Genomic DNA, 56,441 nt, shown 5'->3' on the forward strand with positions numbered 1-56,441 from the left:
CGCGCCGCGCTCGAGGGGGAGTATCGCCGCGTGATGTGGTTCGTGACGCAGCATCCCGACCTCGTCGAGGGCATCCGCGCGCAGCTCGTCGACAAGGATCGGAACCCGAAGTGGGATCCGCCGACACTCGCCGACCTCGCGTCGGACGCGGGCGCGGCGGCGCGCGGCTTCGTGCCGCCGCATCCGCTCTTCTGAGGAGGCCTGACGCGTCAGGTCCTCTCGGTCTCGGACGACCCGCTCGACGACCGGGCGACGAGGCGCAGGACGTCGATCACGTCGTCGATCGCGCTGCCGGAGCTCTCGGCGGCGGTCACGAGCTCCCTGATCTGACGGATGACGGCGTGCGGCACGACGCCCGCCGACTCGGAGACTCGTGTTCCCGCCGCCGTGCGGGTCACGACCAGACCGTCGCGCTCCAGCAGCCGATACGCGCGGGCGGCCGTGCCGGCGGCGACGCCGAGGTCCGACGCGGTCTGCCGCACAGTCGGAAGCCGTTCGCCCGCCCCGAGCTGACCGGACATGATGAGCCCACGGAACTGCCGGTAGATCTCGATCGCCGGACTCGACTCCTCGGCGGGGTTCTGTGCGGCGTCCGGCAGTGAGATCCGACCGGAGGATGCGGTCATCGTCCGCTCTCCACAAGCGTCAGGATCGCGTCGCCGGCATCCGGCCGGTCAGACGGAGCGGGGCGCCGGAGCGGTCGCCGGATGCCGGTCGCGAAGAAAGCAGAAGGAAGGCGCAGACCTCGATCACGGGGGCGGTCCAGCCGGCGGCCGTGGCGAACTCGGCGTATCACCACGCGACCTCGTAGGTGCCGCCTCCCTCGATGGTCAGCCCGGTCGTCGTGCCCGACTCGGCGATGAAGCGCCACGCGGCGGCGAGCGACAGCAACGTCGCCCCCGTCGCGATGCGCAGGATGCCGGACGCCACCGTCGACCGGAGAGTCCGCTCGATCCGAAGGGTCTCGGGGGCGATGAACGGGCGCGCGGCATTGCCGTGCATCGTCGTGACACTCACGGCGATCAGGGCGGCGAGGCTGAGCAGGACGGGCACCCCGTAGGCCCAGCCGAAGAACCAGGGGCGCAGGGGATCGACGGATGCGTTCTGGATGGGCACCTCGAGCCAGACGTAGCGGCCCTTCGGGTCGGGCGAGGAGGCGAGTCCGGCCGCGATGGTCGTCAGCGTGAGTGCGAGCGCGGCGAGCCCTGCGCCGGAGAGGTCCGCCCTGGCACCGAAGGTCGCCCACGTGCGCCGGCCGGCCAGGGGTACCGGTCGCCGTGGCGTGGACGAACCCCGCAGTGCGATCAGCGCCGGGAGCGCGAGAAGCGCGACCGCACCCGTGAGGATCGGTGTGGCGTACCGCCACCACGAGACCGTGTCGCCGTCGGGCGGCATCAGAGTGGCCGTGAGATTCTCCACGACGAGGCTGACGACGACCGCGATCGCGCCGATGCGCACGGCCACCCGCTCCGGTCGGTAGCGCGCACGCAACGGCTCGTCGAGAGCCGCCGACGCCGAATCGCCGGTGCCGCTGACGCGGTGCCGGGAGAACGTCCGCCAGGCGATCGCGAAGATCGCGGCGATCGCCAGCGAGAACAGCGGCTGCGAGAGCAGCGCCTGAAGGATCTCCGACGGCTCGGCGGTGAGCAACGCGATCAGTCTGTCCATGGTCTTCGTCCCCCGTGTGTGAGTTTGTACCCACTGTCTATCACAAGTTGTACTGTTCCGGTGATACAAAGAGTGGACATCCACCTCGACCCGCGCCTCGACCGGATCGGAAAAACCCGATCACGCCGCGTAATGATCCGCTGTGAGCGAAGCTCCCCCCAGAGGGGGATCCGAAAGTCGGTGGTTCGTGGCACTCTTGCTTGTGCGCGAACATCGGCCCGCCGCGCGCCGGCCGAGCGATCCGCCATTCCAACCTTCCTAGAAAGTGCGCCTGTGCTGGGAAAAATTCTCGTCCGCTATCTGTCCCGCTATAAGTGGCTGCTGCTGATCGTGCTGATCTTCCAGTTCGCCAGCGCTCTCGCGACCCTGTATCTGCCCCGCCTGAATGAAGACATCATCAACAAGGGCGTCGCGATGTCCGACACCGGGTACATCTGGCGTACCGGTCTCTTCATGCTCGCCGTGTCGCTCGGTCAGATCATCGCCTCGATCATCGCCACCTATTTCGCGGCCCGTGCCGCGATGGGGGCGGGGCGCGACATCCGCTCCGACGTCTTCGGCAAGGTGAGCGGATTCTCCGAGCGAGAGGTGTCGCAGTTCGGCGCCGGATCGCTCATCACCCGCAACACGAACGACGTGCAGCAGGTGCAGATGCTGGCGATGATGGGCGCGACCATGCTCGTGACCGCCCCGCTGCTCGCGATCGGCGGCATCATCTTCGCCATCCAGACGAACGTGGGCCTCAGCTGGCTCATCGCGGCGTCCGTGCCGCTGCTGCTCATCGTGGCCGGTCTCGTGGTGAGCCGCATGGTTCCGCTGTTCCGCAGCTACCAGGGCAAGCTCGACGCCGTGAACCGCGTCATGCGCGAGCAGCTCACGGGTGTGCGCGTCGTGCGTGCGTTCGTGCGCGAACGCGTCGAAGAAGAGAGGTTCCGCGAGGCGAACACCGACATCATGGACGTCGGTCGCAAGGTCGGCTCGCTCTTCGTGCTGCTCTTCCCGCTGTTCATGCTCATCCTGAACGTCACCGTGGTCGCCGTCATCTGGTTCGGCGGTATCGAGGTGAACGCGGGGACAGCGCAGGTGGGCACGATCTTCGCCTTCATGCAGTACATCGGCCAGATCATGGGCGGCGTCATCATGGCGAGCTTCATGGCCATCATGATCCCCCGCGCCGCCGTCTCGGCCGAGCGCATCGGCGAGGTGCTCGACACGCAGTCGAGCATGACCCGGCCCGACCACGGTGTGACCGAGTTCACAGCACCGGGAGCCGTGGCGTTCGACGACGTCGAGTTCACCTATCCGGGGGCGGACTCTCCGGTGCTCTCGGGCATCAGCTTCGGCGCTCAGCCGGGTGAGACCGTAGCCATCGTGGGATCGACCGGTGCGGGCAAGACGACCCTCGTCTCGCTCATCCCTCGACTCTTCGACGTGTCGGGCGGCGCCGTCTTCGTGGGCGGCACCGACGTGCGCGAGGCGGACGTCGAGTCCCTCTGGGCGTCGATCGGCCTTGTCCCGCAGCGTCCGTTCCTCTTCACCGGCACGGTCGCCTCGAACCTCCGATACGGGCGAGAGGATGCGACCGACGACGAGCTCTGGCACGCGCTCGAGATCGCCCAGGGGCGCGATTTCGTCGAGGAGATGCCCGACGGGCTCGAGTCGCGCATCGCGCAGGGCGGCACGAACGTCTCGGGTGGTCAGCGTCAGCGCCTCGCGATCGCGCGAGCGATCGTGCGCCAGCCGCAGATCCTCGTCTTCGACGACTCGTTCTCAGCGCTCGACCTCACCACGGACGCCCGTCTGCGACAGGCGCTGTGGCGCGAGCTGCCGCACGTCACCAAGATCGTGGTCGCACAGCGCATCTCGACCATCACGGATGCCGATCGCATCGTCGTCCTCGACGGGGGAACCATGGTCGGCGTCGGCACGCACGAAGAACTGCTGACGACGAGCGACACCTATCGAGAGATCGTCGAGTCGCAGCTGGGGGTGGACGCATGAGCGAGCAGAAGGCTCCGAAGAACCGTCGTCACCGGGGCGTCGCGCCCGCGGCGACCGTCGAGACCGAGATGACCGAAGAAGAGAAGTACGAGGCCGAGCTGGCCGAACAGGCGCGTCAGAACGGCGGCGGCTGGGACAGCGTGGCACCGGGCAAGGCCGACAACTTCGGCAAGAGCTTCTCGCGCATGATCGGGCTGCTGAAGCCGTCGGCGGCGTGGTTCATCTTCGTGTCGATCATGGGCGCCATCGGCGTCGTGCTGACCGTCGCGGCGCCGAAGGTGCTGGCTGAGGCCACCAACCTGATCTACACCGGCTTCCTCTCGAACCAGCTGGCGCAGTCGCAGGGCGACTTCCCCGGCTTCCCGGTCGGCACCGATCAGGACACCGTGGTCGAGCAGCTGCGCGCTTCCGGCCAGGACGACTTCGCCAACCAGGTGGCCGCACTGCACGACTTCCAGGTCGGCGCGGGCATCGACTTCGACGCGCTGCGGTGGATCATCGCCGCGGTGCTCGCGATCTACGTGGTCGCGGCGTTCCTCAGCTGGGTGCAGGGGTACGTCATCAACGTCATCATGGTGCGCACCATGTGGCGCCTGCGCGAGCGGGTCGAGGCGAAGATCAACCGCCTGCCTCTGTCGTACTTCGACAAGGTGCAGCGCGGTGACCTGATCTCCCGAGTCACGAACGACATCGACAACATCACCCAGACCATGCAGCAGTCGCTTTCGGGTGCGCTCACGGCGGTGCTGACCGTGGTCGGTGTGCTGGTGCTGATGTTCTCGATCTCGTGGCAGCTCGCACTCGTCGCCCTCGTGGCGCTGCCCCTCATGGCCGTGATCTTCGGCGTGATCGGGCCGCGCTCGCAGAAGGCGTTCGGCATCCAGTGGCGCAAGGTCGGGCGCCTCAACGCCCGCGTGGAGGAGGCTTTCTCGGGCCACGCGCTGGTCAAGGTCTTCGGCCGTGAGAAGGACGCCCTCGACAAGTTCAAGGCCGAGAACGAAGAGCTGTTCCAGGCGAGCTTCAAGGCGCAGTTCCTGTCGGGCATCATCATGCCGGCGATGACCTTCGTCGGCAGCCTCACCTATGTCGGGATCGCCGTGCTCGGTGGGCTCATGGTCGCGAGCGGCCAGCTGCGCATCGGTGATGTGCAGGCCTTCATCCAGTACTCCCAGCAGTTCACGCAGCCGCTGTCGGAGCTCGGCGGAATGGCGGCCGTGGTGCAGTCCGGCACGGCGTCGGCCGAGCGCGTCTTCGAGCTGCTCGACTCCGAGGAGCAGGAGGCCGACGACGCTGAGGCCCCCGAGCTCGTGCAGGGTCGGGGCGTCATCGAGTTCGAGAACGTGAAGTTCTCGTACACGCCCGAGCGTCCCCTCATCACCGACCTGTCGTTCCGGGTGGAGCCGGGGCAGACGGTCGCGATCGTCGGCCCGACGGGTGCGGGAAAGACCACGCTCGTGAACCTCATCATGCGGTTCTACGAACTCAGCGGCGGGCGCATCACGCTCGACGGGCAGGACATCTCGGAGATCACCCGTGATGACCTTCGGTCACGCACCGGCATGGTCCTGCAGGACCCCTGGCTCTTCGCCGGAAGCATCCGCGAGAACATCCGTTACGGTCGCTCCACCGCGACCGACGCCGAGGTGCTCGAGGCCGCCAAGGCGACCTACGTCGACCGATTCGTGCGGTCCTTGCCCGAGGGCTATGACACCGTTCTCGATGAGGACGCGTCGAATGTCTCGGCGGGCGAGCGTCAGCTGATCACGATCGCCCGTGCGTTCGTGGCGCAGCCGTCGATCCTGATCCTCGACGAGGCCACGTCTGCGGTCGACACCCGTACCGAGGTGCTACTGCAGCACGCGATGGCGGCGCTTCGCCAGGGGCGCACGTCGTTCGTGATCGCGCACCGTCTGTCGACCATCCGTGACGCCGACCTGATCCTCGTGATGGAGCACGGCGACATCGTCGAGAAGGGCACGCACGACGAACTGATCGCCGCGCAGGGTGCCTACTGGCGCCTGTACCAGTCGCAGTTCGAGCAGGCGGCGACCGACATCGATGCGGAAGACGCGCTCACCGGCTCGACGCCGGTGATGGTCAGCGGCGACGCGGATGAAGCCGCCACCGCCGCTCAGGTCGGCGCCACGGTCGGCACCTCCGCGCCTGCTGCTGCGGCGGCCGAAGCGCAGGCCGTGGTCGAGCGACCGCAGTCGGACGGATCGCAGGCCTGACCGCCGCCGCTCCGACGACAGAAGTGCACGGACCGACGCCCCTCCCCTCCCGGGACGGGGCGTCGTTCCGTGCGCAGGGTCGCCGCGGGAGGAGTCGCAGCGTTCGGGCTTCGCTCCGTCAGCGACGGGGTGTGTCGGACAGGCCGAAGAGCTCGAGCGGATGAGTCAGGCGCCACCAGGGGCTGGGTCCGTCGACGTCCTCGGCGAGCACCAGAGACGTCGCGCTCGTGTTCAGGGGGCCCACGCTCGTGAGGGTGCCGACCTGATCGCCTGATTCCCGGTCCTCACCGAGATCGAACGACGGGGTGACCTCGGCGGCGACGCCGTTCCAGAGCACGACGTCGGAATCCTCGTCCGCCACGATGTCGACGGTCGTTCCCCAGACGGTCGACACCGTGCCGATGACGGTTCCCTTCGTGAGTACCGGCTGCTGCGCATCGAGGGCGGTCTCGACCTGCGCGAACAGGGCCCGGGTCTCGGCGAGACGCTGCTCGTCGTCGACCTGACCGAGCACGCTCGCGAAGACGTGCACGGTCGTGCCGTCGACCGTGATGTCCTTGGCCGTCAGCAGGTTCCAGCTGTCGCCCAGAGTGCCCGTCTTCACTCCGACGACACCCGCATCCGCCAGCATCCCGTTCGTGTTCACCACGGTGCCGGCCCCGGGTAGATCGACCGACGGGGTCGCGACGATCTCGGCGAAGACCGGGTTCTGCATGGCGATCTCGGCCAGCGCGATGAGCGCCTGCGGCGTCGCGGTGTTCCGCTCATCGAAGCCCGAGGGGGTCGCGATCGTGATGTCGGTGAGCCCGCGATCGCTCAGCCAGGTCGTTGCGGCGTCCGCGAAGGCCGCGTTCGAGCCCCAGATCTCCTGCGCGAGCCGGTCGATGTAGTTGTTCGCCGAGCCGAGCAGCGTTCCCTGCAGCAGCTGATACTCGGTCAGCACGCCGCCCACCGGCACGTCGAGGGCCGACTGATCGAGCCGGCGATACTGCCAGTACTCGAGGTTGTCGGCACGGGTGAAGGAGAACTCCGGGCCCTGCTCGCCCACCGCGAGGGGCATGCGGTCGAGCACCATCAGGCTCGAGACGACCTTCGTGATGCTGGCGATCGCCGCCTGATCGACGGTCGACGATGTGGTGCCGAGCCCGCTGATGCCCACGGCGGCGCTGCCCTGCGCCGGCCACAGCACCTCGGCGGGCGGTGCGGCGGTGGCCGAGATCTCCGCCGCGGCGACCGTCGGCGCGACCTCGTGCAGCGGCCACAGCATCGTCGAGCCCGCGTAGGCGCCGACGAGTCCGACGATGAGCGCCAGGGGGACGAGCACTCCCGGGGTGGCGATGCGGGGCCGCAGGTGCGCATCGCGCAGAAGCGCTCCACCCTCGACGGTGCGCTCGGAGGGCTCGTCGTCGAGATCGGCGGTGGCCGACTGCCGGCCGATCTCGACCGGGTCGATCCAGGTGAGGGCGGTGGCTCCACGGCCCTCCTCCGCCCACTGCGCATCCGGCTCGGCGTCGGCGGGTGAGCCCGGGGCAGCGCCGAAGGTCGCATCGAGCTCGTCATCCTGACGGGCGGCATCGGCGGGCGCGTCGGGAGTGGCCTCGGCGGAGTCTGGAGCGGTCACCTCCTCACGGTACCGAATCAGCGGCGGGATTCCCGGCGCTGCAACAGGTGGGGACGAGAGTGTCGGTACTGGGTAAGATCGGGAGGACAACCACGGGAGTCCGGCGAGCCGGGCTGAGAGGGAGCGAATCGCGCTTCGACCGTCGAACCTGATCTGGGTCATGCCAGCGCAGGGAGGAGCATTCAATGAGCACATCCACGTCCGGATCCACCACCGGATCGGCATCGGCGGCCGCAGCATCCGCCGCTTCCTCACCGAAGGGTCTCGGTCGCCCCGGACTCTGGCGCTGGCGAGTGGTCGACATCGTCGTCGCGAGCGTCATCGCCGTCGCGTGCGCCGTGATCTTCCTGCTCTGGAACGTCGGCTACGAGGTTCCGAGCACCGTCCTCACCCCGCTCCTGCCGGGTGTGCAGGGCCTGTTGGCAGGCCCGTGGCTCATCGCCGGCGTGCTGGGCGGGCTCATCATCCGAAAGCCCGGTGCTGCTCTCTACACCGAGCTCGTCGCCGCGATCATCTCGGCGCTGGTCGGCAACGCCTGGGGCCCGCTGACGATCGTGTCGGGCCTCGTTCAGGGACTCGGCGCCGAGCTGATCTTCCTGATCTTCCTCTACGGCGTCTGGCGTCTGCCGGTCGCGATGCTGGCCGGTGCCGGCGCGGGTCTCGCCTGCGGCATCAACGACCGCATCCTCTGGTACGCGGGCGCCGACACCCTCTTCACCACCGTCTACATCGTCTCGACCACGGTCTCGGGCGCGGTGATCGCCGGCCTCGGCGCCTGGCTGATCGCGCGAGGTCTCGCGGCGACGGGAGCCCTGAGCCGGTTCGCCGCCGGCCGCGAGGTCACCGCACGGGTGTGACCTCGCCCACGACGCCCGCCACCCTCGAAGCTCGCGGCTGGGGGTGGCGGTATGCGACGCGGCTGCGCTGGGCGGTGCGCGAGGTCGACCTGCGCATCGAGCCGGGGGAGCGGGTGCTGCTGCTCGGCGCCTCGGGCTCGGGCAAGTCGACCCTGCTGCAGGGGTTCGGCGGCGTGCTCGGCGGGGCCGACGAGGGCGAGACCCATGGAGCGCTGCTCGTCGACGGGATCGCGCCCACCGATGCGCGGGGCCGGGTCGGCATGGTCCTGCAGGACCCCGACACCCAGACGATCCTCGCGCGCGTCGGCGACGACGTCGCGTTCGGATGCGAGAACCTCGGCGTGTCTCGTGACGAGATCTGGACGCGGGTGCGGCACGCCCTGGACGCGGTCGAGCTCGACGTCGCGCTCGACCGGTCGACCGCGGCGCTGTCGGGCGGCCAGAAGCAGCGCCTCGCGCTCGCCGGTGTGCTCGCGATGCGCCCCGGTGCGATCCTGCTCGACGAGCCCACGGCCAACCTCGATCCGCAGGGCGTGCAGGACGTGCGCGATGCCGTCGCCGCCGCGCTCGATGCGACGGGTGCCACGCTCGTCGTGATCGAGCACCGCATCGACGTCTGGCTGCCGCTCGTCACCCGTGTGATCGTGCTCGGCGCCGAGCCGGAGGGCACGATCGTGCTCGCCGACGGCACTCCCGACGAGGTGCTGGGCGCCCGTGGCGCCGAGCTCGCGGCATCCGGCGTCTGGGTTCCCGGTCACCCGCCGGCGGTGCCGCCTGCGCCCGCGCAGCGTCCGGGAGAGACCCTCATCGAGACCCGGGGGTTGACGGTCGCACGACGCCGCGGGCTGGCCGTCGCCGGCCCGTTCGACCTCGAGCTGCGGGCCGGTGAGGTGGTCGGCGTCACCGGACCCAACGGTGCCGGAAAATCCACCCTCGGGCTGACCCTCGCGGGACTCATCCCCGCCGAGGCGGGGCACGTCGCGGCGCTGCCCGCGCTCGCCGCGGGGGAGAAGAGCGATCCCTTCCGCTGGTCATCGCGCGCTCTGCTCACCCGCATCGCCACGGTGCTGCAGACGCCCGAACATCAGCTCCTCGCGAAGACCGTGCGCGACGAGCTGTCGGTCGGCCCCCGCGCTCTGCGGATGGCCGAGAGCGAGATCGCCGCGCGCGTCGACGAGCTCCTCGCGCGCCTGCGGCTCACGGCACTGGCCGACGCGAATCCCTACACGCTTTCCGGAGGCGAGAAGCGTCGGCTCACGGTCGCCGCTGCGCTCGCCGCCCGGCCGCGGATGCTGGTGCTCGACGAGCCCACGTTCGGGCAGGATGCCTCGACCTGGGCCGAGCTGGTCGGCTTCATCGCACGACTGCGCGACGAGGGAACGGCGATCGTCGCGATCAGCCACGACGAGGCCGTGCTCGACGCACTGCACGCTCGACGTGTCGAGGTGGCCCGATGATCGATCCGCTCACGGCCCGCGTCGATCGTGCAGGACCCATCGCGCCGCGGTCCGCCCTGGCCAAGCTCGCGGCTGCTCTGCTCATCGCCCTGCCTCTCGTTCTCTCGATCGACGTCGTCTCGGCATCCGTCGCACTCCTCCTCGAGATCCCGCTGCTGCTGCTCGCCGGGCTCCGGGCGAAGGAGTTCTGGACGCGCACCGCGGTGCTGTGGATCGCGGCGCCGCTCGGTGCCGTCACGATCGCGCTGTACGGCGCGACGAGCGGGACGATTCACTTCGAGTGGTTGGTCGTCCGCATCAGCGACGGGTCGCTCGCACTCGCTGCGGCGACGGCCGTGCGCGTGCTCGCGATCGGGCTGCCGGCCGTGGTCCTCTTCGTCACCGTGGACCCCACGGATCTCGCCGACGGGCTGGCGCAGCGTGTGAAGCTGCCGGCGCGGTTCGTCGTCGGCGCGCTCGCCGGGATGCGGATGCTGGGGCTGCTCACCGACGACTGGCGGGCGCTGGCACTGGCGCGACGGGCACGCGGGGTCGCCGACCAGGGACGCGTGCGCCGTGCGTTCGGAATGGCGTTCGCGCTGTTCGTGCTGGCGATCAGACGCGGATCGTCGCTCGCGACGGCCATGGAGGCGCGCGGCTTCGGCGGCACCGGACCGCGCTCGTGGGCGCGCGAATCGACCTGGGATCGACGGGACACCGGTCTCGTGATCGTCGCTGCGCTCATCCCCGCGGTCGCGATCGCGGCCGCAGTGCTGACGGGAGCGTGGAACTTCATCCTCGGTCCGACGGCCTGACCTCACCCCTGACCGACCCCCAGGCCATACTCAGCTTTCTCATAGCTGAGATGCCGATGTATTCGCTAGCATCGAGTGAACCCAAGGGGAGTACTCCACCACGGGCGGCTCGTCATTACGGATGTCCCTGCATCCCGGGTCCCCGGTCCTCGTTCTCGAGGATGGAGAAGACCTTGGCGTCGACATCGTCACGCCTACGTCTTCTGGAGACCCTCTTGAACATCACGCCTCTCGTGTGGATCATCACGATCGCCGTCACGATCGCCTTCTTCGTCTACGAGTTCTTCGCGCACGTTCGCAAACCCCACGAGCCCACCATCGGCGAGTCCGCCCGCTGGTCGGCGTTCTACATCGGCCTCGCGCTGCTGTTCGGCGTCGGCATCGGCACTGTCTCGGGCTGGACGTACGGGGGCGAGTACTTCGCCGGATACCTGACCGAGAAGGCGCTGTCGATCGACAACCTCTTCGTCTTCCTGATCGTGATGACCGGGTTCGCCGTGCCGCGGATCTATCAGCAGAAGGTGCTGATGATCGGCATCGTGATCGCGCTGATCATGCGCGGTGGATTCATCGCGCTCGGTGCCACGCTGATCGAGAACTTCTCCTGGATCTTCTATCTCTTCGGTGCCCTGCTGCTGTTCCTCGCGTACCGCCAGGCCTTCGCCCAGGGCGACCACAACCCTGCCAACGGCCGCTTCATGCGGTTCGTGCGCCGCATCCTCCCGGTGAGCGACGAGTACAACGGTGACCGTCTCACGGTGAAGCGTGACGGCAAGCGGTTCTTCACCCCGATGTTCCTCGTGATCATCGCGATCGGCTTCGTCGACCTGATCTTCGCGGTCGACTCGATCCCCGCGATCTACGGTCTGACCGAAGAGGCGTACATCGTCTTCACGGCCAACGCGTTCGCCCTCATGGGTCTGCGCCAGCTGTACTTCCTCATCGGCGGTCTGCTGCAGCGCCTCGTGTACCTCGCCCAGGGCCTCGCGGTCATCCTCGCCTTCATCGGCGTCAAGCTCGTGCTGCACGCGATGCACGTCAACGAGCTGCCGTTCATCAACGGCGGCGAGCCGATGCTGTGGGCTCCCGAGATCCCGATCTGGTTCTCGCTCGTGTTCATCGGCGCCACCATCGCCGTCGCCACCGTCGCGAGCCTCATGAAGACGCGCCGCGATGACAAGCGCGACGCGCTCGACGACTCGACCGCCTCGACCTCCGCACCCCTCACCACCGACACCCAGAAGGAACACTCGTGAACCAGTCGCGCCGATCCGACGCGTCCGCAGACCCTGACAGACCCGGCGCCCGAAAGACCTCGGGCGCCCCTGCACCCCGTGAGGTGACCCGCTGATGGGCGACCTCGCACTGAACATCGCCCTGGTGTTCGTCTTCGTCCTCGTCGGTGGCGTGTTCGCCGCCACGGAGATGGCCTTGGTCACGCTGCGCGAGAGCCAGCTCAACGCGATCGCCGCCCGCGGCAAGCGCGGCGAGAAGGTCGCAGGCCTCGCCCGCAACCCCAACACCTTCCTGTCGGCCGTGCAGATCGGCGTCACCGTCGCCGGGTTCGCCTCGGCGGCATACGGTGCGACATCGATCGCCCCGTCGGTCGCACCGCTGCTCGAGAACCTCGGCGTGGCACCCGCTCTGGCCATGACGCTCGCGACCGTGCTGTTGACGCTCGTGATCGCGTACCTGTCGCTCGTGCTCGGCGAGCTCGTGCCCAAACGCCTGGCGATCCAGCGCAACGCGCAGTTCGCCTACGCGGTCGCGCCGGTGCTCGACGGCTTCGCCACGGTCATGCGTCCCGTGATCTGGCTGCTCTCGATCTCGACCAACGCGCTCGTGCGCCTGCTCGGCGGCGACCCGCACAAGACGGCCGACGAGCTCAGCGACGAAGAGCTGCGTGACATCGTCGCGACGCATCAGAGCCTCCCCGACGACGAGCGCCGCATCCTCGACGACGTGCTGTCGCTGCGCGGCCGCCAGGTCAGCGAGGTCATGCGCCCCCGCCCCGAGGTCGTCGCGCTCGACGGTGCGGCGACGCTCGCGGAGGCGATCGTGCAGGTGCGGGAGCTGCCGTTCTCGCGCTATCCCGTGATCGACGCCTCACTCGACGACATCGTCGGCTTCGTGCACGTGCGCGATCTGTTCGAGGCGGCGGCCGAGGATGCGACGCGCTCGGTGCAGGGCCTCATGCGCCCCGTCGAGTACGTGCCCTCGACGGCGGGCGTGCTGCCGACCCTGACGCGCATGCGCGCCGCAGGGCATCAGATCGCCGTGGTCGTCGACGAGTACGGCGGCACCGACGGCATCGTCACCCTCGAGGACCTCGTGGAGGAGGTCGTCGGCGAGATCTTCGACGAGTACGACACCGAAGAGCGGATGCCGGATGCCGGCGGCGCACTCGACGGTCGTCTCAACCTGCAGGACTTCGCCGAGATCACCGGCATCGACCTGCCGCGCGGGGCCTCCGACACCGTCGCGGGCTTCGTGACCGAGATGCTCGGCCGCCTCGCCGTGGTCGGAGACTCGGTCGAGGTGCCCGGTGGCACGATCCGCGTGACGGCCGTCGATCGCCGTCGGATCGCCGAGATCCGGGTGACGCTCCACGAGGAGCCCGAGGCCGAGGCCTCGGTCAGCGCGTGATGACGCCCGGTCAGGTCTCGTTCCAGAGCCGGCGGTAGTAGTCGAGTCGCTCCCGGTCGGGGGTGACACCGTACGCCTCGATGAGCACGTCCGCCCACCCCGGGCCGAAGTTCCACTCGGTGCTCATCGAGGCCACGGCGATGTCGGCCCAGCGGTCGGCGGTGCCCAGTGCGGCGAGATCGACGTGCGCGACCGGGCGGCCCTCGTCGTCGAGCAGCGTGTTGGGCATGCAGGCGTCGCCATGGCAGACCACGAGCCGGTCGACCGCCGGCGGGGTGTGCAGCTCGTCGGGCACCGCGACTCCGCGTAGCCGGGCGTTCGCGATGCGCGAGGCAGGGTCCCAGGTCCACGGGCACTCCTCGACCGGCAGTGCCTCGTGCAGTGTGCGCAGAGCGGCGCCGACCGCGTGGACAGCGACCTCGGCGGAGTCGCGCCATCGCGCGTCGACCGCGCTGCGACCGGGGAGGGCAGCGGTGACGAGCCACTCGTGCTCGGCATCCGACCCCTGATGGAGCACCTCGGGCACCGGGATCCAGCGTCGCGCCCACCGCATCCGCTCGGCCTCGTCGCGCATGGTCGCCTCGAGGTCGTGCGGCCCCCACTTGATGAAGCGGCCGTCGTCGGTGCGGAAGGTGAGGCCGCCGATGCCGTTGAGCCAGACCGGTTCGAGAGCGGCTCCGGCGGCGAGCCGCCGCACGACCTCGGGCACCTCGGTGGAGGCGGGCGGGACGGAGGCGATCGGAAGGTTCACGTTCCCATCCTGGCAGGCTGAGCAACGTATGCCGGTATACACGTATACTCCCGGATTTGCCCCCTGACCTTCGATTAGTGTCGGATCCGGTCGCGCTCTGCGGCCGCATCATCAATCACACCAGAGGTCTCCGTGCGCGTTTCGTCCCGGTCGCAGTGGTGGCGACGCAACGGCAGCGATGCCGACGCGGCGTCGTCCGCCCCGGCAGCCGACGACGCCTCAGGACGACTCGCGGTCGACCTCCCGAAGGCCACGGCGGTCTCCCCGCCCACGGCCGACGAACAGGATCTCGACCAGTTCGTGAAGTGGATCCGGGCCGACGCCGGTGCTCCCACGACCACGCCCGAGTCCGCACATCCCGAGACCATCCTGACCACAGAGGAGTACCCGAACATGAGCTCACTGGACGACGCGCTGCAGCAGCTGCTCGCCATCGAGGGCGCCACCGGCGCAGCCATCGTCGACTACGCGAGCGGCATGGCTCTGGCGCAGGGCGGCAACCCGTCGTTCGACCTCGGCATCGCCGCGGCCGGCAACTCGAACGTCGTGCGGGCCAAGCTCGTCACGATGCGCGACCTCGGGGTCACCGATGAGATCGATGACATCCTCATCACGCTGACCTCGCAGTACCACCTGATCAACGTGCTCAACACGAAGAGCGCGAACGGGCTCTTCATCTACCTGGTGCTCACCAAGACCTCGGCGAACCTCGCTCTCGCGCGCCACAAGCTCAAGGCGATCGCCGCGCAGATCGAGGTCTGATCGGTTTTCTGGGGCGGCGCGTCACCTCGATGAGCGCCGAGTCGAAGGGGAGGGCCCGTGGGGGGCCCTCCCCTTCGGTGCGTTCCGGGGTGCCGACCGCGCAGAGCACCGAGGGCGCGAGGCGCTCGTGACGTAGGCTCGGGTGACGACCCCAGCCTCGGGTGGGCGCTCCCGTCGCTGGGACTCCGGATCAGGTAGGCTGACACTGAGTCGCACGTTCGAAGGAGAACCGCATGCAGATCCAGGGCTCGAGTGCTCTCATCACCGGCGGAGCGTCGGGATTGGGCCTGGCCACCGCGCGCACGCTCGCCGCAGCGGGTGCAGTCGTCACGATCCTCGACCTGCCGTCGTCGGCGGGTGCGGACATCGCCGCCGAGCTCGGTGGCGTCTTCGCGGGCGGAGACGTGACGAGTGCCGAGGATGCCGCGGACGCCGTGGCCGCTGCTCAGGCCCAGGCTCCGCTGCGCATCGTCGTGAACTGCGCCGGCATCGCCCCGCCCGCCAAGGTGCTCGACCGTGAGGGCAATCCGGCCGTGCTCGCCGACTTCGAGCGCATCGTGCGGATCAACCTCGTCGGCACCTTCAACGTGCTCTCACAGGCATCCGCCGTGATCGCGAAGAATGACCCGACCGCGAGCGGCGACCGCGGCGTCATCGTCAACACCGCGAGCGTCGCCGCATTCGACGGGCAGATCGGTCAGCCGGCATACTCGGCGTCGAAGGGCGGCGTGCATGCCATGACGCTGCCGGTCGCGCGCGAGCTCGCCCGCTACGGCATCCGCGTCTGCACGATCGCTCCCGGCATCATGGAGACCCCGATGCTGATGGGCCTTCCGCAGGCGGCCCAGGACTCGCTCGGCCAGCAGGTGCCGTTCCCGTCGCGCCTCGGCCGTCCCGATGAGTATGCGTCGCTCGTGCAGCAGATCGTCGAGAACGGTTACCTCAACGGTGAGACGATCCGCCTCGACGGCGCGATCCGCATGGCGCCGAAGTAGACCTCCCCGGCGTTCGAATCGCGCACTTGGTGAGATTCGAGCCCGTAAAACTGCAATTCACGCGATTCGAACGAGAAGGTGGCTGATGAGCACACTGGCAGGCAAGACCATCCTGATGTCCGGCGGCAGCCGCGGCATCGGACTCGCGATCGCGCTGCGCGCGGCGGCCGACGGCGCGAACATCGCGATGCTCGCGAAGACCGACACCCCGCACCCCAAGCTCGAAGGCACCGTGCACTCGGCTGCCGAGCAGATCAGGGCGGCCGGCGGCCAGGCGCTGCCGATCGTCGGCGACGTGCGCGACGACGACGACATCACCGAGGCCGTGCTCAAGACGCAGGGGGAGTTCGGCGGCATCGACATCGTCATCAACAACGCCAGCGTGATCGACCTCTCGCGCTCGCTCGACCTCGGCGCGAAGAAGTACGACCTGATGCAGGACGTCAACGTGCGCGGCACCTTCATGCTGTCGCGCGCGGCCGTGCCGATGCTCAGGGATGCCGAGAACGCGCACATCCTGTCGCTCTCGCCGCCCCTGAACCCGACGCCGAAATGGCTCGGTGCGCACACCGGATACACCCTCGCCAAGTTCGGCATGACGATGGTCACGCTCGGTCTCGCGGCGGAGTTCGCCCGCGACGGGATCGCCGCGAACACGCTCTGGCCGCGCACCACGATCGCCACGGCTGCCGTGCAGAACCTGCTCGGGGGCGACAAGGTGATGGCGGCGAGTCGCACGGCCGACATCTATGCCGACGCCGCGTATGCCGTGCTGCTCAAGCCCGCCGCCGAGTACACCGGTCAGTCGCTCATCGTCGAAGACGTGCTCGAGGCCGACGGTGTGACCGACTTCTCGCAGTACGCCGCTGTGCCCGGCACGCCCGACGACCGCCTGTTCCCCGACATCTTCCTCGACTGACGCTTCGACAGGCTCAGCGACCCAGAGAGCCAGAAGCAGTGGAGCCCTGTCAGAACAGCAGGTAGACGGCGCCGGCGATCGTGAGGACGATCACGATGCGGTCGAACAGCACCTGGTTCATGCGCTTCGCGAGGCGGATGCCGGCGAGGGCGCCGAGCACCACGAGCGGCGCGAGCACGGCATCCATCAGCAGCACGTGGCCCTCGAACAGCCCGAGCCCCGCGAGGAACGGGATCTTCACCAGATTGATGATCGCGAAGAACCAGGCCGAGGTGCCGAGGAACACCTGCACTGGGGTGCGGGTGGCGAGGAAGTACATCGACATGACGGGGCCGCCCGCGTTCGCGACCATGGTCGTGAATCCTCCGAGCGTGCCGTAGACGCCTGAGAGCAGCACGCCGCCCGGTGCGTGTGCCGCGGCATCCGCTCTGCGCTGCCTCCATCGCCGCCACAGCGTGACCGCGATCATGACGAGCAGGATCACGCCGATCGCGCGGCGGACGATGCCGTCACCCGCGAGCGCGAGGAACGCGAAACCTGCGACGAGGCCTGCGATCACCGCGGGGGCGAGCCGCAGCAGCGTCGGCCAGTGGGCGTGGCGCCGATAGGTGATGAGGGCGAACACATCGCCGACGATGAGCAGCAGGAGCATCGCGGCGGTCGAGGTGCGAGCGGGCAGCACGGTCGCGAACAGCGCGATCGCCAGGATGCTGCCGCCGGGCAGCGCTGTCTTCGAGATGCCTATCGTCACCGCGGCGAGCGCAAGCGCCGCCCAGGCGAGGGGTGCGAGTTCGATCACCGGCTCATCATCGTCTCAGCAGTGCGGCGATCGCGTCATAGCCGCGAGCCGTCGCCAGGTCGGCGGGCAGGATCCCGTCTCCGTCGCGGACCGTGATGTCGGCACCGCCCTCGATCAGGGTGCGCACGACCTCGACGTAGACGTCGGATCCGTCGCCGAGCACGATCGCCTCGTGCAGCGCCGTCCAGTTCAGGTCGTTGACGTGATTCGGATCCACGCCCGCCTCGAGAAGGATCTCGACGGTGGAGAGGAGACCGCGCTCGGATGCCGGGATCAGCGCCGTGCCGCCGAAGCGGTTGGTGCTCGTGAGGTCGGCGCCGTTGTCGAGCGTGAGCTGCAGGATCTCATCGTGCCCCCGGGCTCCTGCATAGAGGTAGGCGGAGTCCTGGATGTCGTCCTTCGCGTTCACGTCGGCGCCGGCCTCGATGAGCACCCGCGCCGCGTCCATGTGATTCGCCTTGGTCGCGGCCACCAGTGCCGTCATGCCTCCCGCGCCGCGGGCTTCGATGTCGGCTCCGGTGTCGAGGGCGATGCGCACGGCGTCGGCATTGCCGGACGCTGCGGCGTCGAAGAGTTCGCGAGTGCTGGCGGACATGGATGACTCCTCAGGAGAGGTCGATGAGGACGGGGCGGAGGGGGAGCAGGCAGCCGCGCCCAGCGAGAGCACGATCGCGAGTGCTGCGGCGGTCAGCGTCCGTCGACTGTTCATGCATTCTGGTATACCAAACGCGATCGCGAGCGCGCTCAGCCTCGTGCGGCGGCGAGAGAGGCGGCGAACCGCGCCGAGCGCTGCTCGATGTCGGTCCAGTCCGATGCCATGATCGATGCGCCGTTGGCGAGGTCTCCGCCGGCGCCGACTGCGACGGCGCCCGCACGGAACCAGTCGGCGAGGTTGTCGGGCGTCACACCCCCGGTGGGCATGAGCGGAGCATCCGGAAAGGGGCCGCGCAGCGCGCCCAGGTATGACGGACCACCCAGCGACGCGGGGAAGATCTTGACCACGTCGACGCCGAGCTCGAGCGCGCCCATGACCTCGGTGGGCGTCATCGCGCCCGTCATGACGACGCGGCCGGTGTCGAGCATGGCGCGGGTGAGTGCGGGCAGGGTTCCGGGGCTCACGAGGAACTCGGCACCGGCATCCGCCGCGGCTGCGGCCTGCTCGGGCGACGTCACCGTGCCGGCGCCGACATAGGCGGCGTCGCCGTGGCGCGCGATGAGTTCGCGGATCACGGCGGGGGCGTCGGGAGTCGAGAACGTGACCTCTATGCCGGTAACCCCTCCGCGGATGATCGCCTCCGACGCCTCGAGTGCGAGCTCGGGCGACGGTGCGCGCAGAACGGCCAGTACTCCGGTACTGCAGGCGCGGTCGAGACGGTCGGGCATCGGGGCTCCTTCATCGGGGGATGCCCTCATTCTCCCCGACCGCGCACCCGGAAGGCGCACGAGGAGGATCACAGGCGGTGCGGATGCGGCCAGGACTCGACGAGGTCCTTCGACTCCTTGAGCCCGAAGCCGGTCTGCTCGCGGACGAGCTTGATCGCCTGGATCTTCTGGTCGGCCGAGACGAGTCGGTCGATCTCCGCCGCGACGGATGCCGGCAGGTCGCCGCGCACCGACGATGCCGTGGCCGTGATCGAGGATCGGGCGACAGATGCGTGCGAGACGGCGGCCGTGTGCGGGGCGGTCGTGCTGACCGACCAGTGGTCGATCCGGTCCTTCGCCTCCTGCAGCCGCACGCCGGTGTGCTCACGGTAGACCTTGATGGCGCGGATCTTCTGGTCGGCTGTCACGAGACGGTCGATCTCGGCGATCACCTCGGGGGTCAGGCCGGATGCCGGGCTGATCGTCGTGGTCGCGGGAGCGGAGCCCTGCCGCGCGGGCGAGGGGCGGTAGGGCTGAGCATCCGGCACCTTCGGGCTCATGCCGCGAAGCGCTGCGGCGATGATCACCGCCCCGACGGCGATGACCACGAGAACGATACCGATCCACAGGATGAGCTCCATGGGCTCAGTCTAGGGAGGGGACTGTCGGCGCCCCAGGGCGTTCCCACCCGGCACCGCGTACCCTGGAGGTATGACCGAGACTCCCCGCACGCGCGAGACGCGCCCCGCCACGGCACCCGCGTCGTCCCGTTCGGGGGCGGTCCGATCCACCGGCACGCCCCAGGTGCGTCCGGCGACCGAGGGCTGGACCCAGCAGAAGGATGCCGAGGGGCGGCCGCTGCTGCAGTTCGCGAGCCCCAAGCGCGGCAAGCCGCCGGTGCACCTCGCCGACCTGACCCCGGCCGAGCGCGTCGAGAAGGTCAAGGAGCTCGGCCTGCCCGGATTCCGCGCGAAGCAGCTCTCGACCCACTACTTCCGCCACTACACGTCTGATGCCGCCGAGATGACCGATCTTCCGGCCGACACCCGCGAGCAGCTCGTCGCCGGCATGCTGCCGCCGCTGCTCACCGAGGTGCGACGCCTCGAGACCGACCGCGGTGACACGATCAAGTTCCTGTGGCGTCTGCACGACGGTGCCCTGGTCGAGTCGGTGCTCATGCGCTACCCCGGCCGCATCACCCTGTGCGTCTCGTCGCAGGCGGGATGCGGCATGAACTGCCCGTTCTGCGCCACCGGTCAGGCGGGTCTCACGCGCAACATGTCGACCGCCGAGATCATCGAGCAGATCGTCCGGGCCAACCGCCTGATCGCCGAGGGCGGCCTCGGCGGCAAGAAGGCCGACGACCACTCGATGGAGCGCGTGTCGAACATCGTCTTCATGGGCATGGGTGAGCCGCTCGCCAACTACAAGCGCGTGATGGACGCGGTGCGCTCGATGGTCGCCCCGCAGCCCGACGGCCTCGGCATGAGCGCCCGCGGCATCACGGTGTCGACGGTCGGACTCGTGCCGGCGATCAAGAAGCTCGCCGACGAGGGCATCCCCGTGACCTTCGCCCTGTCGCTGCACGCTCCGGACGACCACCTGCGCGACGAGCTCATTCCGGTGAACTCGCGCTGGAAGGTCGACGAGGCGCTCGACGCCGCCTACGACTACTACGCCAAGACCGGCCGCCGAGTCTCGATCGAGTATGCCCTGATCAAGGACATGAACGATCACGCCTGGCGTGCCGACCTGCTCGCCGACAAGCTCAACGAGCGCGGTCGTGGCTGGGTGCACGTCAACCCGATCCCGCTGAACCCGACACCCGGCTCGATCTGGACCTCGTCGGAGCCCGCGGTGCAGAACGAGTTCGTGCGTCGGCTCAATGACGCCGGCATCCCGACGACCCTCCGCGACACCCGCGGCAAGGAGATCGACGGAGCGTGCGGTCAGCTCGTCGCGACGACCGAAGACGAGGCTGCTTCCGCCGCGATGGCCTGAGGCCCGCTGGCGCTGTTCGCGCGATCGCGGATGCCGTCTCGGCGCCCGAGGGACTCGGCGCGCGCCAGCCAGGACTCGATGCGCGCGGGGCTGGCGTCCTTGACGCCGAGCATCCGTGTGGTGCGCACCGAGCGGATGCCGCAGAAGCGCATCGTTCCGCGTGCGACCTGGGTCTGCGCGGGCAGGCCGGTGAACGGCGTCAGGAACCACGGGGTGTCTGCGAGAAGGAACAGGCGACCGTTTCGCGCGGGCAGCAGCCCCTCGGGCAGGCCGAGTGTCGAGTAGCGGTACTCCTGCTGCGGCAGAAGCGCCCGGTCGAAGAACCCCTTGAGCAGTGCGGGCACCGATCCCCACCAGAGCGGCGTGAACACCACGACCGTCTGCGCCTCGGCCAGCGCGCGCTTGGCGTCGACGAGGTCGGGCTCGAGCTGCATGCGCTCGCGGTAGCCGAAGCGCAGCGACGGATCGAAGTCGAGATCGCGCAGGGCGAGGATGCGGGCGTCGCCGTGAGCAGCCGCGTAGCGCCGAGCGAGTTCGGCGGTGAGGGACCGGGCGTCGGGGTGACCGTCGATGATCAGTGCAGTGGACATGCGGGCTCCTATGTTGACAGTGTCAAGCAATGGTGGACACTGTCAAGATAGGCAACAATGTTGCTTGTGTCAAGTTCTCGATCCGGCTATCACCACGGCGATCTCGCGCATGCGCTCGAGGCCGCGGCGATGCAGCTGCTGGTCGACAAGCCGGCCGGGGAGATCAGCCTCCGCGAGGTCGCGCGTGCCGCGGATGTGAGTCACAACGCGCCGTATCACCACTTCTCCGACCGGCGAGGTCTGCTCAAGGTGCTCGCCGAGCGCAGCATGGCCGACCTCGTCGCCGCGGTGCGCGCCGCGATCGAGGCGGGACCCGACCCGCGATCCGCCGCGATCGAGGGCGGTGCGGCGTACATCCGGTTCGCGGTCGAGCATCCGCACGGCTTCGATGTGATCTACGACCCGACCGTCTGCATCCCCGGGGAGCCGAGCGAGACCATGGCCCCGCTGATCGCCGAGCTCGAAGAGCTTCTCGGGGCCGCCATATCCGCCGCCGGCCTCGAGGGAGAGAGCGGCTTCACCGGAGCCTGGGGGCTCGTGCACGGCCTCGGCACTCTGTGTGCGGCAGGGCACTTCACGCTCGACGACGCGCTCGCCGCGAGCGCCGAGGCGCTCGGTCGCATGCTGCCTCACTGACTCCTCTGATCGTCGCAGCGGCGGAAACACAGGGTTCGTGCACGTTTTCCACAGGCGACGTTTCGTAGATTGTCGGGATGCCCTATTCTGCCCACCGCCCCGGACGGTTCGATTCCCAGGGTCGGATCATCCTCGACAGCGACCCGAACGCTGACACGGATGACCTCGACTTCCTGCGGGAGTACGAGCCCACCGGCGCCGATCTGCAGGCGCCCGCGCCTGCCGACCGGACGCCCGTGACCGCACCGGATGCAGAGCAGGATGCCGCAGCATCCGCCGCTCCCGCCCCGACGCGCGAGCCCACGCCTCGCCGCCAGCCGCGCGAGAGGAAGCCGCGGGTGCCCGGTTCGCGTCTGCGTCAGCTCGCGATCCTGGGTGGGGCGGAGGGTGAGATCCTCGACCGGGTGCCCGGCGAGACCCCGCGCTTCGTGCAGATGTTCTTCGTGCTCGCGGGTACCGCGCTGGTCTCGGCGATCTCGATGCTGTTCGCGCTGACCACCGGCGTGCAGGCCGCGATCTGGCTCGCCGTGCCGCTCGCGATCGTGTGGGCGCTGATCATCTTCAACCTCGACCGCTTCCTCACGTCGACCATGACGTCGACGCGCAACGTCTGGAAGCTGATCGGTCTCGCCATTCCCCGAGTCGTCATGGCCGCGATCATCGGCTTCGTCGTCGCCGAGCCGCTCGTGCTGCAGATCTTCCACAACGACATCGCCCGCGAGGTCGCCTCGACCAACATCACGCAGGCGCAGGCCGATCAGGATGCGCTCGAGACCGGCCCCGAGAAGAAGGCGCTCGACGCGGCATCCGACCGTGTCGCCGCCCTCGAGAACCAGGCGGCCACAGGTGTGGTCGCCGGCACCGACTCGTCGTCGGCCAGTGAGTCGGCCGCGCAGGCGACCGTCGACGACCTCACGACCAAGATGACCGACCAGCAGGCGGTCATCGACCAGGCGCGCATCCTCTACCAGTGCGAGCTCACCGGAGAGGGCGCGGGCACGGTTCCCGGCTGCACCGGCGTGAACGGCGAGGGGGCGAGCTCGGATGCCGCGCAGGCCCAGCTCGCCGAAGCGCAGCAGACGTACGACGAGCTCGCTGCACAGCTGCGCACCGCGAATGAGGAGCTCGCCGCGGCCGGTACCGCCGCGAAGGAGAACACCAGCACCTCCGAGGCGCAGAACCGCGAAGAGGCGAAGTCGCAGCTGCCCGCCGCACGCGACAGCTACGACACGGCGCTCGCCGCCTACAACGCGCGGGCCGAGTCCGTGGCTTCCGGCAATGCGGGTGCGATCGGACTGCTGAGCCAGATCAGCGGCCTGAACAGGCTCAGCGAGAAGGAGCCCACGATCCTGTGGGCGCACATCCTGATCGCCGCGCTGTTCTTCATGATCGAGCTGCTGCCGGTGCTGGTGAAGGTGCTCACGTCGTACGGCGATCCGTCGCTGTATGAGAAGGCCCTGGCGATCCGCAAGCAGGTCGCGCTCGACAAGGTGACCGCCGAAGGATTCCGCGACCGCGCGGCGATCGTGAACGAACAGTCGCAGGGCATCCAGGCGGATGCCTCACCAGCCGAGCCGCAGACCCGTGCCGAGCGCAGGGCGGACGAGCAGGCGGCGCGGGAGCGCGCGCAGGCCGAGGAGCGCGAGCTCGCCGAGAAGCGCGCGCAGGCGCAGACGCTCGAGGAGCAGGAGCAGCTGGTCGAGCCCCGCGTCTGAGCTCCCGTGGTTCTGAGACCGGTCACGGGGATCCGGGCCCGACGTCCGTGGCGGCCGGTAGCGTGGTGGCATGGTCAACTATCGCTATCTCGGCAACAGCGGTCTCAAGGTCTCTGAGATCACCTACGGCAACTGGGTCACCCACGCTTCACAGGTCGGCGACGACGCCGCCGTCAAGACCGTCCACGCGGCGCTCGACGCGGGCATCACCACGTTCGACACCGCCGACACCTACGCCAACACGGCGGCCGAGGTCGTGCTCGGCAAGGCGCTCGAGGGTCAGCGTCGCGAGAGCCTCGAGATCTTCACGAAGGTGTACTTCCCGACCGGCCCCAAGGGGCCGAACGACACCGGGCTCAGCCGCAAGCACATCCTCGAATCCATCAACGGCTCGCTGACGCGCCTCGGCACCGACTACGTCGACCTCTACCAGGCGCACCGCTTCGACCACGAGACCCCGCTGGAGGAGACGTTCCAGGCGTTCGCCGACGTCGTGCGTCAGGGCAAGGCGCTCTACATCGGCGTCTCGGAGTGGACGGCCGAGCAGCTGCGCGAGGGCCACGCGCTCGCGAAGCAGCTCGGTGTGCAGCTCATCTCGAATCAGCCGCAGTACTCGATGCTGCACCGCGTGATCGAGGGCAAGGTCGTCCCCGCCTCCGAAGAGCTCGGCATCTCGCAGATCGTCTGGTCGCCGATGGCGCAGGGTGTGCTCTCGGGCAAGTACCTGCCCGGCCAGCCGGTTCCGGCCGGATCCCGCGCGACCGACCCGCACAGCGGAGCGGACTTCATCAAGAGCTTCCTGCAGGACGACATCCTCACCGCCGTGCAGAACCTGAAGCCGATCGCCGAGGAGGCGGGTCTGTCGATGCCGCAGCTCGCGATCGCCTGGGTGCTGCAGAACAAGAACGTCGCGGCAGCACTGGTCGGAGCCTCGCGTCCCGAGCAGCTCGCCGACACGGTCAAGGCCTCGGGCGTGACGCTCGACGCCGACACGCTCGCCGCGATCGACACTGCCCTGGGCGATGCGGTCAACCGCGACGCCCAGGCCACGTACTCGGTGTCGCCGAAGGCCCGCCTGGTCTGACATCCCGCACGACGAAGGCCGCCACTCTCCTCGAGTGGCGGCCTTCGTCGTGGTGGCGCCCGGCGCTTCGAATCGCGCACTGTGCAGTTCTTCCGGGTGGATTTCTGCACAGTGCGCGATTCGAAAGGCTATTCCTTGACGGCTCCGGCGGTGAGGCCCTGCACGATCCAGCGGCTCGCGAGAGCGAACATCACCATGGTCGGCAGGATCGTCAGCACGGCTGCGGCGCTCATCGAGCCCCAGTCGATGTTGAACGTCGAGATGAAGCCGTTCAGCGCCGACGGCACCGTGCGGTTCTCATCCGTGTTCATCAGCACGACCGACAGGAACAGCTCGTTCCAGCAGTTGACGAAGTTGAAGATGAACGCCGCGATGATGCCCGGGGTCATCACCGGCACGAGCACCCGGAACAGCGCACCGAAGCGCGAGCATCCGTCGATCATGGCCGCCTCTTCGAGCGCATCGGGCACGTTCTCGAAGAATCCGCGGAGCATGACCGTGGAGAACGGGATGCAGATCGCGATGTAGACCAGGATGAGGCCGGGCTTGGTGTCGACCAGACCGAGATCGGTCATCATCGAGTACAGCGGACCGAGCGCGATGAACGCGGGGATCATCTGCGTCAGCAGGAACGCGACCAGCACGGTGCCCTTGCCCCGGAACTCGAAGCGGGCGATCACGTAGGCGCTCAGCAGGGCGATCAGCGTCGCCACCGCGCCGGCGATGAGCGCCACCAGAGCCGAGTTGCCGAGGAACACCCCGAACGAGCTCTGCTGGAACAGGCTGACGTAGTTGTCGAACGAGGGCTCGCTGGGCCAGTACTCGATCGGGAACGAGTTGATCGTGCCGGGCGACTTGAACGACGTCAGCGCGATCCAGTACAGCGGGAACAGCGTGATGACGAGCCAGAGCCCGAGTCCGACCACGCGCGCCACGCCGCCTGCCGACAGCTTTCGACGCGTCGTGCGTGGGGTCTTGTGCGCCTCGGGGACGGTGATCTGCCTGGTCTCGGTGATGGTCGTGCCGGTGGGCGTCATGATGGTCATCGCTGGACCCTCCGCATCGCCATGAGGTAGAACGCGCAGAACACGAACAGGAACGCGACGACGATGAGTCCGATCGCGCTCGCGATGCCGTAGTTGCCCTGCTGGGTGTAGTTGATCATCCACGTCGTGATGATGTGCGTCTGGTTCGCCGGTCCGCCGTTCGTCATCGCGTAGATGATGTCGGGGAAGTTGAAGATCCAGATGATGCGCAGCAGGATCGTCAGCAGCAGCGTCATCGAGATGTACGGGATGATGATCGAGAACAGCTGGCGCGCCTTGCCGGCACCGTCGAGGCTCGCGGCTTCGAGCATCTCGTCAGGCACCGACTGGAGTGCCGCGAGGATCATGATCGCGAAGAACGTCACGCCGTACCAGACGTTGGCGACGATGACCGCGAACATCGCGAGCTTCGGGTCGGCCAGCCAGGGCAGTGGGGCGTCGATGAGACCGGCCTTCATGAGCAGGTCGTTCACGACGCCGAACTCGGCGTTGAACATCCAGCGGAACAGCATCCCGATCAGGAATCCCGACACCGCCCAGGGGAAGAACACGAGGGCCTGGTAGAGGCCGCGGAAGCGGAACCGCTTGCGCAGCGCCAGAGCGATCAGGAAGCCGATCACCAGCTGCGGCACGAGTGAGCCGACGACCCAGAGCACCGAGTTCCCCGCGACGATCGGGAAGGCCGGGTCCTGGAAGACGGCGACGAAGTTGCCGAACCCGACCCACGGAGTAGAGGTGAGGTCCCACAGGTTCCAGTCGTGGAAGGCCATGCGTGCGCCCTGCAGCATGGGCCAGTAAGTGAACCAGCACACGAACACGATCGCCGGGGCCATGAAGGCCAGCAGCGTCAGCGCGTGGCGGCCACGGAAGGGGCGGCGCCGGCGGGAGGCCGGGGAGGCCCCGACGGCGGTGCCGCCGGAGCCCCCTTCGAGAGTGGTCCGGGTCACGGATCAGCCCTTTTCCGCGGCGTACTTCTCGGTCCAGAAGGTGTCCCACGACTCGAGCAGCTCAGCGGTGCTCATGTTGCCCAGGAGCACGTTCTGCACGTCCTGGTCGGACTTCTGGATCCACTCGGTCCACCAGCTGACACCACGCGGCTGACGCACGTTGACGTAGGTCTCGGGGTCTTCGGTCATGGTGACGTAGCTCGTCCACGGGCCGGTCGAGTAGAACTCGTCGTCCGCGGCCTCCGAGATGATCGGTACGAGGCTGTTGGCCTGCGCGAACTCGGTCGCCGGCTCGGCCGACGAGAGGAACTCGACGAGCGTGACCGCGGCATCCTGGTGCTCGCTGGCCTCGGCGACACCCCAGCCGGCGACGGCCAGCGGCTGCGCGGCCTTGCCCGACGGGCCGACGAGCAGCGGAGCGGTGTCCCACTGGTCCTCGGTCAGCGACGAGTCCTGCACGGTCGCGATGACCTCGGGGTCCTGTAGCAGGAACGCGGTGGTGCCGTTCGTGAAGCCGGCGACCATCTCGGGGTAGCCCCACGAGACTGCCGAGGGCGGGGAGGCCTCCGTGAAGAGGTCGAAGTAGTCGTCGACGGCCTCCTGCGCCTCGGGGGCGGCGAAGATCGTCGAGCCGTCCTCCATGAGGAACGCGTCATCGACATCGAGGCCGTCGATCGTGTACGCCTCGATCGCCGCGACGACGTTGCTGTTGGCGTTCGCGCCGCCGCGGAAGGCGTAGCCGTAGATGTTGTTCGACGGGTCCTGGATGGCGCTGGCCTGCTCGAGCAGGTCCTTCCAGCTGTGCGGGGGTCCGTCGAAGCCGGCCTCCTCGACCAGGTCGGTGCGGTAGAACAGCGACAGGCCGTAGAAGCCGTAGGGAACGAAGTAGCTCTTGCCGTCGGCGGCGACCGATGCGGACTGCGCGTTGTCGGTCAGCGCATCCCAGCCGTCCCACTTCTCGAGGTCGCCCGAGATGTCGTGCAGCCAGCCGTTGTTCGCGAACGGGCCGACGGTGATGTCGCGGACCTCGAGCACATCGACGCCCTTGCCCGACTGCAGCATCTGCTGGATCTTCTGATCGGCCTGCTCGGTGGGCGGCGAGACCAGCTTGACGGTGATGTCGGGGTTCTCCTTCTCGAAATCGTCGAGCAGGCCGCGGAGCAGTTCGGTGCGCGCAGGGTTGGTCAGGCTCTCGACCATCTGCAGGGTGACGGTGCCGTCGGAGGACGAGCTTCCTCCGGTGGAACAGCCGGTGAGTGCGAGAACGGCGACGGTGCCGATTCCTGCGGCGGTCGTCAAGATCTTGTTCTTCACGGGGTGCCTCTCAATTGGTGATGGGTGGTTCGGGTTGTCGGGTCGGATCGGATCGGGTGTCGGGTGTGGGGTGTCAGGTGTTCGGTGCGGGGACGGGAAGACGGATGCGGTCAGGAGATGACGACCGGGTCGGCCGTGCGGATGCCGGCACGCCGCAGGATCTGCGGGATGCAGCGCTCGACGAAGGTCTCGAAGTCGGAGGCCTCGGTGTAGAGGTGCGCGGACAGGCGGAAGTACCCGATGCCGCGGAAGCTGGTGAACGCGGTCTCGACTCCGGTCTCGTCGAGCAGGTCCATCCGCAGGGCATCGGCCTCTTCGCGTGTCGCGCCGAGTCCGAGAGGCAGGCGCACGAGGCGCATCGACGGCACGGGTGAGGGCAGCGGAGTGAGGGGGTCTTCGTCGCCGTAGGGGCGCAGGCCCTCGGCGATGATCTCGGCACCGGCATCCGCCATCTGCACCATCGCCCGGCGGGCGTTGTGCCAGCCGAACTCGGTTTCGATGAAGTCGATCGATGCGGGGGTGGCGAGATACGTCGTGGCGTCGATCGTGCCCTGGGTGTCGAAGCGCTCGGGGTAGGGCTCGTTCGCGGCCCACGAGTCGATGAGAGGCCACAGCTCATCGCGGTCGGCGGCGTTCGTGACGAGCAGCGCCGAGCCGCGCGGGGCGCAGGGCCACTTGTGCAGATTGCCGAACCACCAGTCGCCGCCGGCGACCGCCGCCGCGTCGGCGACGAGTCCGGGCGCATGGGCGCCGTCGACGAGCGTGCGGATGCCGCGCTCGGCGGCGAGCTCGGCGATGCGGCGCGTCGGCAGCATCCGGGCGGTGGGGGAGGTGATCTGGTCGACCACGATCAGGCGCGTGTTCGGGGTGAGAGCGTCGGCGAAGCGCTGCACGACCTCGTCGTCGCCGGCGAGCAGCGGCAGCTCGACCGCGCGGACGGATGCTCCGAAGCGGCGAGCCAGCCGCTGCGCGCCCATCGTGATCGCGCCATAGCCCTGGTCGGTGACGAGGATCTCGTCGCCGCGCTCGAGCTGCAGCGCGTTGTAGACGACGGTCGCGGCGGCAGAGGCATTGGGGACGAAGGCGCTGTCGTCGGCGTGCGCGCCCACGAACGGGGCGGTGCGCTCGCGGGCCTCCCGCACGCGCTCGGCGATGCGGGGGAACCACTCGACGGGGCTGAGATCGGCGCGCCGACGCAGAGCATCCTGCTGCGCGATGACTGCGCGGGGAACCGCGCCGAACGATCCGTGGTTGAGGTGGATGACATCGGGATCGAGGGGCCACGCCTCACGGGCTCGCATGCCGGAGTTCAGCGTGAGCGGGGCGGGGAAGAGTGGTGCGGGCATCGGTCCTCGTCGGTGCGTCGGGGGGAGTTGTTGCACAACTTTGCCACAGAGCTTGGGAAATGGCTACGAAAAGGTGAGTATGAAACATAGTTGTCATACGAATTTGATGCGGTGGCTATGTCCGACAGACTCACAGAGGGATCAGGCGGTGGCGGGAGGATGACCATGAGCGCTTTGGACACGGCCCTGCACGGGTTGCGCACGCTGATCGCCGACGGTGCCCTGCGCCCGGGCGACCGCCTGCCCAGCGAGGGTGAGCTGTGCGAGACGCTCGGCGTCTCACGCGGGTCGCTGCGCGAAGCCATCCGGATGCTGGCCGCGCTCGGCGTGCTCGAGACCCGGCACGGCTCCGGGAGCTACGTCGGTGAGCTGCGCGCCGCCGACCTGATCGGCAGCCTGTCGCTGACCGTCGGGCTGCTGCCCATGGCCGGTGTGCTCGAACTCACCGAGCTGCGTCGTGTGCTCGAACCGCACGCGGCCGCGCTCGCCGCAGCCCGAATCGACGCGACGACCATCGACTCGCTCGGCCGGATCCTCGACGAGATCGAGGGCAGCGACGACCTCGAGGCGCACTCGCGGCTCGACCACGCCTTCCACATGACGATCTCGCGGGTCGCGGGCAACGACGCGCTCACGAGCCTGATCGACGTGCTGCGCTCACGGTCGCGCGCGTATCGGATTCCGGATGCCGACGATGCGGCCGAGCTCAAGCTGCACTCGGACGCCGGGCACCGCGCGATCCTGCGGGGTCTCGCCGCGGCAGATCCGGTCGCCGCGTCGGCTGCGGCATCCGCGCATGTGGCTCAGACCGAGTACTGGGTGCGGCGGTATTCGGGTGCCGAGTCGCCGGCGGCGGAACCGGTGCCGGGGCTGGACTGAGGCGCTGCGCCCGGTCTGCGGAGGCTGTCCCGATCTGTGAGCCGTCCCGATCCGCGGGGGCTGTCCCGATCTGCGGGCCATTCCCGATCTGTGAGCCGTCCCAATCTGCGGGGGCTGTCCCGATCTGCGGGCCATTCCCGCCGATCCGTCCGCTGATCGGGGCCGGGTCCGCTGATCGGGACCGCGAGCGCGACCGGGACCGCGGCCGGGTCCGCGCATCGGGCCGACCGACGCGTCAGGCGACGGTGATGTCGACCTGCACCTCGGTCGCGATGCGTTCGAGGTCACGGCGCAGGGCGTCGAGGTCGACCGAGGACGGGATGCGAGCGACCACGGATGCCTCGAACAGGCGGCCGCCGGCCATCGCCGCGTCGCGGGTCTCGGTCGCGAGCTCCTCGATGCTGAGGTCATGGGCGCTGAGCACGCCGGACACCTCTCGGACGATGCCGGGGCGGTCGTTGCCGAGCACCTGGATCTCGAGCACCCTGTCGTCGGCATCCGACTCGGCCGGTGCTCCGGTGAGCACGGCGAGGGTCAGCAGGCCCTGGCCCTGCAGTTCGCGGAGTGCGGCCTGAAGCCCCTCCGAGTGCTCGGGGGTGACCGAGACCTCGATGACTCCGGCGAAGGTTCCGGCGAGCTCGGCCAGCGAGCTGTTCTCCCAGTTGCCGCCATGGGCATCGACGACATCGGCGACGGCTGCGACGAGTCCGGGGCGATCAGCACCCGCGACAGTGAGGATGAGAGTAGTCATGCGGCCAGCGTAGCCGTTCACGATTCAGCACCAGCGGCCGCAAGCCAGGCGAAACGGGCGGCCAGGTGGCCGATCGACGGCGTCCGTGCTGAATCGTGAACGAGCAGGTCGGGCGAACCGCGGCTCACTCGACCCAGTCGCCGGTCTCCAGGAAGTGGTCGAGCCGAGCGCGGTGGGGGGCGAGATCCCAGCCTTGCTCGGCGACCCAGTCGGCGTTGAAGTACGTGCCGGCGTAGCGGATGCCGCTGTCGCAGATCAGCGTGACGATGCTGCCGGTCTCGCCGGCGGCGCGCATGCGTGCGATCAGTTGGAAGACGCCGTACAGGTTGGTGCCGGTAGATCCTCCGGCCCAGTGCAGCGTGCGCTCGCGCAGCATCCGGATCGCGGCGATCGACCCGGCGTCGGGCACGCGGATCATCTCGTCGATGACGGTCGGCACGAACGAGGCCTCGACGCGGGGTCGGCCGATGCCCTCGATGCGGCTGGGGCGGCCGGCGGGCGGATCGACGGTTCCGGCCCATCCGTCGAAGAACGCCGAGCCCTCGGGATCGACGACCGCGATCTGCGTCTCATGGCGGCGGTACTTCACGTACCGGCCGAACGTCGCGCTCGTGCCGCCGGTGCCTGCGCCCACGACGATCCACCGGGGGATCGGATGCCGCTCCTGCGACAGCTGGCTGAACACGCTCTCGGCGATGTTGTTGTTGCCGCGCCAGTCGGTCGCCCGCTCGGCGAACGTGAACTGGTCGAGATAGTGACCGTGGCACTCCGACGCCAGACGTTGCGCCTCGGGAGACATGTCTTCGGCGCGGTCGACGAAGTGACAGCGGCCGCCGTAGAACTCGATGAGGTCGATCTTCTCCTGGCTCGTCGACCGCGGCACGACCGTGACGAAGGGCAGCCCCAGCATCCGTGCGAAGTACGCCTCGGAGACGGCGGTCGATCCGCTCGACGACTCGACGAGCGTCGAGTGCTCGGTGATGCGGCCGTTCACGAGTCCGTAGAGGATCAGCGAGCGCGCGAGGCGATGCTTGAGCGAACCGGTGGGGTGCACGGACTCGTCTTTGAGGTACAGATCGATGCCCCACTCGGGTGGCAACGGGAAGAGGTGCAGGTGCGTGTCTGCGCTGCGGTTCGCGTCGGCTTCCAGCAGGGCGATCGCAGTGCTGGTCCAGTCGCTCATGCTTCGAGCGTAACGCGCCGCTACTTGGCGGTGTATCCGCCCTCGCCCGTCTCTCCGTCGTAGGTGAAGACCCGGTCTTCGAGGGTGATCTCGATGTCGTCGCCGAGGGGCTGCTGCGCGAGCAGCCGCTCTTCGAGCATGGTCATGCGCTGCTCGTACTCGTCGGCGGTCGCGGCGTCCACGCCCCAGATCGTCGCGACCTTCATATCCGTGAGGAAGTAGAGGAACGCGCTGACCGCGGTGCGATTGAACTCGGTGTCGGGGATGCTCTGCCACAGCTCGCCGGAATCGCGGAGCCGTTTGTACTCGTCGATCTTCTGCTCGAGCCGATCGGCGATGGCCGCCCCGGCCTCGGGATCGGCCGGTGCATCGGATGAGCCGTCGTCGGGCACGGCGCTCGGCTCGGACGGTTGCCCGCCCTCGGGGGCGACGGAGGTCGGACTCGGCACCGCGATCGGCGTCGCCGGGGATGACCCCAGAATCAGGCTGACCGCCACGGCGACGCCGATCACGACGAGCACGGCCATCGCGCCGACGATGCTGAGCACCACGGCCAGATTGCGGCCGCCGGATCGCGGGGGAGGGGGCGCGGAGGACGAGAGCGGATAGGCGCCAGCGGCAGAGGGAGCGGGCTGAGGATAGGCGGGCGGCGGATATGCGGGCTGGGCGTATCCGGGCGGCGGATATGCGGGCTGGGCGTAGGGCGCGGATTGCGGGTGGCCGGGCTGCGGATGCTGCGCCGGAGCGCTCGAGTACGGCGGAGCGCTCGAGTACGGCGGAGCGCTCGAGTACGGCGGGACCGTTCCCGGATGGCTGCCCAGCGCGGGAGCGCCGGTCGGCGATGCTCCGGACCCCGGCGGCCCCGGCCACTGTGGAAGTGGGGGCCCGGCCGGTGCGCCGAGCGGCGGCGCGAGCGGAACAGCGGGCGGAACCGGTGCCGACGAGCCGGCGGGAGCCGGAGGAACGACGAGCTCGGGCTGCGCGACGGGCTCGGGCTGCGCGACGGGCTCGGGCTGCGCGATCGGCTCGGGCTGTGCTGCAGCATCCTGCGCTCCAGCATCCTGTCCTGACGCATCCCGCTCGTTCGTCATCGACGCTCTCCCCCCCGGTGCGCGGCGCCGCGTGCGCCTTCGAGAAAGGTTAGTCGGCCCCGCCGACAGCGGAAACTCGAGTCGATGCCGCCTGGCGCAGCCACTGCTCGACGCCCGCGATGTGTGCGGTCGTGAGCGAGGTGGCGAGGGCAGGATCGTGGCGGGCAATCGCGTCGGCGATGCCGCGGTGCTCGGCGAGCGTGCGCTCGGTGGCGCCGCCCTCGGTGAGGCCGCGCCACACGCGTGCCCGGACCGTCTGGCTGCTGAGGTGCTCGATCAGGCTCGCGAGGTACGCGTTGCCCGACATCGCGGCGATCTCGCGGTGGAAGCGGATGTCGTGCTCGACAATCTCCTCGACGGTCGAGGTCGCGTCGACGGACGAGACCTCATGGACCAGCGCGGCGATCGCGTCAACGGTGCCGAGGGTCGCCGCCAGGCCGGTGGCCTGCGACTCGAGCATGCGCCTGACCGCGAAGATCTCGAGCATCGAATCGTCGTCGTGCATGTCGACCACGAACGAGATCGCTTCGAGCAGCAGGTGCGGTTCGAGGCTCGTGACGTACGTGCCGTCGCCGCGCCGCACATCGAGCACGCGGATGACCTCGAGCGCCTTCACGGCCTCGCGCATCGAGCTGCGAGAGAGGCCGAGTCGTTCGGCGAGCTCCTTCTCGGGCGGGAGCCGGTCGCCGGGCGACAGCTCGCCCGAGACGATCATCGCCTTGATCTTCGCGATCGCCTCATCGGTCACTGCCACTCGGACATCCTAGCGATTGATCCGATGTCTGCGGCAGGATGGGGGCATGCGCGTACTCGATTCGCACCTGCACCTCTGGTCGCCCGACACTCTGACGTACACCTGGCTCAAGGGCCCGCTCGCCTGGGAGTTCGCGGCGCTCGAGATCGCGCACTCCCGGGTCGACCGGGCCACGATCGAGAAGGCGGTGTTCGTGCAGGCCGAGACGATCGAGGACGACTTCCTCGCCGAGGTGCGGTGGGTCGCCGCTCAGGCCCGGGAAGCGGGCGTCGCCGCGATCGTCGCCGGTGCGCGGCTCGACCGCGGCACCGACACCACGGCGCATCTCGAAGGGCTCGCGGCCGAACCGCTCGTCGTCGGGGTGCGGCACAATCTGCAGGGCGAACCCGACGGACTCGCGGTTTCGGCGGCATTCGTGACCGGAGCACGAGAAGTCGCCGCCCGGGGCTGGACCTTCGACGCCTGTGTACGCGCTCCGCAGCTGCCCGAGATCGCACGTCTCGCCGGTGCCGTGCCCGAGCTGCGGATGGTGCTCGATCACCTCGGCAAGCCCACCGTCGGCACGGCGGATGCCCCGGCGACGCCCACGATGGAGTGGGTGCGCGACCTCGACGACCTGGCGCGGCATCCGCAGGTCTCCTGCAAACTGTCCGGGCTGCCCGGCGAGGCCGCGGGGGATTGGTCGCCTGCCCAGCTCGAGCCGTTCCTCGATGCGGCGGCCGATGCGTTCGGGGCAGAGCGGCTGATGTGGGGGAGTGACTGGCCCGTGTCGGTCATCGGTCCCGCCGAGCCGGGCGACCCGCATGCCCCCGAAGACGGGTCGCCGACCTACCAGCCGACGGCCCGGAGTCGATGGGCGGATGCCGTGATCGCCTGGGCCGAGAAGCGCGGCCACGATCTCGATGCGATCTTCTGGGCGAATGCCGAGGAGTTCTATCGCGTCGGTCAGTGGTCGACGCATGCGGATGCTCGGGACGAGCGGCCCCGCCGCGGCATCCGGGCCTGGTTGCGCGGCGGACGAGCGTAGCGCCGGCGTTCGCGTCGCCCCCGCTGCGTCAGCTGCCGACCGGACGCAGACGCAGCTGCGCCATGCCGCCGTCGACCTCGATGAACGTTCCCGTCGTCGATCCCGCGGCCGGTGACACCAGGTAGGCGACGGCGGCGGCGACCTCGTCGGGCGAGACCAGGCGGCCGTGCGGCTGGCGGGCCTCGAGGGCGGCGCGCTCGGCGATCGGGTCCGCTGCCGAGTCGAGCAGGCGCCCGACCCAGGGAGTGTCGGCGGTGCCGGGGTTCACGGCGTTCACACGGATGCCGTCGCGCAGGTGGTCGGCAGCCATGGCGCGCGTCAGGGCCGAGACCGCTCCCTTCGACGCGCTGTACAGAGCGCGCTGCGGCAGCCCGGTCGTCGAGGCGATGGATGCCGTGTTGCAGACCGCTGCGCTCGGCGACTTCTTGAGCCAGGGCAGCGCCGCCGAGGTGACGCGCGCGATGCCGGTGACGTTGATCGAGAGCACTCGGGCCCACTCGTCGTCGTCGTTCGCGCTGATGTCGCCCTGCGCGCCGATGCCGGCGTTGTTGACCACAATGTCGATGCGGCCGAACTTCTCGGCGACGGCGGCGACGGCGGCATCCACCGACGCGCGGTCCGAGACGTCGGCCGTGAACGCGGCGAAGGCGGCATCCGCACCGGACGTGTCGCGGTCGAGCACCGCGATCCGCGCGCCGTCGGCATGCAGACGGGCGGCGATGGCCTCCCCGATCCCGGATGCTCCGCCGGTGACGATCGCGACGAGTCCGTCGAGTGCGCTGCTCACTTCTCTGCCTCCCATGCCACGAACTCCTGGCGCTGATGCCCGAGTCCCTCGATCTCGATCTCCACCACATCGCCCGCGGTCAGGTACGGGAACCTGCCGCCGAACGCGACGCCCTGCGGGGTGCCGGTGAGGATCAGGTCGCCCGGCTCGAGCGTGACGTACTGCGACAGGTGGTGCACGATCACACGGACGTCGAAGATCATGTCGTTCGTGTTCGAGTCCTGACGGGGCTCGCGGTTGACCCAGCTGCGCAGCCGCAGATCGTCGACGTCGACCTCGTCGGGGGTGACCAGCCACGGGCCGGTGGGGTTGAAGCCGGGTGCGATCTTGCCCTTCGACCACTGTCCGCCCGAGACCTCCATCTGGAAGGCGCGCTCCGAGACGTCGTTCGCCACCACATAGCCGGCGATGTGCGCGTCCGCATCCTCCGGCGAGTCGAGGTAGGCCGCGCGGGCGCCGATGACGATGCCGAGCTCGACCTCCCAGTCGGTCTTCTCGCTGCCGCGGGGGATCGTGACCGCGTCGTTCGGGCCGACGACGGTGTTCGGCGTCTTCAAGAACATGATCGGCACGGTGGGCGGCTCGGCGCCCGATTCGCGCGCATGGGCGGCGTAGTTCTGGCCGATGCAGATGACGGCGCTCGGGCGGGCGATCGGCGCTCCGATGCGCATTGCGGCGGCATCCGCGAGTTCGGGCAGAATGCCCGAGGCGATCGCCTCGGCGACGCGAGAGCGGAAGTCGCCGGCGAGGAAGTCGCCGTTGACATCGGATGTCAGTGCGCGCAGGTCGAGGTGGCGGTCGCCCTCGATGACGACGGGGATCTCGGCGCCGGCGGGGCCCAGACGTGCGAACTTCATTGTCTCTCCTGATCTCCCGGGAAGACTCCCGATTCGACGGCGCCGATCTGGCGTGCCTCGTTGACAGTATAGACATCGGATGTTTACACTCCAAGGGATTTGCACGAATCCCCAGCCCGTGCACGAGAGGACCCCGTGAGCCACATCGTCGCCCTCGACACGACCGACATCCGCTTTCCCACGTCGCTGAGCCTCGACGGGTCGGATGCCATGAACCCCGACCCCGACTACTCGGCGGCGTATGTCATCGTCCGCACCGACGCCGGGGACGGCATCGACGGTCATGCCTTCGTGTTCACGATCGGTCGGGGCAACGATGTGCAGGTCGCCGCGATCGACGCGCTCGCCGGGCACCTGGTCGGCCGCGAGATCGAACCGCTGCTCGACGACATGGGCACGACCTTCCGCGACATCATCGGCGACTCGCAGCTGCGCTGGCTCGGCCCGGAGAAGGGCGTCATGCACATGGCGATCGGCGCGGTCATCAACGCGCTGTGGGACATCAAGGCCAAGCGGGCCGGTCTGCCGCTCTGGCAGCTGCTGGCACGGATGACGCCGGAGGAGCTCGTCGGCCTCGTCGACTTCCGCTACCTGACCAACGCTCTGACACCCGAGGACGCGCTCGAGATCCTGCGCGCCGCGGAACCCGGCCGCGCCGAGCGCGAGCGCGAGCTGCTCGCCACCGGCTATCCCGGATACACGACGAGCCCCGGCTGGCTGGGCTACTCCGACGAGAAGCTCGAGAGGCTCGCCCGTGAGGCGATGGCCGACGGCTTCACGCAGATCAAGCTGAAGGTCGGCGCCGACCTCGACGACGACATCCGCCGCTTCCGCAAGGCCCGCGAGGTCTGCGGGCCCGACTTCCCGATCGCGATCGACGCGAACCAGCGCTGGGAGGTGTCGGAGGCGATCGAGTGGGTGAACGCGCTCGCCGAGTTCCACCCCGCCTGGATCGAAGAGCCCACGAGCCCGGACGACGTGCTCGGTCACGCCGAGATCGCCAGAGGAGTGGCGCCCATCCGCGTCGCCACCGGCGAGCACGCCCAGAACCGCGTGATCTTCAAGCAGCTCCTGCAGGCTGAAGCCATCTCTGTCATGCAGATCGACGCCGTGCGCGTCGCGGGTGTCAACGAGAACATCGCCAACCTGCTGCTGGCGGCGAAGTTCGGCGTGCCGGTCTGCCCGCATGCCGGTGGTGTCGGTCTGTGCGAGGCCGTGCAGCACCTGTCGATGTTCGACTTCGTCGCCGTCACCGGCACGCGCGAGGGCCGGATGATCGAGTTCGTCGACCACCTGCACGAGCACTTCGTGATCCCGACCGACATCCAGGGCGGCTCGTACATGGCGCCCTCCGCGCCCGGCTCGGGCATGGAGATGAAGGCCGAGAGCATCGCCGCCTACACGTGGACGGGTCAGCATGTCGGCGCCTGAACCGCTGACGGTTCCGACCCTCGGATACGGCGCCGCGAACCTCGGCAACCTCTTCCGCGCGCTGACCGACGACCAGGCGTGGGCCGTGCTCGACGCCGCGTGGGAGAGCGGCATCCGCTTCTTCGACACCGCACCGCACTACGGTCTCGGACTCTCGGAGCGCCGCCTCGGCGCGTTCCTGCAGACCAAGCCGCGCAAGGACTACGTGCTCTCGACCAAGGTCGGGCGACTGCTGCGACCGAACCCCGACCACGACGGCGGGCTCGACACCGCCAACGACTTCCATGTGCCCGACGACCTGCGGCGCGTGTGGGACTTCTCGGCCGACGGCATCCGCGCGAGCCTCGCCGAATCGCGCGAGCGGCTCGGCATCGAGCGCATCGACCTGCTCTACCTGCACGACCCCGAGCGACACGATCTCGACCTGGCGCTCGCCGAGGCGCTGCCGGCGCTCGAGCGGCTGCGGGCAGACGGAGAGGTGGCCGCGATCGGCATCGGATCGATGGTGTCGGATGCTCTCGCCGCGGCCGTGCGCTCGGCCGACCTCGACCTGATCATGGTCGCCGGCCGCTACACGCTGCTCGAGCAGCCGGCCGCCGCCGAGGTGCTGCCCGCCTGCCGTGCGAAGGGCACCGGGATCGTCGCGGCATCCGTCTTCAACTCCGGCCTGCTGGCCTCGAACGAGCCGCGCCGTGACGGACGCTACGAGTACGGACGGCTGCCCGACGCACTCTGGGACCGACTCGTGCGCATCGCCCGCGTGTGCGCCGAGCACGACGTGTCGCTGCCGGCGGCAGCGCTGCAGTTCCCCCTGCAGTCCGACGTCGTCCGCTCGGTCGTCGTGGGCGGCAGCCGCCCCGAGCAGCTGCGGCAGAACGCGGAATGGGCGAGCGCCACGGTGCCCGCCGAACTGTGGGACGCGCTCGCCGCAGAGGGACTCATCCCCGCGTGATCCGCTGACACGACCTCATTCACCGACGAAGGAGAAGACACCCATGTTCACGAGCGACACCGTCCGCCCCGCACACTACGAACGCTTCGAGCGGGAGGTGCCGCAGTGGTACCGGGATGCGAAGCTCGGCATCTTCGTGCACTGGGGGCCGTACTCGGTTCCGGCGTGGGCCGAGCCGATCGGCCCGCTCGGCACCTTCGATTCCGCGCACTGGTTCGCGCACAACCCCTACGCCGAGTGGTACTACAACACGATCCGCATCGAGGGCAGCCCTGCGCACCGGCACCAGCAGGAGGTCTACGGCGGAGCCGACTACGACGACTTCATCGATCAGTGGAAGGCAGAGCGCTTCGATGCCGGTGCCGTGATGGACCTCGTCGCCCGCACAGGCGCGCGATACTTCGTGCCGACGAGCAAGCATCACGACGGCGTCGCGCTGTGGGATGCTCCGGGTACGGGCGACCGCAACACGGTGGCGCGCGGCCCGAAGCGCGACCTCATCGGAGAGTTCCGCGACGCGGCCGACGAGCGCGGCATCCGCTTCGGGGTCTACTACTCCGGGGGCCTCGACTGGTGGTTCGGACAGAACCCGGTGATCGCCGACGAGATCGACGCGAACAACCGGCCTGTCGACAAGGCCTACGCCGACTACGCCTACGACCACGCGGTCGACCTGATCGACAGGTACCGCCCCGCGGTGCTGTGGGGTGACATCGAGTGGCCCGATGCGGGCAAGCCCGAGGGGGACAAGAGTCTCGTCGAGCTCTTCGACCGCCTGTACGCGACGGTTCCGGATGCGGTGGTCAACGACCGCTTCGGCGAGACGCACTGGGACTTCCGCACCAGCGAGTACGAGCAGGGGAGGGATGCCGAGAGCGGCGTCTGGGAGAACTGCCGCGGCGTCGGATTCTCGTTCGGGCACAACCGACTCGAAGACGAGACGAACTCGCTCGACGGGGCCGGGGCGATCCGCCACTTCGTGGACGTCGTCTCGCGCGGAGGCAACCTGCTGCTCAACATCGGCCTCACGGCCGCGGGCGAGGTCACCGATCTGCAGCGGAGGACGCTCGAGGAGCTCGGTGCGCGGAACGACGTGCACGGCGATGCGATCTTCGCGTCTGAGACTCTGGATGCCGCGATCGCGCGCGCCGCGGATGAGCCCTGGGTGCGCTGGACGCGCACCGACGGCCGAGCGCACGCGTTCATCGACGCCCCGGCGGGCAGCGTCGTGACGCTCGACGTCGACGCAGATCGACTCGATGCCGCGAGCGGGCGCTCGGATGCGGCATCCGTCGCCGGAGACTCGGGAGCGCCGGTCGTGACCGTGGGAGAGTCGGCGATCGCCGGGCCCGTGCGGGTCACGTTCGACCTGCGGTAGGTCGGACTCAGGTGCTGAGAACGCGCTCGAGGTGTGCACGGCCCCGGCGGATCGCCGCGGCCGTGACGGCATCCGATCCCGGGTATTCCGCGTGCCCGGCCGGCAGCACCTCGAGGTCGAGCGCCTCGACGGCGTTCGCCACCGCGAACTGTCCCTGCGGGGGCACATACGGATCCCACAGTGCGACCTCGACGCGCACGGGCACCTGCGCGAGCGTCATGGCGCTCGACGCGTCGAACCAGCGCAGCAGCTCGCGGGCTTCGGGGTGAGCGGCGACGTGCGCGCGCACTGCCGCGCCGCTGCCGAAGCAGTGCACCGCCAGCCGCTCGTCGTACTGGCCGAAGCTCGGCACGATCAGGTTTCCGCCGATGTAGCGGTCGTCCCAGGGGAGGGCGAGTGAGCCGATACCGCCGCCGAAGCTCTCGCCCACGTAGTAGAGAGGCACATCGCCGTTCAGCGCGACGAGCGCGTCGGCCGCGAGCCACAGATCGCGAGCGCACAGCCCCAGCGAGTACCGTTCGGGGTCGTCGATGCCTGCGAGCACGTGCTCGGCAGTCAGCTCGGGGGCGCCCACGCCGGCATTGAGCGTCGGCAGGCCTCGCGCGACCGGGAAGATCGCGGCCGCATCGTCGGGCACACGGGCGAGATCGACCGCGTCACGCCCTCCGTACCCGTGGCTGTGCACGACGCCGACGCGCGCGGCGGCTGCGACGGGGTCGACGACCCAGGCACGCAGGCGCGTGCCGTCGATCCCCGAGTACTCGATCACCGAGACGCGCCTGCCCGCTGCGGAATCGACCGACAGGACCACCGGCGCGGCATCCACCTGCCGCGCCTCGTCGCGCCACCGCATCCAGCGCTCCGCGAAGCCCTCGGGCGGAGCGATCGGTGCGATCGAGCGCAGCGTGTCGAGCGTGTGACCGTAGCTGGCGTCGAAGGCGGCAGCGGGGAACCAGGTGTCGTAGGGAGCGGGGAGGGTCATGCGTGAGTGTCGTTCCGGGCGCGCCGCGATCGGTAGGCGGCGACCGCGTTGCGGTTGGTGCAGGTCGTCGAGCAGTAGCGCTTCGAGCGGTTGCGCGAGAGATCGAGCGCGAGGGCGTGGCAGGTGTCGTCGGCGCAGATCGAGATCCGCGATCCCTCGTCGGCGCGGATGACGTCGATCAGTGCCATGGCGGTCTCGATCTGCACGCGCTCCGCGAGCGGGCGCTCGTCGGCGACGGCGTGCAGATGCCAGTCGACTCCGTCATGGCGGACGAGGCGCGGGGAGAGGGTGCTCTCGGCGAGCGCCGCGTTGACGTGCTCCGCCATCTCGTCACGGGGCGCGAGCAGCATGGAGCGCAGGCGGGAGCGGATGCCGCGCAGCGCCGCCAGCTCGGCATCGTCGCGATCGATGCGACCGGAGTACGGGAACTCGGCGAGGAATGCCGCGTGATCGGCGGGTGTCTCGAGGGTCTCGGGTTCTTCGGCGGAGTTCACCAACCAGACGGCGGCGCGCAGCGCCTCTTCGGTGTCATCGGCGAAGATCATATTGACACCTTACTACTCGCGCGAGTAGCGTCACCTGTCATGAGCACTATTGCCAATGACGCGTCGGCGCGGGAGGTGCGTCTCGGGCTGCCGCTGGCGATCGGCGCGGCCTTCGCCTTCGGGATGTCGGGCGCCTGGGCGCGGGGGCTCATCGATGCGGGGTGGACGCCGGGTGCCGCCGTCACGGTGCGTGTCTGGGTCGCGGCGCTCGTGCTGCTCGTGCCGACGATCCTGTCGTTGCGTGGCCGATGGGGAATGCTCAGAAAGAACGCCGGCATGGTCGCCGCCTACGGACTGCTCGCCGTGACAGCGACGCAGCTCTGCTACTTCCAGGCCGTCGCCGTGATGGACGTCGGCCTCGCGCTGCTCATCGAGTACACCGCCCCGATCGCCGTCGTCCTGTGGCTCTGGCTCCGCCGGGGTGAACGGCCGACTCGACGCAGCGTGATCGGTGCGGCCATCGCGTTCGTCGGCCTCGTGCTGATGCTCGACATCATCACCGGCGCCGAGGTCAACGTCGCCGGCATCCTCTGGGCGCTCGCCGCGATGGTGGGTGCGGCGACGTACTTCCTGCTCTCGGCCAAGGCCGACACCGGGCTGCCGCCGATCGCGCTGGCCGGGGGAGGGCTGCTGCTCGGCGCGGTGGCGTTGACGGTCGCCGGCCTCGTCGGCATCCTGCCCATCGCCTGGACGACCGACGACATCGCCTACCGCTTCGGAACCGTTCCGTGGTTCGTGCCGGTGCTCGCGATCGGCCTGATCGCGACGGCTCTCGCATATGTGCTCGGCATCGCGTCGACACGGATGCTGGGCTCGCGCCTGGCATCCTTCATCGCGCTGTCCGAAGTCGTCGCCGCGCTGCTCTTCGGCTGGTTGCTGCTCGGGCAGCTCCCCGACCTGCTGCAGGCCGTCGGTGCGGCGCTCGTGCTGGTCGGTGTCGTCGTCGTGAAGCTCGGCGAGCCGCGTCCGGCCGAGTTCGTCGAGCCTGTCCCGGATGCTGTGGAGCTGCCGCGGCGGTAGCGCGGCGTCCCGTCGTCCGTGCGGGGTCGATCTCGTGTGCGGGTCGCCCATGCGGGGTCGATCTCGTGTGCGGGTCGCCCATGCGGGGTCGATCTCGTGTGCGGGTCAGTAACGCATCCCTGGGTGCCGTTTCGGATGCACTTTTGACCCCGCACGGGCCGCGCGCCGACTGGCGGATGCGTTTTTGGCCCCGCTCGGGCCCGCATCTGTGAGTGGTCAATTGAGCATCCCTGAGCGCCGTTGGGGATGCGTTTTTGACCCCGCATGGATGCGCGGATGCACTTTTGACCCCGCATTGCAGCGAGCGAGCGAGCGAGCGGGCGAGCGGGACACGTGACTCGCTCGATGACTTATGTATACGCGATGACGGTGGAAACCGGCGCAAGGCCCTTGAATGCGCATTTTTGTATACACTGAGGGCATGAGCTCCGTCGCCGACCGCATCACAGCGAGCGATCGAGCCCACGCGGCGCTGCTGGACGAGATCCAGTCGGGCGTGCTCCCCGCCGGCTTCGTGCTCGGCGAGGTCGAGCAGGCCGCCCGCCTCGGCATCAGCCGCACCCCGTTGCGCGAGGCCCTGCGGCGCCTGGCCGCCGACGGCCTGGTCGTGCAGCAATCCCCTCGGGTCACCGTGGTCGCCGACCTGGATGCCGACGACATCCGCGCGCTGTTCGAGATCCGCCGCGCGCTCGAAGAGACCTCCGCCCGTCTCGCCGCCCAGCGCGGAGACGCCTCCCTCTTCGCCGCGCTCGCCGACGAGTTCACCCACGTCGACCTCGCCGCCGTCGAGGGGCGTGATGCCTACTACGCCCTCATCGCCCGCTTCGACGCGGCTCTCGACAGGGCCGTCGACAACGACTACATCGCCTCGGCGCTGCGCACCGTGCGCACCCACCTCGTGCGGGTGCGCCGCATGGCCCGCGACAAGCCCGACCGCCTCGCCGCCTCCGCCGCCGAGCATCGCACGATCGCGGCAGCGCTGGCCGACCGAGACGGCGACCTCGCCGCCCACGCCACGCACGTGCATCTGCACAACGCGCTCGCCGGCATCCTCGACTCCCTGTCAGCCAACCCCGAAGGTGTGAAATGACCGTCACCCACCACGTCCGCGTGCACCGCAGCGACGAGAACCTCGCTCGAGAAGACCAGCTCGCCTGGAAGATCGCCGAGGTCGCCGCAGACCCGGTCGAGGTCGAGCAGGACGTCGTCGACATGATCATCAACCGCATCATCGACAACGCGTCGGTCGCCGCGGCATCCCTCACCCGCGGCCCCATCAACGCGGCCCGCGCGCAGGCGTTCAGCCACCCCGTCTCGACCGGCGGCATCGGCGCCACGGTCTTCGGCGCGGCTCTCGACCACCGCACGAGCCCCGAGTGGGCGGCGTGGGCCAACGGCGTCGCCGTGCGCGAGCTCGACTACCACGACACGTTCCTCGCGGCCGAGTACTCGCACCCGGGCGACAACATCCCGCCGATCCTCGCGGTCGCCCAGCACGTGCAGGCCGACGGCCGCGCGCTGCTTCGAGGCATCGCCACCGGCTACGAGATCCAGATGGACCTCGTGCGCGCGATCTGCCTGCACAAGCACAAGATCGACCACGTCGCCCACCTCGGCCCGTCGGCCGCCGCCGGCATCGGCACCCTGCTCGGCCTCGATGTCGAGACGATCTACCAGGCCGTCGGCCAGGGGCTGCACACCACCACCGCTACACGCCAGAGCCGCAAGGGCGAGATCTCGACCTGGAAGGCGCATGCCCCGGCGTTCGCCGGCAAGCTCGCGGTCGAGGCCGTCGATCGCGCGATGCGCGGGCAGACCAGCCCCGCCCCGATCTATGAAGGTGAAGACGGCGTGATCGCCTGGATGCTCGACGGCAAGGACGCCGCGTACGAGGTGCCGCTTCCCGCCGCGGGGGAGGCGAAGCGCGCGATCCTCGACTCGTACACGAAGGAGCACTCGGCCGAGTACCAGGCGCAGGCGTGGATCGACCTCGCCCGCAAGCTCGGCACCGAGAACCCGGCGCTCCGCGACCCCGCGAACATCGAGTCCATCGTGCTGCACACCAGTCACCACACCCACTACGTGATCGGCTCGGGCGCGAACGACCCGCAGAAGTACGACCCCACCGCATCGCGCGAGACGCTCGACCACTCGATCCCGTACATCTTCGCGGTGGCGCTGCAGGACGGCGGGTGGCACCACGTCGACTCGTACACGCCCGAGCGTGCGGGCCGCGCAGACACCGTCGCTCTGTGGCACAAGATCACCACGGACGAGGATGCCGAGTGGACGCGCCGCTACCACTCTGAGGACCCCGACGTGAAGGCGTTCGGCGGTCGCGTCGAGTTCCGCCTGACCGACGGCACGACCGTGACCGACGAGATCGCCGTCGCCGACGCGCATCCGCTCGGCGCCCGTCCGTTCGCGCGCGAGAACTACATCGCGAAGTTCCGCCTGCTGGCCGAGCCCGTGCTGGAGTCGGCCGAGATCGAGCGCTTCCTCGAGCTCGTGCAGCGTCTGCCCGAGCTCACGGCCGCCGAGGTCGGCGAGCTGTCGATCATCGCGAAGCCGGGTCTGCTCGAGGGCGCGGATGCCCCGAAGGGTCTGTTCTGATGCTCTACTCCCATGTCACCCCGGCCGAGAAGCGCCGCCTGTTCCGTGAGCGACTCGCGAGCGGCGAGCTGCTGCGCTTCCCCGGCGCCTTCAACCCGCTGAGCGCCCGCCTGATCGAGCAGAAGGGCTTCGACGGGGTCTACATCTCGGGCGCGGTGCTGTCTGCCGATCTCGGCGTGCCCGACATCGGGCTCACCACGCTGACCGAGGTCGCCGGGCGCGCGAAGCAGATCGCGCGCATGACCGAGATCCCCGCGATCGTCGACGCCGACACGGGATTCGGTGAGCCGTTGAACGTCGCCCGCACGATCCAGGAACTCGAAGACGCCGGCCTCGCCGGCACGCACATCGAGGACCAGATCAACCCGAAGCGCTGCGGTCACCTCGACGGCAAGAGCGTGGTCGACGAGCGCACGGCGATCCGTCGCATCCGCGCCGCTGCCGACGCCCGCCGCGACCCGAACTTCCTCATCATGGCGCGCACCGATATCCGCGCGGTCGAGGGGCTGGACTCGGCGATAGATCGCGCCAAGGCGCTGGTGGATGCCGGAGCCGATGCCGTCTTCCCCGAGGCGATGCGCACGCTCGCCGAGTTCGAGGCGATGGCAGAGGCGCTCGACGTGCCGATCCTCGCCAACATGACCGAGTTCGGCAAGAGCGACCTCTTCTCGGTCGACCAGCTGCGCGATGCCGGAGTGAACATGGTCATCTGGCCCGTGTCGCTGCTGCGCATCGCGATGGGCGCGGCGGACCGTGCGCTCGATACGCTGAACGAGGAGGGGCACCTCACCTCGAAGCTCGGTGAGATGCAGCACCGTGCCGATCTCTACGACCTGATCGACTACGAGTCCTACAAGGAGTTCGACTCGGGCGTCGCAGGCTTCACGGTAGACAGAGCGCGTCCCTGAGCGCAGCGAAGGGAATCACGCCGGTTGCTGAGCGAGGAGCGCAGCGACGAGTCGAAGTACACGAAGGAGTGAGCATGACCGAGCCGGACATCAAGAAGGGCCTCGCGGGCGTCGTCGTCGACACGACGGCGATCTCGAAAGTCAACCCCGAGACGAACAGCCTGCTGTACCGCGGGTATCCGGTGCAGGAGCTGGCGGCGACCCAGTCGTTCGAAGCGGTCGCGTACCTGCTGTGGCACGGAGAGCTGCCGACGTTCGAAGAGCTCGCCGCCTTCCGCGCCAAGGAGCGCCCTCACCGCGCGCTGAGCGACAGCGTCAAGGCGGCGATCGACCTGATCCCGCTCGAGGCGCACCCGATGGACGAGGTGCGCACGGCCGTGAGTCTGATCGGCGCCTCCGACACGAACGCCGGCGGATCGGTGCTGGATGCCGGGGGCAGCCCCGAGGAGAACCTCGAGCGCAGCATCCGTCTGTTCGCCGCTCTGCCGGCGATCGTCGCCTACGGCCAGCGCCGCCGTCGCGGCGAGCAGCCGATCGAACCGCGCGACGACCTCGACTACTCGGCGAACTTCCTCTGGATGACGTTCGGCGAAGAGGCCGACCCGGTGGTCGTCGACGCGTTCAACCGCTCGATGATCCTGTATGCCGAGCACTCGTTCAACGCCTCGACCTTCACGGCCCGCGTGATCACCTCGACCCTCAGCGACCTGTACTCGGCCGTCGTCGGAGCGATCGGCGCGCTCAAGGGCCCGCTGCACGGCGGTGCCAACGAGGCCGTGCTGCACATCTTCGACGAGATCGGCGAGGCGTCCAACGTCGTGCCGTGGCTCGATAAGGCGCTGGCTGAGAAGCGCAAGATCATGGGCTTCGGCCACCGCGTGTACAAGAGCGGCGACTCGCGTGTGCCCACCATGAAGGCCGCGCTCGACACGCTCGTCGAGCACTACGACCGCGCCGAGGTGGCCGCGCTGTACGACGCTCTCGAGGCGGAGTTCGTCGCGCGCAAGGGCATCTACCCGAACCTCGACTACCCGTCGGGTCCGGCGTACAACCTGATCGGCTTCGACACGCTGACCTTCACGCCGCTGTTCGTGGCGGCGCGGGTGACGGGGTGGACGGCGCACGTGATCGAGCAGGCCGGCGCCAACGCGCTGATCCGTCCGCTGTCGTTCTACGACGGCGTCGACGAGCGTCACGTCGAGGGCTAGCCTCCCCGCCGTTCGAATCGCTCACTTTGCAGAAAACCTCGGGCGGAATCTGCCAAGTGAGCGATTCGAACGTGTGGGCGGGGTCAGCTCGACCGGGGGAGGCTGCCGAGCTCGGTACCCGTGGCGTCCATGATCACGAGCACATCGCCGTCGAGGGCGACCGCGCGCACGCCGCGCATCCAGTCGTCGACACCGGGGCAGGCCTTCAGGGTCGAGGCGAAGCGGGCGAGGTCGACGCGGTCGCCGTTCACCGAATAGGTCGTGGTGACGCCGTTGCAGCCGTCGCTGCCGGTGACCGTGCCGTCGGCGGCGAACTCGAGGTGCGGCTGGCCTGCGGCGTCCTCTCCCCACAGTCCGACGAGCTTCTCGACGACGGCCGCCTCTTCGCTGTTCGGCTCGGGGGTCGAGGTCGGGGCCTCGCCAGGAGTGCTGGTCGCACAGGCCGTGCCCAGCAGGGCGAAGGCCCCCAGCATCGCGAGGCCGACGAGGTTTCGTGCTCTGCGGTGGGTGCTCATGCTGGTCATGGTAACCGGATCGGCCGCCAGAATACTGAGTTCTCAGCGGATTCGACGGTGTGGAGACGCGGCCGTCGGGTCGCGGTGCCTCGCGCGTATACCCCGCAGACGAGTGCCAGGTCAAATGGCAAAATTCTGGTAAACAATTCTCCCATTCTGTGGATTTACTGGGTACTCTGCTTGAGATCCCTGTTCGTCCCGACGGGCAGGATCCTGCTTGTCGGGGGGCCAGCGTCGCAGTTCACGCCTCCACCGGGAGGCGGCCGGTTCTGTGCTCCGTGCGCGTGCCGGAACTGAAACTGACTGACGATCCGTGACCAGCAAGGACATACATCACATGAAGCACAGAGTGACAGGTCGACGCCCTCTGGCGTTGACCGCCGCCACCGCGCTCGCCCTGTCGGGCCTGCTCGTGGCAGGCCCGGCATACGCCGAGGATGGCGCAGAGCCGACTCCGACTCCCTCTCCGACCGCGACGTCGGAGAACGAGGCCCCGGCCACGGACGCACCCGTCGACGATGCTCCGCCGGCCGACCTCGTCAAGGTGGCCGACACGGCCGCCGAGCACGGCGTCGAGTTCGTGGCCAGCGGCATGAACGCCGAGGGCCAGAAGATCACGGTCGTCTCCGAAGAGGGCGCGACCGATGATGCGGCCATCAAGGCCTTCGCCGCAGAGGCCGACATCCCGGCGGCCACCGTCGTGACGCTCGGAAGCACCCCGAAGGCGTTCGCCGAGGGCGACGTCGTCGGTGGACAGGGATACCTGAGCGTCAGCCAGGACGACCTCCTCTACAACTGCTCCGTCGGATTCGCCGCGTGGAGCCCCGAGCGTGAGCCGGCGCTGCTCAGCGCCGGGCACTGCGCGCTCGATGACAACAACCTCAAGATGGCCGGAACCCTCTGGAGCGTGCCGAGCGAGCAGCCCGCAGCCGGCGGCGACGACGAGCTGCCCGCGACGCCCGAGGTCCTCGGCACCTTCGGGTTCGCGCAGTTCGGCAGCACGAACAACGCTCCGGGTGCGGACGGCGACACGAACGCCACCGACATCTCGGTGATCGATGTCGCAGCGGGCACCAACCCGCTGCCGCTCGTCACCGACTGGACCACGGCCACCGAAGCCTACGACTCGCTCGCAGAAAGCGGAGTCGCGGTCAAGGCCGTCGGTGCGGCCGTTCCCGGGCCCGTGTCGAAGAGCGGTCGCACGACCGGCTTCACGACAGGTGCGATCGATGGCAACGACATCGTGGACGGTTGGTTGAAGATCGAGGACCGCTGGGTTCAGGGCTTCTCCAGCAACACGGTCGCCGGCCCCGGCGACTCGGGTGGAGCTGTCATCCAGGGCAACACCGCAGTCGGCCTCATCTCCGGTGGCGTCGAGGCTGGGCCAGGGCAGGAACAGTGGACCTGGTCGGCATCGCTCACCACGGCTCTCCCCAAGACCAACGGCTACGAGGTCGCTCTCGACCTCGACGCCCCGGTCGTGGACGGCCTGGCCAGCGGCGCTGAGGTCAACCCCGGTGCGACCATCACCGGAACCGCTCCCGGATCCGACACCGTGACCGTCACCGGTCTCGGCGCAGAGCAGACCGTCGACGTCGTCGACGGGAAGTTCTCGTTCATCGGACCCGTCGAGCTCGGTGCCGCAGAGATCACCATCACCGGTGTGAACGGCCTCAGCACCTCGCCGACCACCACGCTGAACCTGACGGTGGTTCCCGCTCCGCTCCTCGCACCGGTCATCACCTCGCCGGCAGACGGATCCACCGTGAACGAGCCCGTCACCGCGGCCTCGGGCACCGGACTCCCGACCGCCGAGATCGCGGTCAGCGACGCCGACGGCGAGACCCTCGGCACGGCCGTGGTCGCTGCTGACGGAAACTGGACCGTCGACGGACTGAAGCTCGGCTACAAGGCCGAGCACCAGATCGTCGTCACCCAGACCCGCATCATCGAGGGCGAGCCCGAGACCTCGCCTCAGGCGACCTCGACCTTCGCGGTCATCCCCGCGTCGCCCGTCGTGACCTCGGTCGCCAACGGCGCAGAGTTCCCGCACGACGGTGGACCCTCGGTGCTCTCGGGCACCGGCATCAGCGGCGCGAAGGTCACCGTGACCCTCACCGGCGCCGAGCCGGCACCGGCGGCCACGACGGCAGCACTCGCGGCATCCTTCGCCGCAGCCAGCGGCACGTTCACGACCACGGTCGAGAGCGGCTCGTGGGCTGTCGACTTCGGCGCGGCCCTGCAGCCCGGCACGTACACCGTGTCGGTGACGCAGGCCCTGGCCGGCGTCGCCTCGGCTCCGACCGACGTGGCGTTCTCGGTCCTCGCGGCCCCGGCCCCGGCCCCGGCCCCGGGCGGCGGTGGAGCTGCTCCGGCTCCCGGTGGTGACGGCGATCTCGCCGTGACCGGTGGCGACGTGATCGTCCCGCTCACCGCAGCGGCGATCGCTCTCGCACTGCTGTCGGGTGGATTCCTGCTCCTCGCTCGCCGTCGCCAGACGATCGAGAGCTGATCACCTGATCTGATCTGATCGGAAGAAGCCCGGCATCGATGATGCCGGGCTTCTTCTGTGTAGGGTGATGACGCGGTGAGGCAGCATTTCTGCAACGTTGACATCGCACTGATCCAGGAGGCGCCATGGCGGTGACGCTGCACGACGTCGCCCGCCTCGCGAGCGTCTCGATCAAGACGGTGTCGAACGTCATCAACGACTATCCGCACATCCGTCCGGCGACGCGCGAGAAGGTCGAGGCGGCGATCGCGGAGCTCGGCTATACCCCCAACCTCACCGCCCGCAATCTCCGTTCCGGACGCACGGGTGCGATCGCCCTCGCACTGCCCGACCTCGGACTGCCGTACTTCGCCGAGCTCGCCGCGCTCGTGATCCAGGAGGCGGAGGCGGCGGGAGTCGTGGTCCTCGTCGAGCAGACCGGCGCGGATCGCACTCGCGAGCTCGATCTGCTGCGCAGCCCCCGACTCAAGCTCACCGATGGCCTGATCTTCAGCCCGCTGGGCATGGGTCAGCAGGATGCCGCGGCGCTCGACGTGTCGTTTCCGCTGGTGCTTCTCGGCGAGCGCATCTTCGACGGTCCCGCCGATCACGTCACCATGCGCAACGTCGAGGCGGCGCGCGCCGCGACCGAGCACCTGCTCGCACAGGGGAGGCGTCGCATCGCTGTCGTGGGCGCGCACGAGGGCGAGGTCCTCGGCTCTGCAGCTCTGCGTCTGCAGGGCTATCGTGCGGCGCTCGAGGCCGCGGGCATCGGCTACGACGAGACGATCATCGGCTACACGACCCTGTGGCATCGGGCGAACGGCGCTGATTCCATGCGCGAACTGCTCGCACGAGGCGGCGAGTTCGATGCGGTGTTCGGGCTCAACGACACCCTCGCGCTCGGTGCGATGCGGGTGCTGCAGGAGTCGGGACGCCGAGTGCCGGATGACGTCGCGGTGGTCGGCTTCGACGGGTTGGACGAGGCCGCCTACTCGATCCCGTCGCTCACGACGGTGGATCCGGGTCGCGCGTGGATCGCGAAGACGGCCGTGTCCACGCTGCTGGAGCGCATCGCGGGGGCGGTCGAGGTCCCCGCCAGGACGCTGCTGGCTGACTACAGCATCCTCGAGCGGGAATCCGCCCCTTCGGCCTGATCCGTCTTCCCGAGGCCCTGTCGGACGACGTCGAAATGGCGATTGACAGTTCCTCCGAATGGAGTCACAATACATTTACAACGTTTACTACAACGTTGTAAATTGTGGGATCGCTTGAGCGATGCAGCCGAGCGACGACAACGCAGTCATCTCCCGAGAGGAATCACAGCACAATGAAGTCACGGATCCTGGCCGTCGCCGGCGTCATCGCCCTCGCCTCGGCAGCACTCACCGGATGCTCGACCGGCGCCGCCGCAGGCGGTGACGGCGACACCCTCACCTTCATGTTCCGCGGCAGCGACGCGGAGAAGGCGGCGTACACCGCAGCGATCGAGCAGTTCGAGAAGGACAACGACGTCACGGTGAAGATCATCATGACGACGGCCGACGAGTACAGCACCAAGCTCAAGGCGGCGATCACCGGCAAGCAGATCCCCGACGTCTTCTACGTCGATCCGGGCAGCGTGCAGGCGTACGTGAAGTCCGGGATCATCAAGGACATCACGGAGGAGGTCGAGGCTTCCGTCGATCTCGACGACGTCTGGCAGTACGGCGTCGACAGCTACCGCTTCGACGGCGCTCTCATGGGTCAGGGCCCGATCTACGCGATGCCCAAGGACGTGGGTCCCTTCTCGTTCGGCTACAACAGGACGATGTTCGAGGCCGCGGGCATCCCGCTGCCCTCGGTCGACGAGCCCTACACGTGGGACGAGTTCATCGACGTCGCCAAGAAGCTCACGCTCGACACCGACGGCGACGGCGTCCTCGATCAGTGGGGCACCGGCCTCAACGTGCAGTGGAACCTGCAGTCCTTCGTCTGGTCGAACGGCGGCGACTGGCTGAACGACGACCGCACCGAGGTCACCGTCGACAGCCCCGAGTTCGCCGAGGCCCTGCAGTTCTTCGCAGACATGCAGAACGTCGCGCAGGTGACCCCGTCGGTCACCGACGCGCAGACCCTCGACACCTACCAGCGATGGATGCAGGGCGAGATCGGGTTCTTCCCGGTCGGGCCGTGGGACGTGCCCACCTACGAGACGCTGGACTTCGACTGGGATCTGATCCCGTACCCGGTCGGCTCGACCGGCGAGACCTCCACGTGGATCGGCACACTCGGCATCGCGGTCGCGGAGTCGTCGAAGAATGCCGACCTCGCGACGAAGCTCGCGATCTACCTCTCCACGGATGAGACCGCGCAGCAGTCCCTCGTCGACGCCGGGGTCCAGGTGCCCAACCTGAAGGACATGGCCGACACGTGGGTGGCTTCTGCGACGCTGCCTCCCGCCAACAAGCAGGAGTTCCTCGACATCGTCAACGAGGACGGTCGCGCCCTGCCCGCGAACACGACCTACAGCGCCGAGTGGTACGACGAGCTCTTCAAGAACATCCAGCCCGTGCTCGACGGCAAGCAGACCGCCGCCGACTACCTCTCCGAGGTGCAGCCGCGCATGCAGGAGCTCCTCGACAAGGCCAACGCCGACGCCGGCATCGGCTGATCATCGTGCGGGGCCGTGCGTGTGCGCGGCCCCGCAGCCACCCCGCAGCCCCATCCGCCCCGTTCTCTGAGAAGAGGTGACCATGTCGACGACGATGACATCCCGTCGCTCCCGACTGCACCGCCGTGAACATCTCGTCGCGGCCGCGTTCGTCGCGATCCCCGTGCTCGGCTTCCTGATCTTCATCGCGTACCCGCTGCTGTTCTCGTTCTACGCCTCGTTCACCAAATGGAACGGTCTGAGCGACCCGGTCTTCAACGGGCTCGACAACTACGTCGAGATGTTCAACGACCCGTACTTCTGGCAGGCGATGGGCAACACCGTCTTCCTGATGATCGGCATCCCGATCGGACTCGTCCTGTCGCTGCTGCTCGCGCTCGCGCTCAATCGCAGTATGCGCGGCACGACGTTCTTCCGCACCGTCTACTACGTGCCGGTCATCTCGTCGCTCGCCGCCGTCGCGATCCTCTGGCAGTGGGCGTACAACGGCGACTTCGGTCTCATCAACCAGGTGCTCGCGATCGTCGGCATCGACGGGCCCAACTGGCTCCAGAACGCCGACACCGCGAAGCCCGCGATCATCATCATGTCGGTGTGGAAGGGCCTCGGCTTCTCGATGCTGCTGTACCTCGCCGCACTGCAGTCGGTGCCCAGGCATCTGTACGAGGCGGCGGCCATCGACGGCGCGAACGCGTTCCAGCAGTTCCGGCACATCACGATCCCGATGCTGAGTCCGGTGACGTTCTTCCTCGTCGTGACCAGCATCATCGGCGGCGCCCAGATCTTCATCGAGATCAACATCATGACCCCGACCGGCGGCCCCGAGTTCTCGACGGCATCCATCGTCTGGTACATCTGGCAGAAGGCATTCAACTACCTGCAGATGGGCTACGCCACCGCGATGTCGGTCGTGCTCGGGCTCCTGGTCTTCGTGATCACCGCGATCCAGTTCCGGATCAACCGCCGCTTCCAGTTCTCGATCGACTGAGGCCCATCATGAGTCAGCTCGTATCCGAGACCGCCGACGACACCGTCGCGGTCACCGTCCCCACCGCCCGCCGTCGCCGCACGCTTCGCGGAGGTGTGGGGCGTCCGACCGGCAACGGCGTGACGACGGGACGGTCGCGCACCGCCCGACGCCGCATCGTCGACGCCATCCTCCTCACCGTGCTGTCGCTCGGCGGTGTGATCATGATCGCGCCGCTGCTGTGGACCTTCAGCACCTCTCTCAAGACCAAGGAGGCCGTCTTCGCGCTGCCACCGCAGTGGATCCCCGATCCCGTGCAGTGGGAGAACTACATCCGAGTGTGGTCTGCCGGTCCGCTCGCGAGCGGCATCGTGAACAGCCTCATCGTGTCGGTGAGCGTCACGATCGTCGGCACCGTGAGCTCCGCGATCGCGGCGTTCGCATTCGCGAAGATGCGGCTGCCGTTCAAGAACGTCGTGTTCCTGTCGCTGCTCGCAGCGATCATGATCCCGTTCCCGACGATCATGATCCCGCAGTTCACGATGTTCGCGAACGCCGGACTCGTCGACACGCTGTGGCCACTCATCCTGCCCGGGATCTTCGGCAACATCGTCATGATCTTCTTCCTGCGCCAGTACCTCGACTCGGTGCCGGACTCGATCATCGAGGCGGCGAAGCTCGACGGCGCCGGGTACCTGCGCATCTTCGGGACGCTCATCTTCCCGGCGATCCGGCCGGCGATCGCCGCGCAGTTCATCCTCTGGTTCATGGCGGTGTGGAACGACTACCTCGCACCGATCATCTACCTGAACACCCCCGAACGTCAGACGCTGCAGCTCGTCATCGCCAGCTTCAACGCCACCTACGCCAGCCAGACCGACTATCCGCTGATCATGGCGGCGTCGTTCATCGCGCTGATCCCGGTGCTCACCGTGTTCGTGGTGTTCCAGAAGCAGATCATCGAATCCGTGGCGCTCACCGGAGCGAAGGGCTGACATGCACGCCGACATCGACATCGATATCGACACCTCGACCTGGGGCGCCACCCACGCGCACGATCCGACCGTCGTGCGCGGCGACGACGGGCTCTGGTACATGTTCTCGACGGATGCCGTGGCCGGCGCCGATCGGGTGCCGGCCGGAGCCCACGTGCGCACCTCGCCCGACCTGGTGGAGTGGACGTATCGGGGCACCGCGCTCGAGGGAGTGCCAGATCAGGCGCGGGAATGGAGCGGGGCCTCCGGACTGTGGGCTCCCGAGGTCGTGCGCTGGCCGACCGCTGACGGCGCCCGCCTCTGGCACATGTACTACTCCGCGTCGACCTTCGGGTCGCGCACCTCGGCCATCGGGTTGGCGACGGCGACCGATCTCGCGGGGCCCTGGGTCGACCGCGGCATCGTGATCTCCACGAGTCACGACCGCGACGGATACAACGCGATCGACGCCGCCGTCATCGTGGACAGGGCGGGCGCGCCCTGGATGCTCTACGGGTCGTTCTTCGGCGGCATCCATGCGGTCGAGCTGTCGCGCGAGACGGGTCTGCGTCTGCGCGACGAGCCCGGCGCGCTGATCGCCCGGAGGCCGCAGAGCGTCGACGGTGCGATCGAGGGCGCCTACGTGCTGCACCGAGATCAGGACGACCGCTACGTGCTGTTCGTCTCGTTCGACTCGCTGGTCGACACCTACAGCGTGCGCGTCGGAGTGGCAGACGAGATCACCGGTCCGTATCGGGACCACCAGGGGCGCGACCTGACCTCGCCGCCGGACGGCGAAGCACTCGTGACGGGCACGAAGATCCTCGGTGGGCTCCGATTCCCCGGCGGCATCGGCCTCATCGCACCGGGACACAACTCGATCTTCCGCGACGGCGACGCGACCTTCATGGTGCACCACGTGCGCTTCGCGGA

Annotated in this window: 53 protein-coding genes and 1 riboswitch (2 of these 54 running past the window's edge); of the genes, 31 read left to right on the forward strand and 22 right to left on the reverse strand. The window is 68.8% G+C overall.

The window, feature by feature from the left end:
- On the forward strand, positions 1-195 hold the 3' end of the coding sequence (locus IXW21_RS01410) for an enoyl-CoA hydratase/isomerase family protein (RefSeq protein WP_194762460.1). It extends 867 nt beyond the left edge of the window; 195 of the gene's 1,062 nt are visible here — the last part of the coding sequence; the start codon falls outside the window, past its left edge; the stop codon is at positions 193-195.
- Between the two features lie 14 nt (positions 196-209).
- On the opposite strand, the gene IXW21_RS01415 is transcribed toward IXW21_RS01410, so the two are convergent.
- On the reverse strand, positions 210-626 hold the full coding sequence (locus tag IXW21_RS01415) for a GntR family transcriptional regulator (RefSeq protein ID WP_194762461.1): 417 nt from the start codon (positions 624-626) through the stop codon (positions 210-212).
- A 166-nt stretch (positions 627-792) separates the two neighbouring features.
- The gene (locus tag IXW21_RS01420) at positions 793-1,668 is read right to left on the reverse strand and encodes a hypothetical protein (protein ID WP_194762462.1); all 876 of its coding nucleotides are present in this window, start codon (positions 1,666-1,668) and stop codon (positions 793-795) included.
- 273 nt (positions 1,669-1,941) lie between these two features.
- Between IXW21_RS01420 and IXW21_RS01425 the strand changes: the two genes are divergently transcribed.
- Complete coding sequence (locus IXW21_RS01425) at positions 1,942-3,669, forward strand: ABC transporter ATP-binding protein (protein ID WP_194762463.1); 1,728 nt, start codon at positions 1,942-1,944, stop codon at positions 3,667-3,669.
- Entirely contained in the window at positions 3,666-5,900 is a 2,235-nt protein-coding gene (locus IXW21_RS01430; RefSeq protein ID WP_194762464.1) for an ABC transporter ATP-binding protein, read from the forward strand. The genes IXW21_RS01425 and IXW21_RS01430 overlap by 4 nt, the downstream gene beginning before the upstream one ends.
- Positions 5,901-6,018: 118 nt before the next feature.
- On the opposite strand, the gene IXW21_RS01435 is transcribed toward IXW21_RS01430, so the two are convergent.
- Positions 6,019-7,521: a D-alanyl-D-alanine carboxypeptidase family protein gene (locus IXW21_RS01435; RefSeq protein WP_194762465.1), complete on the reverse strand. Its 1,503-nt coding sequence runs from the start codon at positions 7,519-7,521 to the stop codon at positions 6,019-6,021.
- Between the two features lie 82 nt (positions 7,522-7,603).
- A riboswitch (TPP riboswitch) is annotated at positions 7,604-7,713 on the forward strand.
- Between IXW21_RS01435 and IXW21_RS18145 the strand changes: the two genes are divergently transcribed.
- The 5 genes from IXW21_RS18145 (at position 7,707) to IXW21_RS01455 (ending at position 13,275) form a co-directional block, all read left to right on the forward strand.
- On the forward strand, positions 7,707-8,378 hold the full coding sequence (locus IXW21_RS18145; RefSeq protein ID WP_228528032.1) for an ECF transporter S component: 672 nt from the start codon (positions 7,707-7,709) through the stop codon (positions 8,376-8,378). It overlaps the preceding riboswitch by 7 nt.
- Before the next feature lie 74 nt (positions 8,379-8,452).
- Entirely contained in the window at positions 8,453-9,835 is a 1,383-nt protein-coding gene (locus IXW21_RS18150; RefSeq protein ID WP_323742135.1) for an ABC transporter ATP-binding protein, read from the forward strand.
- Positions 9,832-10,629 (forward strand): energy-coupling factor transporter transmembrane component T family protein, encoded by a 798-nt coding sequence (locus IXW21_RS01445; protein ID WP_194762467.1) that lies wholly within the window; start codon positions 9,832-9,834, stop codon positions 10,627-10,629. The genes IXW21_RS18150 and IXW21_RS01445 overlap by 4 nt, the downstream gene beginning before the upstream one ends.
- Positions 10,630-10,844: 215 nt before the next feature.
- On the forward strand, positions 10,845-11,885 hold the full coding sequence (locus IXW21_RS01450) for a TerC family protein (RefSeq protein WP_194762468.1): 1,041 nt from the start codon (positions 10,845-10,847) through the stop codon (positions 11,883-11,885).
- 94 nt (positions 11,886-11,979) lie between these two features.
- Positions 11,980-13,275, forward strand: a complete 1,296-nt coding sequence (locus IXW21_RS01455; RefSeq protein ID WP_194762469.1) for a hemolysin family protein — start codon at positions 11,980-11,982, stop codon at positions 13,273-13,275.
- Between the two features lie 10 nt (positions 13,276-13,285).
- Here the strand turns inward: IXW21_RS01455 and IXW21_RS01460 are convergent, their stop codons facing one another.
- A complete protein-coding gene (locus tag IXW21_RS01460) occupies positions 13,286-14,026 on the reverse strand; it encodes an aminoglycoside 3'-phosphotransferase (protein ID WP_323742133.1) in 741 nt (246 codons plus the stop codon).
- A 132-nt stretch (positions 14,027-14,158) separates the two neighbouring features.
- On the opposite strand from IXW21_RS01460, the gene IXW21_RS18155 reads away from it, so the two are divergent.
- From IXW21_RS18155 to IXW21_RS01475, 3 genes are all read left to right on the forward strand, one after another.
- Positions 14,159-14,788, forward strand: coding sequence for a hypothetical protein (locus IXW21_RS18155; protein WP_228528033.1), 630 nt, complete (start codon positions 14,159-14,161; stop codon positions 14,786-14,788).
- Positions 14,789-15,021: 233 nt separating this feature from the next.
- A complete protein-coding gene (locus IXW21_RS01470) occupies positions 15,022-15,783 on the forward strand; it encodes an SDR family NAD(P)-dependent oxidoreductase (RefSeq protein ID WP_194762470.1) in 762 nt (253 codons plus the stop codon).
- Positions 15,784-15,868: 85 nt separating this feature from the next.
- Positions 15,869-16,702 carry an SDR family oxidoreductase gene (locus IXW21_RS01475; protein WP_194762471.1) on the forward strand — a complete coding sequence of 278 codons (834 nt, stop codon included), beginning with the start codon at positions 15,869-15,871 and terminating at the stop codon, positions 16,700-16,702.
- Positions 16,703-16,751: 49 nt separating this feature from the next.
- On the opposite strand, the gene IXW21_RS01480 is transcribed toward IXW21_RS01475, so the two are convergent.
- The 4 genes from IXW21_RS01480 to IXW21_RS01495 form a co-directional block, all read right to left on the reverse strand.
- Complete coding sequence (locus tag IXW21_RS01480; RefSeq protein ID WP_194762472.1) at positions 16,752-17,501, reverse strand: sulfite exporter TauE/SafE family protein; 750 nt, start codon at positions 17,499-17,501, stop codon at positions 16,752-16,754.
- A 7-nt stretch (positions 17,502-17,508) separates the two neighbouring features.
- Entirely contained in the window at positions 17,509-18,096 is a 588-nt protein-coding gene (locus IXW21_RS01485; protein ID WP_228528034.1) for an ankyrin repeat domain-containing protein, read from the reverse strand.
- 149 nt (positions 18,097-18,245) lie between these two features.
- Positions 18,246-18,884, reverse strand: coding sequence for a bifunctional 4-hydroxy-2-oxoglutarate aldolase/2-dehydro-3-deoxy-phosphogluconate aldolase (locus IXW21_RS01490; protein ID WP_194762474.1), 639 nt, complete (start codon positions 18,882-18,884; stop codon positions 18,246-18,248).
- Between the two features lie 68 nt (positions 18,885-18,952).
- Positions 18,953-19,504 carry a ribosomal protein L7/L12 gene (locus IXW21_RS01495; RefSeq protein WP_228528035.1) on the reverse strand — a complete coding sequence of 184 codons (552 nt, stop codon included), beginning with the start codon at positions 19,502-19,504 and terminating at the stop codon, positions 18,953-18,955.
- Between the two features lie 70 nt (positions 19,505-19,574).
- Between IXW21_RS01495 and rlmN the strand changes: the two genes are divergently transcribed.
- Positions 19,575-20,864 carry a 23S rRNA (adenine(2503)-C(2))-methyltransferase RlmN gene (gene rlmN / locus IXW21_RS01500; protein ID WP_194762475.1) on the forward strand — a complete coding sequence of 430 codons (1,290 nt, stop codon included), beginning with the start codon at positions 19,575-19,577 and terminating at the stop codon, positions 20,862-20,864.
- Here the strand turns inward: rlmN and IXW21_RS01505 are convergent.
- Positions 20,813-21,454, reverse strand: coding sequence for an NAD(P)H-dependent oxidoreductase (locus tag IXW21_RS01505; protein WP_194762476.1), 642 nt, complete (start codon positions 21,452-21,454; stop codon positions 20,813-20,815). The two genes, rlmN and IXW21_RS01505, sit on opposite strands and share 52 nt — an antisense overlap.
- 66 nt (positions 21,455-21,520) lie before the next feature.
- On the opposite strand from IXW21_RS01505, the gene IXW21_RS01510 reads away from it, so the two are divergent.
- From IXW21_RS01510 to IXW21_RS01520, 3 genes are all read left to right on the forward strand, one after another.
- Complete coding sequence (locus IXW21_RS01510) at positions 21,521-22,090, forward strand: TetR/AcrR family transcriptional regulator (RefSeq protein ID WP_194762477.1); 570 nt, start codon at positions 21,521-21,523, stop codon at positions 22,088-22,090.
- Between the two features lie 77 nt (positions 22,091-22,167).
- Positions 22,168-23,805, forward strand: coding sequence for a DUF4407 domain-containing protein (locus IXW21_RS01515; RefSeq protein ID WP_194762478.1), 1,638 nt, complete (start codon positions 22,168-22,170; stop codon positions 23,803-23,805).
- Between the two features lie 70 nt (positions 23,806-23,875).
- Complete coding sequence (locus IXW21_RS01520; protein ID WP_194762479.1) at positions 23,876-24,889, forward strand: aldo/keto reductase family protein; 1,014 nt, start codon at positions 23,876-23,878, stop codon at positions 24,887-24,889.
- 128 nt (positions 24,890-25,017) lie between these two features.
- On the opposite strand, the gene IXW21_RS01525 is transcribed toward IXW21_RS01520, so the two are convergent.
- The 4 genes from IXW21_RS01525 to IXW21_RS01540 all read right to left on the reverse strand — a co-directional run bounded on the left by IXW21_RS01525 (position 25,018) and on the right by IXW21_RS01540 (position 29,542).
- Positions 25,018-25,935, reverse strand: a complete 918-nt coding sequence (locus IXW21_RS01525) for a carbohydrate ABC transporter permease (RefSeq protein ID WP_194762480.1) — start codon at positions 25,933-25,935, stop codon at positions 25,018-25,020.
- Positions 25,932-26,882 (reverse strand): carbohydrate ABC transporter permease, encoded by a 951-nt coding sequence (locus tag IXW21_RS01530; RefSeq protein WP_194762481.1) that lies wholly within the window; start codon positions 26,880-26,882, stop codon positions 25,932-25,934. The genes IXW21_RS01525 and IXW21_RS01530 overlap by 4 nt, the downstream gene beginning before the upstream one ends.
- Positions 26,883-26,885: 3 nt before the next feature.
- Positions 26,886-28,196 carry an ABC transporter substrate-binding protein gene (locus tag IXW21_RS01535; RefSeq protein WP_194762482.1) on the reverse strand — a complete coding sequence of 437 codons (1,311 nt, stop codon included), beginning with the start codon at positions 28,194-28,196 and terminating at the stop codon, positions 26,886-26,888.
- A 110-nt stretch (positions 28,197-28,306) separates the two neighbouring features.
- Positions 28,307-29,542, reverse strand: a complete 1,236-nt coding sequence (locus IXW21_RS01540) for an aminotransferase class V-fold PLP-dependent enzyme (RefSeq protein ID WP_194762483.1) — start codon at positions 29,540-29,542, stop codon at positions 28,307-28,309.
- Between the two features lie 165 nt (positions 29,543-29,707).
- Here IXW21_RS01540 and IXW21_RS01545 point away from each other — a divergent pair, with 165 nt between their 5' ends.
- On the forward strand, positions 29,708-30,421 hold the full coding sequence (locus tag IXW21_RS01545) for a FadR/GntR family transcriptional regulator (protein ID WP_194762484.1): 714 nt from the start codon (positions 29,708-29,710) through the stop codon (positions 30,419-30,421).
- 235 nt (positions 30,422-30,656) lie between these two features.
- Here IXW21_RS01545 and IXW21_RS01550 read toward each other — a convergent pair whose 3' ends face one another.
- From IXW21_RS01550 to IXW21_RS01565, 4 genes are all read right to left on the reverse strand, one after another.
- Positions 30,657-31,172: a glycine cleavage system protein R gene (locus tag IXW21_RS01550; protein WP_194762485.1), complete on the reverse strand. Its 516-nt coding sequence runs from the start codon at positions 31,170-31,172 to the stop codon at positions 30,657-30,659.
- A gap of 124 nt (positions 31,173-31,296) precedes the next feature.
- Positions 31,297-32,355 carry a PLP-dependent cysteine synthase family protein gene (locus IXW21_RS01555; protein WP_194762486.1) on the reverse strand — a complete coding sequence of 353 codons (1,059 nt, stop codon included), beginning with the start codon at positions 32,353-32,355 and terminating at the stop codon, positions 31,297-31,299.
- A gap of 20 nt (positions 32,356-32,375) precedes the next feature.
- Positions 32,376-33,446: a hypothetical protein gene (locus tag IXW21_RS01560; protein ID WP_194762487.1), complete on the reverse strand. Its 1,071-nt coding sequence runs from the start codon at positions 33,444-33,446 to the stop codon at positions 32,376-32,378.
- Positions 33,447-33,495: 49 nt separating this feature from the next.
- On the reverse strand, positions 33,496-34,200 hold the full coding sequence (locus IXW21_RS01565; protein WP_194762488.1) for a FadR/GntR family transcriptional regulator: 705 nt from the start codon (positions 34,198-34,200) through the stop codon (positions 33,496-33,498).
- 46 nt (positions 34,201-34,246) lie between these two features.
- Between IXW21_RS01565 and IXW21_RS01570 the strand changes: the two genes are divergently transcribed.
- Positions 34,247-35,227, forward strand: coding sequence for an amidohydrolase family protein (locus tag IXW21_RS01570; RefSeq protein WP_194762489.1), 981 nt, complete (start codon positions 34,247-34,249; stop codon positions 35,225-35,227).
- Between the two features lie 28 nt (positions 35,228-35,255).
- On the opposite strand, the gene IXW21_RS01575 is transcribed toward IXW21_RS01570, so the two are convergent.
- Positions 35,256-36,029: an SDR family NAD(P)-dependent oxidoreductase gene (locus IXW21_RS01575; protein ID WP_194762490.1), complete on the reverse strand. Its 774-nt coding sequence runs from the start codon at positions 36,027-36,029 to the stop codon at positions 35,256-35,258.
- Positions 36,011-36,871 carry a fumarylacetoacetate hydrolase family protein gene (locus IXW21_RS01580; protein ID WP_194762491.1) on the reverse strand — a complete coding sequence of 287 codons (861 nt, stop codon included), beginning with the start codon at positions 36,869-36,871 and terminating at the stop codon, positions 36,011-36,013. Before IXW21_RS01580 ends, IXW21_RS01575 begins: the two co-directional genes overlap by 19 nt.
- A 135-nt stretch (positions 36,872-37,006) precedes the next feature.
- Here IXW21_RS01580 and IXW21_RS01585 point away from each other — a divergent pair, with 135 nt between their 5' ends.
- Genes IXW21_RS01585 through IXW21_RS01595 form a run of 3 tightly spaced genes read left to right on the forward strand, consistent with a single transcriptional unit; the run spans position 37,007 to position 40,632 of the window.
- A complete protein-coding gene (locus tag IXW21_RS01585; RefSeq protein ID WP_194762492.1) occupies positions 37,007-38,302 on the forward strand; it encodes an L-fuconate dehydratase in 1,296 nt (431 codons plus the stop codon).
- Positions 38,289-39,254, forward strand: coding sequence for an aldo/keto reductase (locus IXW21_RS01590; protein WP_194762493.1), 966 nt, complete (start codon positions 38,289-38,291; stop codon positions 39,252-39,254). Before IXW21_RS01585 ends, IXW21_RS01590 begins: the two co-directional genes overlap by 14 nt.
- Before the next feature lie 43 nt (positions 39,255-39,297).
- Positions 39,298-40,632 carry an alpha-L-fucosidase gene (locus tag IXW21_RS01595; protein ID WP_194762494.1) on the forward strand — a complete coding sequence of 445 codons (1,335 nt, stop codon included), beginning with the start codon at positions 39,298-39,300 and terminating at the stop codon, positions 40,630-40,632.
- Between the two features lie 7 nt (positions 40,633-40,639).
- Here the strand turns inward: IXW21_RS01595 and IXW21_RS01600 are convergent, their stop codons facing one another.
- Positions 40,640-41,614, reverse strand: coding sequence for an acetylxylan esterase (locus IXW21_RS01600; RefSeq protein ID WP_194762495.1), 975 nt, complete (start codon positions 41,612-41,614; stop codon positions 40,640-40,642).
- The gene (locus tag IXW21_RS01605) at positions 41,611-42,159 is read right to left on the reverse strand and encodes a CGNR zinc finger domain-containing protein (RefSeq protein ID WP_194762496.1); all 549 of its coding nucleotides are present in this window, start codon (positions 42,157-42,159) and stop codon (positions 41,611-41,613) included. Before IXW21_RS01605 ends, IXW21_RS01600 begins: the two co-directional genes overlap by 4 nt.
- A 39-nt stretch (positions 42,160-42,198) precedes the next feature.
- Here IXW21_RS01605 and IXW21_RS01610 point away from each other — a divergent pair, with 39 nt between their 5' ends.
- The 5 genes from IXW21_RS01610 (at position 42,199) to IXW21_RS01630 (ending at position 47,908) form a co-directional block, all read left to right on the forward strand.
- A complete protein-coding gene (locus IXW21_RS01610; RefSeq protein WP_194762497.1) occupies positions 42,199-43,179 on the forward strand; it encodes an EamA family transporter in 981 nt (326 codons plus the stop codon).
- Positions 43,180-43,600: 421 nt separating this feature from the next.
- Entirely contained in the window at positions 43,601-44,269 is a 669-nt protein-coding gene (locus IXW21_RS01615; protein WP_194762498.1) for a GntR family transcriptional regulator, read from the forward strand.
- On the forward strand, positions 44,266-45,792 hold the full coding sequence (locus IXW21_RS01620) for an MmgE/PrpD family protein (RefSeq protein WP_194762499.1): 1,527 nt from the start codon (positions 44,266-44,268) through the stop codon (positions 45,790-45,792). The genes IXW21_RS01615 and IXW21_RS01620 overlap by 4 nt, the downstream gene beginning before the upstream one ends.
- Positions 45,792-46,700, forward strand: a complete 909-nt coding sequence (gene prpB, locus IXW21_RS01625; protein WP_194762500.1) for a methylisocitrate lyase — start codon at positions 45,792-45,794, stop codon at positions 46,698-46,700. The genes IXW21_RS01620 and prpB overlap by 1 nt, the downstream gene beginning before the upstream one ends.
- A gap of 74 nt (positions 46,701-46,774) precedes the next feature.
- Positions 46,775-47,908, forward strand: coding sequence for a bifunctional 2-methylcitrate synthase/citrate synthase (locus tag IXW21_RS01630; RefSeq protein WP_194762501.1), 1,134 nt, complete (start codon positions 46,775-46,777; stop codon positions 47,906-47,908).
- Positions 47,909-47,991: 83 nt separating this feature from the next.
- Here IXW21_RS01630 and IXW21_RS01635 read toward each other — a convergent pair whose 3' ends face one another.
- Positions 47,992-48,423 carry an META domain-containing protein gene (locus IXW21_RS01635; protein ID WP_194762502.1) on the reverse strand — a complete coding sequence of 144 codons (432 nt, stop codon included), beginning with the start codon at positions 48,421-48,423 and terminating at the stop codon, positions 47,992-47,994.
- 349 nt (positions 48,424-48,772) lie between these two features.
- Here IXW21_RS01635 and IXW21_RS01640 point away from each other — a divergent pair, with 349 nt between their 5' ends.
- The 6 genes from IXW21_RS01640 to IXW21_RS01665 all read left to right on the forward strand — a co-directional run.
- Complete coding sequence (locus IXW21_RS01640; RefSeq protein WP_194762503.1) at positions 48,773-50,935, forward strand: Ig-like domain-containing protein; 2,163 nt, start codon at positions 48,773-48,775, stop codon at positions 50,933-50,935.
- 125 nt (positions 50,936-51,060) lie between these two features.
- Entirely contained in the window at positions 51,061-52,071 is a 1,011-nt protein-coding gene (locus IXW21_RS01645) for a LacI family DNA-binding transcriptional regulator (protein WP_194762504.1), read from the forward strand.
- A gap of 173 nt (positions 52,072-52,244) precedes the next feature.
- Complete coding sequence (locus IXW21_RS01650; protein WP_194762505.1) at positions 52,245-53,567, forward strand: ABC transporter substrate-binding protein; 1,323 nt, start codon at positions 52,245-52,247, stop codon at positions 53,565-53,567.
- 82 nt (positions 53,568-53,649) lie between these two features.
- On the forward strand, positions 53,650-54,555 hold the full coding sequence (locus tag IXW21_RS01655; RefSeq protein ID WP_228528037.1) for a carbohydrate ABC transporter permease: 906 nt from the start codon (positions 53,650-53,652) through the stop codon (positions 54,553-54,555).
- An 8-nt stretch (positions 54,556-54,563) separates the two neighbouring features.
- Complete coding sequence (locus IXW21_RS01660; RefSeq protein WP_194762506.1) at positions 54,564-55,529, forward strand: carbohydrate ABC transporter permease; 966 nt, start codon at positions 54,564-54,566, stop codon at positions 55,527-55,529.
- A 1-nt stretch (position 55,530) separates the two neighbouring features.
- Positions 55,531-56,441, forward strand: partial view of an arabinan endo-1,5-alpha-L-arabinosidase gene (locus IXW21_RS01665; RefSeq protein WP_194762507.1) — the 5' portion only. 439 nt of this gene lie beyond the right edge of the window; 911 of the gene's 1,350 nt are visible here — the first part of the coding sequence; it begins with the start codon at positions 55,531-55,533; the stop codon falls past the right edge of the window.

This window comes from Microbacterium sp. UFMG61, from assembly GCF_015354505.1.
Taxonomy (GTDB): domain Bacteria; phylum Actinomycetota; class Actinomycetes; order Actinomycetales; family Microbacteriaceae; genus Microbacterium.

What these genes read in the sequence shown, in the direction of transcription:
- IXW21_RS01455 (WP_194762469.1), top strand. Translation starts at nt 11,980, where the DNA reads ATGGGCGACCTCGCACTGAACATCGCCCTGGTGTTCGTCTTCGTCCTC.
- IXW21_RS01655 (WP_228528037.1), top strand. Translation starts at nt 53,650, where the DNA reads ATGTCGACGACGATGACATCCCGTCGCTCCCGACTGCACCGCCGTGAA.
- IXW21_RS01620 (WP_194762499.1), top strand. Translation starts at nt 44,266, where the DNA reads ATGACCGTCACCCACCACGTCCGCGTGCACCGCAGCGACGAGAACCTC.
- IXW21_RS01520 (WP_194762479.1), top strand. Translation starts at nt 23,876, where the DNA reads ATGGTCAACTATCGCTATCTCGGCAACAGCGGTCTCAAGGTCTCTGAG.
- IXW21_RS01605 (WP_194762496.1), bottom strand. Translation starts at nt 42,159, where the DNA reads ATGATCTTCGCCGATGACACCGAAGAGGCGCTGCGCGCCGCCGTCTGG.
- rlmN (WP_194762475.1), top strand. Translation starts at nt 19,575, where the DNA reads ATGACCGAGACTCCCCGCACGCGCGAGACGCGCCCCGCCACGGCACCC.
- IXW21_RS01575 (WP_194762490.1), bottom strand. Translation starts at nt 36,029, where the DNA reads ATGGGAGGCAGAGAAGTGAGCAGCGCACTCGACGGACTCGTCGCGATC.
- IXW21_RS01590 (WP_194762493.1), top strand. Translation starts at nt 38,289, where the DNA reads ATGTCGGCGCCTGAACCGCTGACGGTTCCGACCCTCGGATACGGCGCC.
- IXW21_RS01490 (WP_194762474.1), bottom strand. Translation starts at nt 18,884, where the DNA reads ATGCCCGACCGTCTCGACCGCGCCTGCAGTACCGGAGTACTGGCCGTT.
- IXW21_RS01505 (WP_194762476.1), bottom strand. Translation starts at nt 21,454, where the DNA reads ATGTCCACTGCACTGATCATCGACGGTCACCCCGACGCCCGGTCCCTC.
- IXW21_RS01630 (WP_194762501.1), top strand. Translation starts at nt 46,775, where the DNA reads ATGACCGAGCCGGACATCAAGAAGGGCCTCGCGGGCGTCGTCGTCGAC.
- IXW21_RS01595 (WP_194762494.1), top strand. Translation starts at nt 39,298, where the DNA reads ATGTTCACGAGCGACACCGTCCGCCCCGCACACTACGAACGCTTCGAG.
- IXW21_RS01430 (WP_194762464.1), top strand. Translation starts at nt 3,666, where the DNA reads ATGAGCGAGCAGAAGGCTCCGAAGAACCGTCGTCACCGGGGCGTCGCG.
- IXW21_RS01540 (WP_194762483.1), bottom strand. Translation starts at nt 29,542, where the DNA reads ATGCCCGCACCACTCTTCCCCGCCCCGCTCACGCTGAACTCCGGCATG.
- IXW21_RS01560 (WP_194762487.1), bottom strand. Translation starts at nt 33,446, where the DNA reads ATGACGAACGAGCGGGATGCGTCAGGACAGGATGCTGGAGCGCAGGAT.
- IXW21_RS01545 (WP_194762484.1), top strand. Translation starts at nt 29,708, where the DNA reads ATGAGCGCTTTGGACACGGCCCTGCACGGGTTGCGCACGCTGATCGCC.
- IXW21_RS01610 (WP_194762497.1), top strand. Translation starts at nt 42,199, where the DNA reads ATGAGCACTATTGCCAATGACGCGTCGGCGCGGGAGGTGCGTCTCGGG.
- IXW21_RS01495 (WP_228528035.1), bottom strand. Translation starts at nt 19,504, where the DNA reads ATGGAGCTCATCCTGTGGATCGGTATCGTTCTCGTGGTCATCGCCGTC.
- IXW21_RS01470 (WP_194762470.1), top strand. Translation starts at nt 15,022, where the DNA reads ATGCAGATCCAGGGCTCGAGTGCTCTCATCACCGGCGGAGCGTCGGGA.
- IXW21_RS01475 (WP_194762471.1), top strand. Translation starts at nt 15,869, where the DNA reads ATGAGCACACTGGCAGGCAAGACCATCCTGATGTCCGGCGGCAGCCGC.
- IXW21_RS01515 (WP_194762478.1), top strand. Translation starts at nt 22,168, where the DNA reads ATGCCCTATTCTGCCCACCGCCCCGGACGGTTCGATTCCCAGGGTCGG.
- IXW21_RS01570 (WP_194762489.1), top strand. Translation starts at nt 34,247, where the DNA reads ATGCGCGTACTCGATTCGCACCTGCACCTCTGGTCGCCCGACACTCTG.
- IXW21_RS01445 (WP_194762467.1), top strand. Translation starts at nt 9,832, where the DNA reads ATGATCGATCCGCTCACGGCCCGCGTCGATCGTGCAGGACCCATCGCG.
- IXW21_RS01600 (WP_194762495.1), bottom strand. Translation starts at nt 41,614, where the DNA reads ATGACCCTCCCCGCTCCCTACGACACCTGGTTCCCCGCTGCCGCCTTC.
- IXW21_RS01555 (WP_194762486.1), bottom strand. Translation starts at nt 32,355, where the DNA reads ATGAGCGACTGGACCAGCACTGCGATCGCCCTGCTGGAAGCCGACGCG.
- IXW21_RS01525 (WP_194762480.1), bottom strand. Translation starts at nt 25,935, where the DNA reads ATGACCATCATGACGCCCACCGGCACGACCATCACCGAGACCAGGCAG.
- IXW21_RS01615 (WP_194762498.1), top strand. Translation starts at nt 43,601, where the DNA reads ATGAGCTCCGTCGCCGACCGCATCACAGCGAGCGATCGAGCCCACGCG.
- prpB (WP_194762500.1), top strand. Translation starts at nt 45,792, where the DNA reads ATGCTCTACTCCCATGTCACCCCGGCCGAGAAGCGCCGCCTGTTCCGT.
- IXW21_RS01415 (WP_194762461.1), bottom strand. Translation starts at nt 626, where the DNA reads ATGACCGCATCCTCCGGTCGGATCTCACTGCCGGACGCCGCACAGAAC.
- IXW21_RS01550 (WP_194762485.1), bottom strand. Translation starts at nt 31,172, where the DNA reads ATGACTACTCTCATCCTCACTGTCGCGGGTGCTGATCGCCCCGGACTC.
- IXW21_RS01660 (WP_194762506.1), top strand. Translation starts at nt 54,564, where the DNA reads ATGAGTCAGCTCGTATCCGAGACCGCCGACGACACCGTCGCGGTCACC.
- IXW21_RS01650 (WP_194762505.1), top strand. Translation starts at nt 52,245, where the DNA reads ATGAAGTCACGGATCCTGGCCGTCGCCGGCGTCATCGCCCTCGCCTCG.
- IXW21_RS01635 (WP_194762502.1), bottom strand. Translation starts at nt 48,423, where the DNA reads ATGAGCACCCACCGCAGAGCACGAAACCTCGTCGGCCTCGCGATGCTG.
- IXW21_RS01645 (WP_194762504.1), top strand. Translation starts at nt 51,061, where the DNA reads ATGGCGGTGACGCTGCACGACGTCGCCCGCCTCGCGAGCGTCTCGATC.
- IXW21_RS18145 (WP_228528032.1), top strand. Translation starts at nt 7,707, where the DNA reads ATGAGCACATCCACGTCCGGATCCACCACCGGATCGGCATCGGCGGCC.
- IXW21_RS01580 (WP_194762491.1), bottom strand. Translation starts at nt 36,871, where the DNA reads ATGAAGTTCGCACGTCTGGGCCCCGCCGGCGCCGAGATCCCCGTCGTC.
- IXW21_RS01420 (WP_194762462.1), bottom strand. Translation starts at nt 1,668, where the DNA reads ATGGACAGACTGATCGCGTTGCTCACCGCCGAGCCGTCGGAGATCCTT.
- IXW21_RS01485 (WP_228528034.1), bottom strand. Translation starts at nt 18,096, where the DNA reads ATGTCCGCCAGCACTCGCGAACTCTTCGACGCCGCAGCGTCCGGCAAT.